General features: G+C 54.4%; 62 protein-coding genes and 1 pseudogene (2 of these 63 running past the window's edge). 22 read left to right on the top strand and 41 right to left on the bottom strand.

The genetic code is table 11. From position 1 onward, the window contains the following. The 7 genes from D0C27_RS11560 to D0C27_RS11530 all read right to left on the bottom strand — a co-directional run. Positions 1 to 498: the beginning of an amidase gene (locus tag D0C27_RS11560; protein ID WP_042484585.1), read on the bottom strand. Its footprint begins 858 nt before the window's first position; the window shows 498 of its 1,356 coding nt (coding positions 1-498); the start codon lies at positions 496 to 498; the stop codon falls past the left edge of the window. A gap of 42 nt (positions 499 to 540) precedes the next feature. After that, the gene (locus D0C27_RS11555; protein WP_009460123.1) at positions 541 to 1,224 is read right to left on the bottom strand and encodes a DUF2848 domain-containing protein; all 684 of its coding nucleotides are present in this window, start codon (positions 1,222 to 1,224) and stop codon (positions 541 to 543) included. Positions 1,225 to 1,257: 33 nt separating this feature from the next. Continuing rightward, a complete protein-coding gene (locus D0C27_RS11550) occupies positions 1,258 to 2,541 on the bottom strand; it encodes a TRAP transporter large permease (RefSeq protein WP_035268536.1) in 1,284 nt (427 codons plus the stop codon). Further along, entirely contained in the window at positions 2,538 to 3,158 is a 621-nt protein-coding gene (locus D0C27_RS11545; RefSeq protein ID WP_137431036.1) for a TRAP transporter small permease subunit, read from the bottom strand. Before D0C27_RS11545 ends, D0C27_RS11550 begins: the two co-directional genes overlap by 4 nt. A 91-nt stretch (positions 3,159 to 3,249) precedes the next feature. Next, positions 3,250 to 4,296, bottom strand: a complete 1,047-nt coding sequence (locus D0C27_RS11540) for a TRAP transporter substrate-binding protein (protein ID WP_009460120.1) — start codon at positions 4,294 to 4,296, stop codon at positions 3,250 to 3,252. 115 nt (positions 4,297 to 4,411) lie between these two features. Beyond that, positions 4,412 to 5,215, bottom strand: coding sequence for a putative hydro-lyase (locus D0C27_RS11535; RefSeq protein ID WP_137431035.1), 804 nt, complete (start codon positions 5,213 to 5,215; stop codon positions 4,412 to 4,414). A gap of 98 nt (positions 5,216 to 5,313) precedes the next feature. After that, on the bottom strand, positions 5,314 to 6,213 hold the full coding sequence (locus D0C27_RS11530; RefSeq protein ID WP_137431034.1) for a LysR family transcriptional regulator: 900 nt from the start codon (positions 6,211 to 6,213) through the stop codon (positions 5,314 to 5,316). Positions 6,214 to 6,337: 124 nt separating this feature from the next. Between D0C27_RS11530 and waaC the strand changes: the two genes are divergently transcribed. Then, positions 6,338 to 7,339 carry a lipopolysaccharide heptosyltransferase I gene (gene waaC / locus D0C27_RS11525; RefSeq protein ID WP_083055276.1) on the top strand — a complete coding sequence of 334 codons (1,002 nt, stop codon included), beginning with the start codon at positions 6,338 to 6,340 and terminating at the stop codon, positions 7,337 to 7,339. Between the two features lie 185 nt (positions 7,340 to 7,524). Continuing rightward, on the top strand, positions 7,525 to 8,850 hold the full coding sequence (locus D0C27_RS11520) for a 3-deoxy-D-manno-octulosonic acid transferase (protein WP_083055277.1): 1,326 nt from the start codon (positions 7,525 to 7,527) through the stop codon (positions 8,848 to 8,850). A gap of 155 nt (positions 8,851 to 9,005) precedes the next feature. Here the strand turns inward: D0C27_RS11520 and D0C27_RS11515 are convergent, their stop codons facing one another. From D0C27_RS11515 to D0C27_RS11500, 4 genes are all read right to left on the bottom strand, one after another. Next, positions 9,006 to 9,215 carry a cold-shock protein gene (locus D0C27_RS11515; RefSeq protein WP_026483779.1) on the bottom strand — a complete coding sequence of 70 codons (210 nt, stop codon included), beginning with the start codon at positions 9,213 to 9,215 and terminating at the stop codon, positions 9,006 to 9,008. A 254-nt stretch (positions 9,216 to 9,469) separates the two neighbouring features. Continuing rightward, positions 9,470 to 10,300: a UTP--glucose-1-phosphate uridylyltransferase GalU gene (gene galU, locus D0C27_RS11510; protein ID WP_035268525.1), complete on the bottom strand. Its 831-nt coding sequence runs from the start codon at positions 10,298 to 10,300 to the stop codon at positions 9,470 to 9,472. 343 nt (positions 10,301 to 10,643) lie between these two features. Beyond that, a complete protein-coding gene (locus tag D0C27_RS11505; RefSeq protein WP_137431033.1) occupies positions 10,644 to 11,480 on the bottom strand; it encodes a type III pantothenate kinase in 837 nt (278 codons plus the stop codon). A gap of 38 nt (positions 11,481 to 11,518) precedes the next feature. Beyond that, a complete protein-coding gene (locus tag D0C27_RS11500) occupies positions 11,519 to 12,388 on the bottom strand; it encodes a biotin--[acetyl-CoA-carboxylase] ligase (RefSeq protein ID WP_009460113.1) in 870 nt (289 codons plus the stop codon). A 57-nt stretch (positions 12,389 to 12,445) separates the two neighbouring features. Here D0C27_RS11500 and D0C27_RS11495 point away from each other — a divergent pair, with 57 nt between their 5' ends. The 5 genes from D0C27_RS11495 to lipB all read left to right on the top strand — a co-directional run bounded on the left by D0C27_RS11495 (position 12,446) and on the right by lipB (position 16,298). Further along, entirely contained in the window at positions 12,446 to 13,096 is a 651-nt protein-coding gene (locus tag D0C27_RS11495) for an alpha/beta hydrolase (RefSeq protein ID WP_021447090.1), read from the top strand. Positions 13,097 to 13,221: 125 nt separating this feature from the next. Then, positions 13,222 to 14,451: a D-alanyl-D-alanine carboxypeptidase family protein gene (locus tag D0C27_RS11490; protein WP_035268521.1), complete on the top strand. Its 1,230-nt coding sequence runs from the start codon at positions 13,222 to 13,224 to the stop codon at positions 14,449 to 14,451. 24 nt (positions 14,452 to 14,475) lie between these two features. Continuing rightward, positions 14,476 to 15,348, top strand: coding sequence for a D-amino acid aminotransferase (locus tag D0C27_RS11485; RefSeq protein WP_035268519.1), 873 nt, complete (start codon positions 14,476 to 14,478; stop codon positions 15,346 to 15,348). After that, positions 15,345 to 15,617, top strand: a complete 273-nt coding sequence (locus D0C27_RS11480) for a DUF493 family protein (protein ID WP_009460108.1) — start codon at positions 15,345 to 15,347, stop codon at positions 15,615 to 15,617. Before D0C27_RS11485 ends, D0C27_RS11480 begins: the two co-directional genes overlap by 4 nt. An 18-nt stretch (positions 15,618 to 15,635) precedes the next feature. After that, positions 15,636 to 16,298, top strand: coding sequence for a lipoyl(octanoyl) transferase LipB (lipB, locus tag D0C27_RS11475; protein WP_137431032.1), 663 nt, complete (start codon positions 15,636 to 15,638; stop codon positions 16,296 to 16,298). 72 nt (positions 16,299 to 16,370) lie between these two features. On the opposite strand, the gene D0C27_RS11470 is transcribed toward lipB, so the two are convergent. Beyond that, entirely contained in the window at positions 16,371 to 17,162 is a 792-nt protein-coding gene (locus tag D0C27_RS11470) for an enoyl-CoA hydratase (protein WP_009460106.1), read from the bottom strand. 199 nt (positions 17,163 to 17,361) lie between these two features. Between D0C27_RS11470 and lipA the strand changes: the two genes are divergently transcribed. Beyond that, the gene (lipA, locus tag D0C27_RS11465; RefSeq protein ID WP_021447088.1) at positions 17,362 to 18,366 is read left to right on the top strand and encodes a lipoyl synthase; all 1,005 of its coding nucleotides are present in this window, start codon (positions 17,362 to 17,364) and stop codon (positions 18,364 to 18,366) included. Positions 18,367 to 18,582: 216 nt separating this feature from the next. On the opposite strand, the gene D0C27_RS11460 is transcribed toward lipA, so the two are convergent. Further along, the gene (locus D0C27_RS11460; RefSeq protein WP_137431031.1) at positions 18,583 to 18,936 is read right to left on the bottom strand and encodes a hypothetical protein; all 354 of its coding nucleotides are present in this window, start codon (positions 18,934 to 18,936) and stop codon (positions 18,583 to 18,585) included. Positions 18,937 to 18,966: 30 nt separating this feature from the next. Then, complete coding sequence (locus D0C27_RS11455; RefSeq protein ID WP_240688249.1) at positions 18,967 to 19,761, bottom strand: uracil-DNA glycosylase; 795 nt, start codon at positions 19,759 to 19,761, stop codon at positions 18,967 to 18,969. A 1,006-nt stretch (positions 19,762 to 20,767) separates the two neighbouring features. Between D0C27_RS11455 and D0C27_RS11445 the strand changes: the two genes are divergently transcribed. From D0C27_RS11445 to D0C27_RS11435, 3 genes are read left to right on the top strand one after another with little or no spacing between them, the layout of a single operon-like run. Beyond that, on the top strand, positions 20,768 to 22,105 hold the full coding sequence (locus tag D0C27_RS11445) for a uracil-xanthine permease family protein (RefSeq protein ID WP_035267711.1): 1,338 nt from the start codon (positions 20,768 to 20,770) through the stop codon (positions 22,103 to 22,105). 11 nt (positions 22,106 to 22,116) lie between these two features. Then, positions 22,117 to 23,535, top strand: a complete 1,419-nt coding sequence (locus D0C27_RS11440) for an amidohydrolase family protein (RefSeq protein WP_137431029.1) — start codon at positions 22,117 to 22,119, stop codon at positions 23,533 to 23,535. After that, the gene (locus D0C27_RS11435) at positions 23,532 to 24,236 is read left to right on the top strand and encodes a sulfite exporter TauE/SafE family protein (protein WP_035267713.1); all 705 of its coding nucleotides are present in this window, start codon (positions 23,532 to 23,534) and stop codon (positions 24,234 to 24,236) included. Before D0C27_RS11440 ends, D0C27_RS11435 begins: the two co-directional genes overlap by 4 nt. Here D0C27_RS11435 and D0C27_RS11430 read toward each other — a convergent pair. The 7 genes from D0C27_RS11430 to D0C27_RS11400 all read right to left on the bottom strand — a co-directional run bounded on the left by D0C27_RS11430 (position 24,233) and on the right by D0C27_RS11400 (position 31,954). Next, positions 24,233 to 25,270 (bottom strand): LacI family DNA-binding transcriptional regulator, encoded by a 1,038-nt coding sequence (locus tag D0C27_RS11430; protein ID WP_031232111.1) that lies wholly within the window; start codon positions 25,268 to 25,270, stop codon positions 24,233 to 24,235. The genes D0C27_RS11435 and D0C27_RS11430 overlap by 4 nt on opposite strands. An 840-nt stretch (positions 25,271 to 26,110) precedes the next feature. Then, positions 26,111 to 26,731 (bottom strand): LysE family translocator, encoded by a 621-nt coding sequence (locus D0C27_RS11425; RefSeq protein WP_031232112.1) that lies wholly within the window; start codon positions 26,729 to 26,731, stop codon positions 26,111 to 26,113. 114 nt (positions 26,732 to 26,845) lie between these two features. After that, entirely contained in the window at positions 26,846 to 28,180 is a 1,335-nt protein-coding gene (locus tag D0C27_RS11420) for an MFS transporter (RefSeq protein WP_137431028.1), read from the bottom strand. 71 nt (positions 28,181 to 28,251) lie between these two features. After that, a complete protein-coding gene (locus tag D0C27_RS11415; protein WP_035267721.1) occupies positions 28,252 to 29,022 on the bottom strand; it encodes a 1,6-dihydroxycyclohexa-2,4-diene-1-carboxylate dehydrogenase in 771 nt (256 codons plus the stop codon). Between the two features lie 64 nt (positions 29,023 to 29,086). After that, positions 29,087 to 30,094: a benzoate 1,2-dioxygenase electron transfer component BenC gene (gene benC / locus D0C27_RS11410; protein ID WP_137431027.1), complete on the bottom strand. Its 1,008-nt coding sequence runs from the start codon at positions 30,092 to 30,094 to the stop codon at positions 29,087 to 29,089. Between the two features lie 15 nt (positions 30,095 to 30,109). Continuing rightward, positions 30,110 to 30,598, bottom strand: a complete 489-nt coding sequence (benB, locus tag D0C27_RS11405; protein ID WP_009454444.1) for a benzoate 1,2-dioxygenase small subunit — start codon at positions 30,596 to 30,598, stop codon at positions 30,110 to 30,112. A 3-nt stretch (positions 30,599 to 30,601) separates the two neighbouring features. Further along, on the bottom strand, positions 30,602 to 31,954 hold the full coding sequence (locus D0C27_RS11400) for a Rieske 2Fe-2S domain-containing protein (RefSeq protein ID WP_115633580.1): 1,353 nt from the start codon (positions 31,952 to 31,954) through the stop codon (positions 30,602 to 30,604). A gap of 453 nt (positions 31,955 to 32,407) precedes the next feature. On the opposite strand from D0C27_RS11400, the gene D0C27_RS11395 reads away from it, so the two are divergent. Continuing rightward, positions 32,408 to 33,346 carry a LysR family transcriptional regulator gene (locus D0C27_RS11395; RefSeq protein WP_026482703.1) on the top strand — a complete coding sequence of 313 codons (939 nt, stop codon included), beginning with the start codon at positions 32,408 to 32,410 and terminating at the stop codon, positions 33,344 to 33,346. A 230-nt stretch (positions 33,347 to 33,576) separates the two neighbouring features. Here the strand turns inward: D0C27_RS11395 and D0C27_RS11390 are convergent, their stop codons facing one another. The 6 genes from D0C27_RS11390 to D0C27_RS11365 form a co-directional block, all read right to left on the bottom strand. Next, on the bottom strand, positions 33,577 to 34,638 hold the full coding sequence (locus D0C27_RS11390) for an NADH:ubiquinone reductase (Na(+)-transporting) subunit F (protein WP_035267734.1): 1,062 nt from the start codon (positions 34,636 to 34,638) through the stop codon (positions 33,577 to 33,579). Between the two features lie 15 nt (positions 34,639 to 34,653). Then, positions 34,654 to 35,016, bottom strand: coding sequence for a phenol hydroxylase subunit P4 (locus D0C27_RS11385; protein ID WP_035267737.1), 363 nt, complete (start codon positions 35,014 to 35,016; stop codon positions 34,654 to 34,656). Positions 35,017 to 35,081: 65 nt separating this feature from the next. Next, positions 35,082 to 36,587 carry an aromatic/alkene/methane monooxygenase hydroxylase/oxygenase subunit alpha gene (locus D0C27_RS11380; protein WP_021446663.1) on the bottom strand — a complete coding sequence of 502 codons (1,506 nt, stop codon included), beginning with the start codon at positions 36,585 to 36,587 and terminating at the stop codon, positions 35,082 to 35,084. Between the two features lie 18 nt (positions 36,588 to 36,605). Then, a complete protein-coding gene (locus tag D0C27_RS11375) occupies positions 36,606 to 36,878 on the bottom strand; it encodes an MmoB/DmpM family protein (protein WP_003800437.1) in 273 nt (90 codons plus the stop codon). Next, positions 36,878 to 37,885 carry an aromatic/alkene monooxygenase hydroxylase subunit beta gene (locus tag D0C27_RS11370; RefSeq protein ID WP_060185807.1) on the bottom strand — a complete coding sequence of 336 codons (1,008 nt, stop codon included), beginning with the start codon at positions 37,883 to 37,885 and terminating at the stop codon, positions 36,878 to 36,880. The genes D0C27_RS11375 and D0C27_RS11370 overlap by 1 nt, the downstream gene beginning before the upstream one ends. A gap of 23 nt (positions 37,886 to 37,908) precedes the next feature. After that, a complete protein-coding gene (locus tag D0C27_RS11365; protein WP_009454452.1) occupies positions 37,909 to 38,181 on the bottom strand; it encodes a phenol hydroxylase subunit in 273 nt (90 codons plus the stop codon). 351 nt (positions 38,182 to 38,532) lie between these two features. On the opposite strand from D0C27_RS11365, the gene D0C27_RS11360 reads away from it, so the two are divergent. The 5 genes from D0C27_RS11360 (at position 38,533) to D0C27_RS11340 (ending at position 41,899) form a co-directional block, all read left to right on the top strand. Then, a complete protein-coding gene (locus tag D0C27_RS11360; RefSeq protein ID WP_035267740.1) occupies positions 38,533 to 40,236 on the top strand; it encodes a sigma-54-dependent Fis family transcriptional regulator in 1,704 nt (567 codons plus the stop codon). Positions 40,237 to 40,282: 46 nt separating this feature from the next. Beyond that, on the top strand, positions 40,283 to 40,600 hold the full coding sequence (locus tag D0C27_RS11355; RefSeq protein ID WP_137431026.1) for a hypothetical protein: 318 nt from the start codon (positions 40,283 to 40,285) through the stop codon (positions 40,598 to 40,600). A gap of 8 nt (positions 40,601 to 40,608) precedes the next feature. Then, on the top strand, positions 40,609 to 40,929 hold the full coding sequence (locus tag D0C27_RS11350; protein WP_026482708.1) for a TM2 domain-containing protein: 321 nt from the start codon (positions 40,609 to 40,611) through the stop codon (positions 40,927 to 40,929). Between the two features lie 57 nt (positions 40,930 to 40,986). Beyond that, positions 40,987 to 41,523, top strand: a complete 537-nt coding sequence (locus D0C27_RS11345; RefSeq protein ID WP_137431025.1) for a hypothetical protein — start codon at positions 40,987 to 40,989, stop codon at positions 41,521 to 41,523. A 103-nt stretch (positions 41,524 to 41,626) separates the two neighbouring features. After that, positions 41,627 to 41,899 carry a hypothetical protein gene (locus D0C27_RS11340; RefSeq protein WP_035267745.1) on the top strand — a complete coding sequence of 91 codons (273 nt, stop codon included), beginning with the start codon at positions 41,627 to 41,629 and terminating at the stop codon, positions 41,897 to 41,899. A 152-nt stretch (positions 41,900 to 42,051) separates the two neighbouring features. Here D0C27_RS11340 and D0C27_RS11335 read toward each other — a convergent pair whose 3' ends face one another. The 7 genes from D0C27_RS11335 to D0C27_RS11305 form a co-directional block, all read right to left on the bottom strand. Then, positions 42,052 to 42,786 carry an amino acid ABC transporter ATP-binding protein gene (locus tag D0C27_RS11335; RefSeq protein WP_137431024.1) on the bottom strand — a complete coding sequence of 245 codons (735 nt, stop codon included), beginning with the start codon at positions 42,784 to 42,786 and terminating at the stop codon, positions 42,052 to 42,054. After that, positions 42,783 to 43,481, bottom strand: a complete 699-nt coding sequence (locus D0C27_RS11330) for an amino acid ABC transporter permease (protein ID WP_137431023.1) — start codon at positions 43,479 to 43,481, stop codon at positions 42,783 to 42,785. Before D0C27_RS11330 ends, D0C27_RS11335 begins: the two co-directional genes overlap by 4 nt. Next, positions 43,481 to 44,215 carry an amino acid ABC transporter permease gene (locus D0C27_RS11325; protein WP_035268691.1) on the bottom strand — a complete coding sequence of 245 codons (735 nt, stop codon included), beginning with the start codon at positions 44,213 to 44,215 and terminating at the stop codon, positions 43,481 to 43,483. The genes D0C27_RS11330 and D0C27_RS11325 overlap by 1 nt, the downstream gene beginning before the upstream one ends. Positions 44,216 to 44,317: 102 nt before the next feature. Beyond that, entirely contained in the window at positions 44,318 to 45,127 is an 810-nt protein-coding gene (locus D0C27_RS11320; protein ID WP_026482714.1) for an ABC transporter substrate-binding protein, read from the bottom strand. A 170-nt stretch (positions 45,128 to 45,297) separates the two neighbouring features. Beyond that, positions 45,298 to 45,837 (bottom strand): lipocalin family protein, encoded by a 540-nt coding sequence (locus D0C27_RS11315; protein WP_083053610.1) that lies wholly within the window; start codon positions 45,835 to 45,837, stop codon positions 45,298 to 45,300. A gap of 124 nt (positions 45,838 to 45,961) precedes the next feature. Beyond that, entirely contained in the window at positions 45,962 to 46,381 is a 420-nt protein-coding gene (locus tag D0C27_RS11310) for a GFA family protein (RefSeq protein WP_060185813.1), read from the bottom strand. Positions 46,382 to 46,556: 175 nt separating this feature from the next. Continuing rightward, on the bottom strand, positions 46,557 to 47,042 hold the full coding sequence (locus tag D0C27_RS11305; protein ID WP_115633575.1) for a hypothetical protein: 486 nt from the start codon (positions 47,040 to 47,042) through the stop codon (positions 46,557 to 46,559). Positions 47,043 to 47,318: 276 nt separating this feature from the next. Between D0C27_RS11305 and D0C27_RS11300 the strand changes: the two genes are divergently transcribed. Next, entirely contained in the window at positions 47,319 to 47,723 is a 405-nt protein-coding gene (locus tag D0C27_RS11300; protein WP_035268694.1) for a RidA family protein, read from the top strand. A gap of 148 nt (positions 47,724 to 47,871) precedes the next feature. On the opposite strand, the gene D0C27_RS11295 is transcribed toward D0C27_RS11300, so the two are convergent. After that, positions 47,872 to 48,045 (bottom strand): YegP family protein, encoded by a 174-nt coding sequence (locus D0C27_RS11295; protein ID WP_021446666.1) that lies wholly within the window; start codon positions 48,043 to 48,045, stop codon positions 47,872 to 47,874. A gap of 372 nt (positions 48,046 to 48,417) precedes the next feature. Here D0C27_RS11295 and trhA point away from each other — a divergent pair, with 372 nt between their 5' ends. Further along, positions 48,418 to 49,038, top strand: coding sequence for a PAQR family membrane homeostasis protein TrhA (trhA, locus tag D0C27_RS11290; RefSeq protein WP_009454498.1), 621 nt, complete (start codon positions 48,418 to 48,420; stop codon positions 49,036 to 49,038). A gap of 797 nt (positions 49,039 to 49,835) precedes the next feature. Here trhA and D0C27_RS19280 read toward each other — a convergent pair. After that, positions 49,836 to 50,003, bottom strand: a complete 168-nt coding sequence (locus D0C27_RS19280; protein ID WP_170978572.1) for a hypothetical protein — start codon at positions 50,001 to 50,003, stop codon at positions 49,836 to 49,838. A 102-nt stretch (positions 50,004 to 50,105) separates the two neighbouring features. On the opposite strand from D0C27_RS19280, the pseudogene D0C27_RS19685 reads away from it, so the two are divergent. Further along, positions 50,106 to 50,577 (top strand): annotated as a pseudogene (locus D0C27_RS19685) (SOS response-associated peptidase family protein). 242 nt (positions 50,578 to 50,819) lie between these two features. Next, the gene (locus D0C27_RS11275) at positions 50,820 to 51,740 is read left to right on the top strand and encodes a hypothetical protein (protein WP_137431022.1); all 921 of its coding nucleotides are present in this window, start codon (positions 50,820 to 50,822) and stop codon (positions 51,738 to 51,740) included. Between the two features lie 320 nt (positions 51,741 to 52,060). Here D0C27_RS11275 and D0C27_RS11270 read toward each other — a convergent pair whose 3' ends face one another. The 4 genes from D0C27_RS11270 to D0C27_RS11255 are packed head-to-tail and all read right to left on the bottom strand — an operon-like array spanning position 52,061 to position 53,511. Next, entirely contained in the window at positions 52,061 to 52,309 is a 249-nt protein-coding gene (locus D0C27_RS11270; RefSeq protein ID WP_137431021.1) for a hypothetical protein, read from the bottom strand. Beyond that, complete coding sequence (locus D0C27_RS11265) at positions 52,302 to 52,877, bottom strand: lysozyme (RefSeq protein WP_137431020.1); 576 nt, start codon at positions 52,875 to 52,877, stop codon at positions 52,302 to 52,304. Before D0C27_RS11265 ends, D0C27_RS11270 begins: the two co-directional genes overlap by 8 nt. Before the next feature lie 9 nt (positions 52,878 to 52,886). Beyond that, positions 52,887 to 53,162: a phage holin family protein gene (locus tag D0C27_RS19680; RefSeq protein ID WP_137431019.1), complete on the bottom strand. Its 276-nt coding sequence runs from the start codon at positions 53,160 to 53,162 to the stop codon at positions 52,887 to 52,889. Between the two features lies 1 nt (position 53,163). Beyond that, the gene (locus D0C27_RS11255; protein ID WP_137431018.1) at positions 53,164 to 53,511 is read right to left on the bottom strand and encodes a putative holin; all 348 of its coding nucleotides are present in this window, start codon (positions 53,509 to 53,511) and stop codon (positions 53,164 to 53,166) included. A 239-nt stretch (positions 53,512 to 53,750) separates the two neighbouring features. On the opposite strand from D0C27_RS11255, the gene D0C27_RS11250 reads away from it, so the two are divergent. Further along, entirely contained in the window at positions 53,751 to 53,957 is a 207-nt protein-coding gene (locus tag D0C27_RS11250) for a hypothetical protein (protein WP_137431017.1), read from the top strand. A gap of 45 nt (positions 53,958 to 54,002) precedes the next feature. Here D0C27_RS11250 and D0C27_RS11245 read toward each other — a convergent pair whose 3' ends face one another. Further along, positions 54,003 to 55,025: the 3' portion of an SGNH/GDSL hydrolase family protein gene (locus D0C27_RS11245; protein WP_137431016.1), read on the bottom strand. It continues 921 nt past the right edge of the window; 1,023 of the gene's 1,944 nt are visible here — the last part of the coding sequence; its start codon lies beyond the right edge, outside the window; it ends in the stop codon at positions 54,003 to 54,005.

The following is a 55,025-nucleotide window of genomic DNA, read 5'->3' as shown; positions in this document are numbered from 1 at the left end:
GCCTTGAGCGACGGCCACACCGGCGCCGGAGGACGAACCACCCGGGATGCGGGCATTGTCACGGTCCCAGACGGAACGAGGCGTACCGTAGTGGGGGTTGATGCCCAGACCGGAGAAGGCAAACTCGGTCATATTGGTGGAGCCGATCAGAATGGCACCGGCGCGCAGCAGGCGCTCCACAATGGTGGCGTTCTGTTCGGCCGGTTCGGCGTCTTTCAGTACAGCCGACCCACCCAGAGTGATGTAGCCTGCGATGTCATGCAGGTTCTTGACCGACATGGGCAGACCTTCAACCAGCGAGCGGCTCAAACCGGCAGCGCGCAAAATGTCGGAGGCTTTGGCGGCGGCCAGAGCCTGTTCAGCAAACACTTCGATGAACGTGGCAGCGCCGTCACGGCTTTCGTCCTGGATACGGTCCAGGGCTTGCTGGGTCAGTTCGACCGAGGTGGTTTCGCCACGATCAAGAGCACGTTGCAGTTCGGTAATAGTCGCTAGCATGGGTCACTCGCAAAATAAATGGGTGGGGCGGGCTGGGCCAGTTTAGGCTACTTCAGGCAGGATTTCGGTTACGTAGGTATGACGGATGCTGCGTTCGCGGCGGGGGTCATACAGTTCCATGGTGAACTGGGTAGCAGGGCGAATGCCACCAATGGCACCCACGGTACCGCAGGTCATGCCAAAGCCTTCAGGCATGGTGGTGGACTGGAAGTAGCCTTCGATCAGCTCCAGCGGGTTCTTCAGGGTGGACAAGGGACCATCCTGGTACAGGACTTCCTTGCCGTCTTCCTGAATGTAGGCGCGGATGATCAGCTCGTCCCAGTAGTCGGCCACATCGCTGAACAACCAGGCTTCGCGGGCAACGGGCTTGGCGCAGATCTGCTTGGACAGGGCCACGCTGTGGGCTTCCAGCACGCGGTCCGTGTGGTCCGAGGCCAGGCTGACCAGCAGGCGGCCCTGGTGGTTGAACACAAACACTTCGGTCTCGCCGGACGAACCGGAGCCCACGACCTGGATGTCGGCATCCTGGATCATCTGGTTGGCGGCGATGCGGTAGTACAAAGGCACCGAGCTAGGGCGTGGTACGCCCAGTTCGGCCAGCTCTTCAATGTGGTGCTCGATGGCAGCCAGATCGCGGCCAGCCCAGCCGGCCACGATGCAGTGCTGCAAATCAGCTTCGATGATTTCAGTGTGGGTGGCCTGGGCCAGTTCAAAGGTCAAACGCATAGCAGTACTCGTTTACTCAAAGACAGATTGGGATTAACCGAACAGGCGTGGCAGCCACAAAGCCAGATCCGGGAAGATAGCCAGTAGGCCCACCATGGCCAGCAGCATGATCACAAAGGGCAGGCTGCCAATCATGACGTCATTCATGCTGCCGCTCTTGCGCAGGCTCTGGACCACAAACAGGTTCAGACCAACAGGCGGAGTGATCAGCGCCACTTCCACCAGAATGATGATGGCAATACCCAGCCACACCGGATCAAAGCCCAGGGCGATCATGATGGGAGCCACGATAGGGATGGTGGTGATCATCATGGACAGGGTTTCCATGAAGCAGCCCAGCACCAGGTAGAACACCACAATGATCAGCAGCATGACCATGGGCGAGACACCCAGGCCCGTGATGGCATCGGTCAGTGCGTTGGTCAGGCCGGTGGCGGCCATGACAAAGTTCAGGAAGGCCGAACCGATCACGATCAGCATGATCATGGCGGTGGCTTTCATGGTGCCTTCCAGCACTTCCTTGATCATGTTCCAGCTCATGCGGCCCGAGAAGGCAGCCAGAATCAAGGCGCCGACCACACCCAGGGCAGCAGCCTCGGTTGGAGTGGCAATCCCGGCGTAAATCGAGCCCACGACCAGCAGGAAAATACCCAGTGGTGGAACCAGATGCACCAGGCTGGCAAAACGCTGTCCCCAGGAGGCCTTGATCTTCGCACCGCCCCACTTGGGTTTGACCATACATGCAGCAGCAATTGCCAACATGAACAGCAAGGCCATACCCAAACCGGGGATGATGCCGGCCAGGTACAGCTTGGGCACAGAAGTATTGGTCAGTACGCCGTAGATCACCAGGTTGATCGAAGGCGGAATCAGAATGCCCAAGGTACCGCCAGCCGCCAGACTACCCAGGAACAGAGGCTCGTTATAGCCTTGTTTCTTGATTTGCGGCAGGGCCACGGTGCCCACGGTGGCGGCAGTGGCCACGCTGGAACCGGAGGTGGCGGCAAACAGGGCGCTGGCACCAATGTTGGCGTGCATCAGGCCGCCGGGCAGCCAGGACAGCCACAGGCTCATGGCGTTGTACATACGTTCAGCCATGCCCGAGCGCAGCAGGATCTCGCCCAGCATGATGAACAGGGGAATGGCCACCAGCAGGAACTCGTTGCTGGTGCCCCAGGAAATTTCACCCAATGCGCCGGTCAGGGGCAGCATGGAGTACAGCGGGTCCAGAATCAGGCCCAAAACACCCAGGGCAGCGCCCACGGGAATGCTCAGTCCGATCAGAACGAGCAAGAGAGTCAGTGCGGTTGTAATCATTTGGCGTCTCCTTGCACCATGCGTTTGCCAGCCTCGGCTTCTTCAGAGGCTTCTTCCTGGGTGCTGCGGATACCGCACAGGGATTGGATACCGACCAGGTCACCTGTAATCAGGGCCAGGCTGGAGCGCAGCAGCATCAAGGCCAGAACGATGCACAACCAGATCAGGCCGCCCACCCACAGGAACTGGGGAATCCACAAGGGAGTGCCCATGGCGGTGTTGGCGGTGGACTGGTTGGTCCAGGACAGGCCGGCCACGTCGGTGGCGTACAAGGTCAGGTAGACAATGAAAACAGACAGGGCCACCAGAGCAATCCAGTCCAGCAGGGCAGCCAGACGAACAGGTAAGTGCTGGTAGATGGCGTCGATACGGATATTGGCCCGTTGCAGGGTGGCAAAGGACAGTGCCCAGGAAATGCTGATGGCAAAGGCATAGCCGGACAGTTCATCCGAGCCGCCCAGAGAGCTGCCACTGAATTTGCGGAACAGGACGTCCGCGGTGATGTAGAGGGCGCTGATCAATGTCAGGCTGCCTGCGAACCAGATGGCGACGCGCGACAGGGATGTGGCGGCGGACAGCAAACGGTTCAGCATGGCGAATTTTTCGGTATTTTCCATGATGTCTACCCCGTACAGGGTCTAGGAGGGAGGGGCCTGGGGTACAGGCAGCCTGCCACCGTGAGTCTGGTGGCAGGCAGGACGTACAGATTTACTTCTTGGCTTCGAAGCCCAGGATCGGGCTCAGGCTGGTGTTGAATGCAGCCACGGTGTCGGCGGCGCTACGCTCGGCCCACTTGGGAACCACGGTCTCGCTCATGACTTTCTTGAGCAGTTCACGGTCAGCGTCGGTAGGTTTGACCAGAGTCATCTTGCCTTTGACGGGCTGCGTGCAAGCGTCGGCGCCCGTGTTGCAGTCATAGCCTTCCTGTGTTTCCTTGGCAGCGGCCACCCAGATTTCTTCGGTCATGGCCTTGATGTTGCTGGCCAGGAACTCTTGAACTTTGGGGTCCAGCTTGTTCCAGGTGCCCAGGTTGGCTGCGTGAATCTGCTGGTTCCAGTTGATGGGCATTTCGTACAGCTTGGAGCTGACTTCGTACCACTTGGCCGAGTAGCCGGACATGGAGCCGGTAATGGCGCAATCGACCACACCGTTTTGCAGGGCAGGAACCACTTCACCAAATGGGATGGTTACGCTGTTGCCGCCCAGAGCCTGAACGAATTCAGCCTGAGTACGGCTGCTGGTACGCACCTTCTTGCCTTTCAGGTCGCTCAGGCCATTGAAGTTGCCATTGCAAAACAGAACTTGGGCAGGGTAGGTGGAAAAGCCCAGAACCTTGACGTTGCTCTTGGCGTAGAACTGTTCGTAGGCGGGAGTGAACGCGTCGGTCAGCTTCTTGGCCACTTCAATATCGGGAGCCAGACCAGCCAGGTCGATCGCTTCGTTAATGGAGTTGTCGCTGGCAAAGTAAGCCAGGGTGGCGGTACCGAAAGGAATCACACCTTGGCTGATCAAGCGCATGATTTCAGGACCTTTCAGGCCCATGTCGTTAAAGCCCTTGATATCGGCCGTGATCTGGCCGCCGGACAGCTCAGGTACTTTCTTGGTCCAGAAGGGCTGCTCGGTGTTCTGGTAGGCGGTCAGGTTGCTCAAGCCACCGACAACTTTCAAAGAAGTCTTGGGCAGTTCTTGGGCCATGGCAGCAGAGCCCAGGGCCAGCGAGCCCAAAGCCAGGGAGGTCAGTACGATTTTTTTCATAAGGTGCTCCTAATAGCGGTCCAGCTGTATGGTTGATAGAGTGCGCGCCCTTGTTGTCAGGGAGCTGCATATTGAAACCAAAGGGGCGACCGGTTTTGTGTCGGTCAAAACTTGCTTAAAGCGCGGCCAGCCGTGTGTTGGGCAGATCGGTAATCAACATATGGCCAGGGGCATGTGTGATACAAAACTGCGGCTTGGCCTGGGCAGCAACGGCTTGAGGGGTGACGCCGCAAGCCCAGAAAACGGGTAATTCGTCGGGGCCGACTGGCACTGCATCGCCATAGTCGGGTTGTTGCAGGTCGTTGATTCCAATCAGGGACGGGTCGCCGATATGAACCGGGGCACCGTGCACGGACGGAAAGCGCGAGGTGATCTGAATGGCACGAATGGCATCGGCCGCACGCATGGGGCGCATCGACACTACCAGGGGGCCAGACAGGCGCTGTGTACCCTGGGTCTGGATCGAGCTGCGATACATGGGCACATTCACACCCGCGCTGATATGGCGCACATCAATTCCGTCGGCCAGCAGCGCTTCTTCAAAGGAGAAGGAGCAGCCAATCAGAAAGGACACCAGATCATCGCGCCAGACATCTTCGATGTTCAGCGGCTCGGCGCTGAGCTCGCCGTTCTGCCAGACACGGTAACGAGGGAAATCCGTGCGCAGATCAATCGAGCCACCCAAGGTTGGCACCTGAAACTGACCGGGTTCCGTCACGGCTAATAAAGGGCAGGGTTTGGGGTTGCGCTGACAAAACAGCAGGAACTCATCGGCCCAGTCTTTGGGCAGAATCATCAGGTTGGCCTGCACATAGCCTGCGGCCAGTCCTGCGGTAGGACCAGTATGAGTTTCTTGACGGATCAGCTCGCGGCATTTTTCAGCCTCGGGCGCCAGCACAGGCAGGGTTTGCAGGTTCATGATGACCACTCGCACAAAGGGGGTTGATCACAGCCTCGGATTGCAACCGATCAGATAATTTGTGTCCAATCGTATGTTTGAATCCTAGGCCATAACGATTACTTATCGGACTGCACGTATTGTTGGGCGATTTCTTGGGCGTGATTGGCCACGACGCGGGCAATATGACTGTCCGGAGAATCCATCCAGCAGGCAAAAAATTCGATGGCCGGCAGGGGTTGATCCACCTTCAAAAGGCGCAGTTTTCCCTCGGAAAGCTCGTCTTTTACGACCTCGGGAGCCAGCACGCTGGGGCCCATGGCATGACGCGTCATCTGCACGATTGTGCTTAGCGATGCACTGCCAAAAATACGTGGGGATTTGACGCCGGCACGCAGCAAAGCTTCGCGTGTGGCGAGGTAGGGAACGCTACCGGATGGATAGGTGATTACAGGGTAAACCCCTAGCTCGGAAACGCTGACTTTGCGGCCGTGCAGCTTCAATTCGGGGCTGGCGACCCAGCCTAACTGATAAGCGCACAGTCGAATGCATTGTTCTTTGGGATCCTGGCCTACGCCCACAATCATGGCCATATCAATCTGGAAGCTGGCCAGTTGCTGGCGCAGCACGCTGGTGGTGTCGACATGAATCTCGATGACCAAAGCCGGGTATTCCTGATGCAGCTTGTCGATCAGCTCATGCAGCCAGGTCTGCACAATGGTTTCAGCCACCCCCAGACGCAGCAGGCCGCGGATGGCGTTCTGCTCTTTGGCGGCGCGCAGCATCTCGGTACGCAGATCCAGCATGCGCTGTGCGTGCGACAACAACTCCTGGCCTTTATCGGTCAGCTTGATGCCCCGGGCACCCCGATCAAACAAGCGCAGCTCCAGACTGGATTCCAGTCCGGCGATACGCTGAGAAATAGACGGTTGGGTCGTGTTGAGTTTTTCGGCAGCTGCCCGGAAACCGCCAAGCTCGGCAACCCATACAAAGGCTTCGATCTGTTTGAGATCAATCATGTTTCCGGTCCAGAAAATAGGCAGTCTTATTATGCCTGATGGCAATTGGCGGGCATAAGTAGAGCAGGCGGATATTTTTCTGCATCTTTGTTTGATTGGACGCGGCCACCACTATAATTCGCCCATGACTTGCAAGATACTGATTGTGCGTACGTCCTCTTTGGGAGATCTGGTGCATATGCTGCCAGCAATCTCGGACATTGCACGCCATGTGCCCGGTGCACAAATTGATTGGCTCGTAGAAGAGAGCTTTGCTCAGATTCCGGGCTGGCATCCGGCAGTAAATGAAGTGATCCCGGTAGCGCATCGGCGCTGGCGCAAACAGTGGTGGTCTGCCCAGACACGCCAGGAACGCGCCGCCTTGCGCGAACAACTGCAATCACGCCAATACGATGTTGTGCTGGATATGCAGGCGCTGATGAAATCCATCTGGCTGGTACGGCAGACTAAAGGCCGTCGTCATGGGCTGGATTGGAAGTCGGCGCGTGAACCGCTGGCCTCGCTGTTCTACGATGTGCGTCATCGCGTCGGTTTCTGGCAGCCTGCTGTGTTCCGTCAGCGCAGCTTGGCCGCGTCTGCCTTTGGCTATCAGTTTGAAGGCGCTCCTGATTTTGGTTTGCAGGGTTTGGCCGCGCAAGCCCCCAAGGACGAGGATCCTTACGCCATCATCATGCCGTCGGCCAGCCGCGACGATAAGCTCTGGGAGCCGGAGAACTGGCAACAGGTCTTTGATCGCTTGCAAGAGGAAGGGATGGCATTGCGCTTGTTGGCGGGCAGCCCTGCCGAGTCCGCCCGTGCCGAGGCGCTGATTATCGGTCGCAGCCAGGCTCAGGTGATGCCACGAATGGACTTGACGCCTATCGCTCTGCAATTGGCTGGAGCGCAAGTCATGGTGGGTCTGGACAGTGGTCTGACGCATTTGTCAGCCGGTTTGGGCCGTCCTACTATTGGTATCTATAAAGCCTCGACCCCAGTGCGTACCCCCCTGGAAGGTTCCGCCTACACCGCCAGCCTGGGCGAGCGTGGGCATCCTCCTTCAGCGGAAACGGTGCTCTGTGCCATCGATCAGGCGCTGGGGCGGACAGTAGTGCCGGAGGCGGCCTTGTTGGACGCGCCAAAAGGCTAGTTCGGGCCTGATCGCCAATTCGTTTTTTTGTCAGCCGGCTTTGTGCTTACAATACGCGATGCTAAGGGGCCTGCAGCCCCGCCTGGGTGCAGGCCCTTTGTCTGCCTGACATTATTTTCTATTCGTCTTCCTGGTAGCGCCGAGCGTGGCTTGGCTGCTGCTGATTTCGTACTGAGGCTAAGCGGGTGAACCGATTCTTCTATACCGCCTCTATTCGCATATTGGCTCCAGCCTTGATGGCCTGGATGGGCTTGCGTGCCCGTCGAGCTGGTGGCGAATGGCAGGTGTTATCGGGTCCCCGCTTTGGTTTTTATGGTTCGCTGCCTGCGCCCAGGAAAGCCCCGGTGTGGGTGCATGCGGTCAGCTTGGGTGAAACGCGTGCGGCGCAGCCTTTGATTCGTGCTTTGCTGGATCAGGGTGAGACGGTCCTGTTAACCCATATGACAGTTACGGGCCGTACAGAAGGTGCGACTGCGTTTGCGGCTGAGATTGCCAGCGGGCAATTACTGCAACAATGGCTACCCTACGACTTTCCGGGCTCGGTACGACGTTTTTTCGCCCATTACCGGCCATGTGCCGGGGTGCTGATTGAACGCGAGGTGTGGCCCAATCTATTGGCTGCGGCACGCCGGCAAGGTGTTCCCATGATGTTGGCCAGTGCCCGGTTCTCGGAAAGTGCATTGCGTACCAGCCTGAAAGCAGGTTCGGTCATGCGAGAGGCCTACCGCTCCTTCAAGTTGATCTATGCACAAAGCCTGGCTGATGCACAGCGGCTGGAATTGGCGGGCGCACAAGGCGTGCGCGTGTCAGGGAATCTGAAGTTTGATGTGGTTTTGCCACAGGACAAGATTGCACGTGGCCGTGGCTTTGCCAGTGACCTGGGACGGCGTGTGGTGGTGATCGCCAGTACGCGCGAGACTGAGCATGTCGATTTCATTGATGCCATTGCCCATTACCTGCGCCGTGAACGAGAGCATGGTAGCGAGCTGCATAGCCCAGTCCTGTTTGTTGTGATTCCACGTCACCCGGAGCGGTTTGAAGAAGCGGCAGATTATCTGAATCAGCTAGGTTTGCGGTCCGTGCGGCGTAGCGAGTTGCTGGAGCAGGGCGATACCAGCACCAGTGCGATCAAGGCTTGTCGTGAAGTGGATGTGCTGCTGGGCGACACCCTAGGTGAAATGCACTGGTATTACGGCCTGGCACGAGTCGCCATTGTGGCGGGCAGCTTCCAGCCTTTGGGCGGGCAGAACTTTATCGAGGCCTGCGCAGTGGGTGTCCCTGTGATTGTGGGCCCGCATACTCATAATTTTGCCCAAGCCATGCAAGATGCCATGCAGGCCGGCGCTGCGATACGTGCGGGTACGCCAGCCTTGGCGCTGCAGCAGGCACTGGAGCTAGTAGATGATCCAGCACGCCATCACAAAATGGCTGATGCGGGTTTGCATTGGGTTCAAATGCACGAAGGCGCAGTGCAGCGCGTACTTTCTGGATTGGCACAAATCCGCGATTAAATACGTGGCTGTTTATTAGCTAATAAGTATTTAGTTTTACGTGTTTTGGAATTTGTGGCGATTTGAGGACAGCTCGTCTTGATTTGAATCAAGTTAAATAAAAAAGCCCGCATTTAGCGGGCTTTTTTGAGATCTAAAAACTAATCGAGATCGATTTACAGTTTTTGGATGCTCTTAGCTTGTGGACCCTTTTGGCCTTCAGCCGACACGTACGAAACGCGCTGGTTTTCTTCCAAGGATTTAAAGCCCGTGCCCAAGATGTCGGAATGGTGAACGAAAAGATCTTTGCCACCGTTGTCGGGGGAGATAAAGCCGTAGCCTTTTTCGTTATTGAACCATTTCACGATACCGGTTTCTGTTTGCATTTCCTGCATTCCCTAAAAATGACGAGCAATCTGCTCAAAAAAGATTGTCAAGATGTAAAAATCAGGGCAATGAGTATTAGAAACAATACCGTATTGAACAAACTTCGACGAACTTGAAATCCTGCACCGCCAATCGTAGGGGGTATTTAACCTGTAAGTCAAGCTAAATCGACCCTCTGCGTGGTTTTAAGGCAGTGTTTGATCAACAATTGCAACCAAGCTTGTTATCGTAACGGACCCCTCTGCGCCCCTCGTTAAAGTCCGTGGTATTTACGACCAAATTCAAGCGTAGCATGAAAGAAACCGGACTTGCTACCACAGTCGTAACGTGTGCCTTCATATTCATATGCATATACCGCACGACTTTCCAAAAGACTGGCAATTCCATCCGTTAATTGAATCTCTCCACCTACCCCTGCTTGAGTGCGTCGCAGGTGGTCAAATATTTCCGCTTCCAATACATAACGGCCTACAACGGCTTGTGTAGAAGGGGCTACTTCGGGTGCAGGCTTTTCAACAATTCCATTAAGTCGAGTTGCTTTTGAGTCGACTAAATTACCCGAAACAATTCCATATTTATTTGTTTCATTTCTATTTACATTTTGAGTTGCCACAATACTTCCGTTGTATTGATGCGCAGCCTCAACCAGTTGCCGCGATACAGGTGTGGTGGCGTCGATCAGGTCGTCCGCCAGCAGGACCAGGAAGGGCTCGTTGCCCACGATGGGTGCAGCGCACAGCACGGCATGGCCCAGACCCAGCGCGCGCGGCTGGCGGGTGTAAATACAGCTGACATGGCTGGGAATGATGTTTTGAACGGCATCCAGCAACTCCAGCTTGTTCTTGCCTTCCAGTTCGTGTTCCAGTTCCGGGATGCTGTCAAAGTGATCTTCAATGGCTCGCTTGTTGCGGCCAGTGATAAAGATCAGTTCTGTGACTCCAGCGGCGACAGCCTCTTCGACAGCGTACTGAATCAGTGGTTTGTCGACAATTGGCAACATTTCCTTGGGCATGGCCTTGGTGGCGGGCAGAAAACGTGTGCCTAGACCGGCGACGGGGAAAACTGCTTTGCGTATGGGTTTCATAGTGTCGTCAATCGAGGATCAAGGGGAAGCTGGCGTCGGATGGGCCGGGGTTCCAAGTTGAATGGCATCTTGGTTACGCTGCGAAAACTGTCTAGGCTCACGGCCTTGTTCGCTGGGGGGCGTGCCAAAAAAGCCTTGTCCAAAAGCCAGCAAGGCAAGGTTTGCCACCAGGATCAGTATGAAAAGCAGTCGCATCGCAAATGCCCTGAAAAGTACAGTTCAACCCAAGATTGTACGGGTAGGGGAGTTTAAGTTCATCCGTTTTAATGCCAATCGTATCTATGGGTCACCGGCAGTTCACAGGCAAGAGGGGGCAGAGGGACGGTTGTAAGCTCGAATCGACTTACGGGTGCGCCACAAACAGCGACAGACCCCGCAAGGCAGGAGTTTCCAGCTCGTGTAGATGGGGGGGCTCTATATTGAGCAAACGGCAATGATGACTTAATTGTTCTAACAGTTCTTGCTGCGCCAGTGCGCGGCCACCGCCCGCCAAAAAGACCAATGGGCTGTGTCCCAGATGCTGACGGCCTTTCTCCCATTGTCGCAACACGGCTCCAGCCTGTGCGGCAGCAACCCCGGTACTGATAGCTTCTTGAGTATTGCGTGGGAACGCCGCAGTTTGCCCATGCGCCTCAGGGAGCTGCGCCGTATTTTGCTTGAGTGAAGCCAGCATCAAGCTGGGACCGGGCAGAATGGAGCCACCTAAAAAGTGACGCACTCCATTTTGTGCAGGTCCCAGCAAGTCAATCGTGGTAGCAGTACCAAAGCTGATCAGCAAGGCGCCTTGGTCGACCGGGTATTCCTGGGTTAGCAAATCGCTTAACCCTAATAAGGAGGCCCAGCGATCGGCACCCAATTGGCCAGCCTGTTCATAATCGTTGTGCAGCCCAAAAGCCTGCTCTTGGGCCTGCAACCAGCGTACCGGTCCCAAGCCCAGACGGCTGACGGCCGCATCAATTTGCGCTTGGACCTGTGGCCCGGCCACATTCACTCCTAGTGCTTGTACACCTTTTTGTTGGGCGAATTCCTGCAGCGGGGCCTGGCTTGCCTCCAGCCAAACCGCCAATTGATCCAATTGGTCGGCATGCACGCTAACCGGCTGGCTTTCGCGCGCGCCGCTTAAAGGATGACACCACCCTAGTTTGATACGGGTGTTGCCAGAGTCGATGAGCAGGGTCATGCCGGATCGTCAGAGCTAAAAAGAGTGCAGTATAGCGATCAGCGGTGAGCGCGAACGGAAACTTCGCCCACTGTGACCGCACGTTCGGAACCATCGGGGTGGCGCAATAATAACTGCCCCGAGGTATTGATGCCCGTCACGATGCCTGTATGCAGGACTTGGCCATTGTCAATGATATGGACTTGCTGGCCAATTAGCGCGTCAACTTGCGCGTAGCGTGTAGGCAGATCAGCAAAACCGTGGGCTGTGACATGATTCAGGCTCAGGTACAGGCTTTGCGCGACTTTGGCCACAAGGTCCGAACAGCGTGCCAGAGACGCTTGCTGGGAGTGTTCAGCAATGCTGGTCCAGTCTGCAATGGCGCGTTGCGTGTTCTGGCTGATGGTCTCTGCTTCACGCAGGTTCAGGCCTATGCCGATAATCACCACATGATGGTCACTGGAGCTGGGCGCTGCACTGGCGCGAGTCGCCTCAACCAGAATGCCGGACAGCTTGGCCTGATCCCATAGCACGTCATTCGGCCATTTCATGGCCAGACGATTACGCACTGCCGGTTCCAGAAACTGGCGCAGCGCTTCCGTTGTTGCCAGACCGGACAGCGGCGAAAGAGTAGGCAGCTGCCGCGCAGGCAGAAAAATATCAAAGGCACAGGAAAACATCAGGTTTGCACCGACGCTGTTTTCCCATGTGCGTCCGGCACGCCCACGACCACGACTTTGCAGATGTGCGCCCAGCAACCAGGGACGCACACGCGGCCCGGATTCCTGACGAGCCAGGGCAAGCAAATCGGCGTTGGTCGATTCGGTCGAGTCTACCCAGCGTATCTGGGGAAAATGTGGCAAGCGCGTACGCAGCTCTGCCACCATATCGCGCGGGCTGGGTAGGGTGAATGCAGAAGAGGTATTCATGACAATCCGGTACACTGGATGAGTTAAACGTAATCTTATGTGATATTTGATCTGAGCATGTCTGAACGCGTAGATACAATCCAATTTTCCGGCCAGGCCGGTGTTATTGACTGTGCTCTGGACTGGCCAGCGGGCGAGCCCAAGGGTTGGGCCTTGTTGCTGCATCCTCACCCTTTGCATGGTGGGGCACGTAACAACAAAGTGGTGACAACCTTGTCGCGCAGTGCCACTCAACATGGTTTGCTGGCAGTACGCCCGGATTTCCGTGGTGTCGGAAAGTCTGCCGGGGAGTTCGATAGCAGCCGCGGCGAAACTGCCGATATGCTGGCTTTGATTGAGCAATTCCCATCACATTTCCCGCAGTGGAGTTCCGGCCCATCCATGTTGGCCGGGTTTTCATTTGGCACTGCAGTCGCTGCTCAAGTGTATGCCAGCCTGCAGGAAGCCCAGGCACCTTTGCCCGGCGCCTTCATCCTGACTGGTACTGCGGTCAATCGTTTCCGCTTCCGGGATGTCAGCCCTCCTGCCGATACCTTGTTAGTGCACGGTGAAACCGACGATGTCGTTCCCTTGTCGGAAGGCATGGACTTTGCGCGTGAGCATCAGTTGCCCATGGTTGTGCTGCCCGAGGCTGGCCACTTTTTTCATGGCAAGCTGATTCAGCTGCGTGAGTTGGTCAGCCGTCATTTGGCCGGGCTTGGAACCTAAGCCGGGTTTTGCTTTCAAATCGTTGCGTTTTCCTGTTCAGACTCAGGGGCCTTGCCCCTCACAGGCCCAGATGGCTCTGCCATAATGGGTTCTTTCCGCCACTGTCAAAGCAATCGATTTTTTCCATGACTTCTATTCAAAAATTTGCATCTCCAGTCCTCTCTCGTTGTGTGGTGGCACTTGCCCTGGCGCTGCCTATGGTGGCTCAGGCACAGACTCAAACCCCTACCCCGACAGAATCGGCTCAAGTGCTTGGCGCTCAGACGCCTGCCTTGCCAGGTGATTTGTCCGTTGTACCCGCACCTAGCCTGACGGCACGTGCCTGGTTGTCCATGGACGTTAATAGTGGCCAGATCATCGCGGCAGAAGGGCTGAACGAACAGGTCGAGCCTGCCTCCCTGACCAAGCTGATGACGGCCTATCTGGTCTTTGATGCTTTGGAATCCGGTCGCCTGAAGCTGGATCAGACCGTTGTGATTTCGGACAAGGCATGGCGCACCGAAGGTTCGCGCATGTTCGTGAAAGTTAATTCGCAAGTGGCCGTGAATGATCTGCTGCAAGGTGTGATCGTGCAATCGGGCAATGATGCCTCTGTTGCCTTGGCCGAAGCCGTTGCGGGTAGCGAAGGTGCTTTTGCCGCCTTGATGAACGAAGAAGCCGCCAAGCTGGGTTTGACGGCTACGCATTTCAAGAACTCCACCGGCTTGCCTGATCCCGAGCATCTGACCTCGGTACGTGATCTGGGCGTGTTGTCCGCGGCACTGGTTGCCCGCTTCCCCCAGTATCTGCACTACTACAGCCAAAAAGAGTACACCTACAACAATATCAAGCAGCCCAACCGTAACCGCCTGCTGTGGCTGGACAATACAGTTGATGGTTTGAAAACCGGCCATACCCAATCGGCCGGATACTGCCTGGTGTCGACGGCCTTGCGCGATGGTCGTCGTGTGGTGTCGGTTGTCGTGGGTACAGCGAACGATGCCGCCCGTACAGAAAACAGCCTGAAGCTTCTGAACTGGAGCTTTCAGAACTTTGAAACGGTCAAACTGTACGACGCCAGCAATCCTGCTGTCACCGCCCGTGTTTGGGAAGGTGAGGTCGAGAATGTAGGCCTGGGTACAGAAGGAGCCTTGTGGTTGACTGTTCCACGTGGCAAGTCCTCGGAAATCAAGCCTGTTGCCAACTATACCCAGCCTTTGCTGGCTCCGTTGAGCAAGGGTGACAAGGTCGGTACACTGACTTTGTCCCTGGATGGCAAGGTTTTGGCAGAGCAGCCTTTGCTGGTGCTGCAAGATGTGCCCGAGGCCGGCTTTTTTGGTCGTATGGCCGACAAAGTGCGCTTGATGTTTGAGTAATTCCTTGGTGCGAGGCTAAATCCTATGATTGCAGGCATTGACCCCGACAGCATTGTTTATTTGAACGGCGACTTTGTGCGCTTGGGTGAAGCGAAGATCTCGGTACTGGATCGTGGCTTTATCTTTGGCGACGGCATTTACGATGTCGTGCCTGCTTATCACGGGAAACCTTTTCGTATTGATGGGCACCTGGGGCGCTTGGAGCGCAGTCTGGCAAAAGTGGGCATCACCAACCCTTTCACTCGCCGTGAATGGGAAAAGCTGGTGCTGGATATGCTGGCCCGTTCGGGCCGGGGTGCCGACTGCATGGTCTACATTCAGGTAACCCGCGGTGTTGCCAAGCGCGACCACGCCTTCCCCAGCAATGTGCCGCCCAGCATCTTCATCATGGTCTCGCCCTTCAAGCGAGTGCAGCAAGAGCGCGAAACCGGTTTGAAGGCGGTGGCCATTGAAGATGAGCGTTGGCTGCGTTGCGATATAAAATCCGTTTCCTTGCTGGGCAATGTTTTGGCCAAGCAGCAGGCTCTTGAAGCCGGTGTGGACGAGGTTATTCAGTTCAGAGAAGGTTTTCTGACCGAAGGGGCCTCCTGCAATATCTGGATTGTGCGCGACGGTACTTTGCTGGCACCCATGCGCAACAATTTGATCCTGGAAGGGATTCGCTACAGTTTGATGGAGGAGCTGGCCGCCCAGGCGGGTATAGCTTTTCAGGCGCGTCAGATCTCTCGTGAAGAGGTCGACACTGCCGATGAAATTATGATGACGTCAGCCACCAAAGAGGTGCTGCCCATCGTTGTATTTAACGGTCAGCCCGTCGGCGACGGACGACCCGGCCCTGTCTTTGCCAAATTACGTGAAGGCTATGACAAGGCCATCAAGGCTGCGGAGCAAGCATGACAATTTCCCCCGAAGAATCGTTGATCGAATACCCCAGTGACTTTCCTATCAAAGTCATGGGCCAGACTCACGAAACCCTGCAAGACGAATTGCTGGCTATCGTGCTGGAACACGATCCAGGCTTTGACGCTGCCACTATCGAGGTGCGTCCCAGCAAGGCAGGCAACTACACGGGCCTGACTTTCACAGTGCGCGCTGTCTCGCGTGAGCAGCTGGATAATCTTTACCGTGCCCTGCATGCGCATCATCTGGTGCGTGTGGTGATGTAAAGCAGGGATCAGGCGTTCATGTCCGACTCAGTTCGTATCAAGTGGTTTGAGCGGCCTAGCGCCTATGAACCTATCTGGCAGGCAATGCGCGACTTTACCGAGCAGCGCGGGCCAGAGACTGCTGATGAAATCTGGCTTGTCGAGCACACGCCTGTCTACACGCAAGGACAGGCCGGCAAGCCGGAACATCTGCTGAACCCCGGTGGCATCCCCGTGGTGCAAACCGACCGGGGCGGGCAGATTACCTATCACGGCCCTGGGCAGTTAATGGTGTACTGCCTGTTTGATCTGCGCCGGGTAGGCCTGTACGTCAAAGAATACGTACGCCTTTTGGAAGAGGCTGTTATTGCCTGTCTGACGCATTTTGGTGTCGAAGGGGCTTGCTGCAAGCCAGGGGCACCGGGTGTCTATGTACCGCAAGGGGTGGCAAGGCAGGAGTTGGCCAAGATTTCCGCATTGGGGATCAAGATTCGCAATGGCCGCTCTTACCATGGACTGGCCTTGAATATAGGCATGGATCTAAGCCCATTTAGCGGCATCAATCCCTGTGGCTATGAAGGGCTGCAAACAACGGATATGCGTTCGCAAGGTGTTGTGGTCCCTATGGACGAGGTTGCACAGTATTTGTCTAATTATCTATCGCAAGCGATGGCTCTGCGCCTACAGGCAGCGGCAGCTTAAATAGTGCAGCGATAAAGCGCCGCATGTGGCGGCGCTCATCTTTATATTGTTATTTATTCGTCAAGTGCCGCCTCAGGTTCCGCTCCAGTGCGGCGCGCGTTTCTCGATAAAAGCATCAATACCTTCGCAGGCATCATTGCTCATCATATTGTCAGCCATGACCTGACCGGCGTAGTCGTAGGCTTGTTCAATAGCCAGGCTGCGCTGGCGGTAGAACATGGCCTTGCCTGCGCGGACGGCGACCGGACTCTTGGCCATGATGCTGTCGGCCAGTTTCTGTACGGTTTGATCCAGCTGGTCTTCGGCTACCGCGTAATTGATCAGCCCCAGCTCTTGAGCTCGTTGGGCGCTGATGAATTCGCCAGTCATCAACATTTCCATGGCGGCCTTGGGTGGCACGCAGCGTGACAGGGCAACAGCAGGGGTGGAGCAGAAAAGACCAACATTAATGCCTGATACTGCAAAGCGAGTGGACTCGGTGGCAACAGCCATATCGCAGGTAGCAACCAGCTGACAGCCCGCTGCGGTGGCCAGCCCTTGCACACGAGCAATCACCGGCACGGGCAAGGCCAGCACACCTTGCATGACGCGGCTGCAGCGGCTGAACAGATCACGGTAATAGTCGTGTTCGGGTTTGGAGCGCATCTGTTTCAGATCGTGCCCGGCACAAAAGGCCTTGCCTTCCGCCTGAATGATGACGCACTGCAAGCTGGGGTCCTGGGCCAGCTTGTCCAGAATGTGTTGTAAAGAGTCCAACACTTCTTCAGACAGCGCGTTGTACTTGGCGGGCCGGTTCAAGGTGATGCGGGCCAGTCCCTGATGCTGTTCCAGCAGGACGGGATCGGCGAGGTGCTCTTGTGACATGCAAGTCTCCGTACTTATAGTATGTGCAGGTTTTATTTTTGGGTGTTGCTGCATCGTTAAGTCGACCTCTATATTAGAGGGGTCTGGTACAAACTATCGCCCTTGTTCTAGGCGCTTGTAAAGCGAAGGGGCTACAATTGACCACTGCGCCCATCGTTTAGTGATGTTGCCCGCACGCTGTTTTTCTATTTAGACGCCTATGACCACCCCTACAGATACGTCCGTCGATTCCAAACCTACTGTGCGCCCTCGCGTTGTCGAATACGACGCAACGCAAAAGCAGAAGGCCGAGGCCAAGACCTCGCGCATTCCCATTAAGGTCGTGCAGGCAGAGCGTTTGAAAAAGCCTGATTGGATTCGGGTGAAGGCGGCTGCACCGAATTCCCGTTTCTACGAGATCAAGGAAACTCTGCGCGAGCACAAGCTGTTCTCGGTGTGCGAAGAAGCTTCCTGTCCCAATATCGGGGAGTGTTTTGGCAAGGGCACGGCCACCTTCATGATCATGGGCGACAAGTGCACACGTCGTTGCCCATTCTGTGATGTGGGCCATGGCCGTCCTGACCCGCTGGACGAGAATGAACCTGCCAACCTGGCCAAGGCCATTGGCGCCATGAAGTTGTCCTACGTGGTTATTACCTCCGTAGACCGTGACGATTTGCGTGATGGTGGCGCTGCCCACTTTGTGGAATGTATCCGTCAGGTGCGCGAGCATTCGCCAACTACGACTATTGAAGTGCTGGTGCCGGACTTCCGTGCTCGTCTGGACCGTGCGTTGGGGATCCTGAATGCCTGCCCTCCAGATGTGATGAACCACAACCTGGAAACGGTACCTCGCTTGTACAAGCAGGCGCGTCCTGGTTCGGATTACCACCACTCCTTGAAACTGCTGCAAGAGTTCAAGAAGTTGCATCCAAACATTCCAACCAAATCCGGTTTGATGGTTGGCTTGGGTGAGACCAACGAAGAGATTCTGGAAGTGATGCGCGATATGCGAGCTCACGATATTGATATGCTGACCATTGGCCAGTATTTGCAGCCATCCGGCCACCACTTGCCCGTGATGCGCTACGTGACGCCTGATGAATTCTTGATGTTTGAGCGCGAGGCCTATGCAATGGGCTTTACCCATGCGGCGGTTGGTGCCATGGTGCGTTCGTCCTATCACGCAGACCAGCAGGCGCACGCAGCAGGTGTGCAACCTTAAAGATAAGAGAACAGGTCTTTGTAAGACTTGGCTTTTATTTGAAGAACCCGGCCTTGGCGCCGGGTTTTTTTTATGACTTCCGGGTTTTCCGGTGTTGTTGATCCGCGTCTGCCTGTTTTTTTACAGGTTTCAGGGCAGCCAGCAAGCCGGAGAGTCGTTCGCGGTTCTTGGGGCATGTATCCCTGGCTGCCTGTATCACTGCTTGCTGGTGTCCTTTTATTCGGACGGTGGGCTTTCTACTGCATCACTCTGGGCCAGGGCCTTGGCAGACAAGCTCTCTATATAAGGCTCCAGCACTTCGTCGTAATCTTCGACGCCCAGATACCAGGCCGTCAGACCTTTGTTGTCTTGTTTAAGATCAGTCCAGCAGAATAAAGAGCGATCAAAAGAGTCCTTGATGGTCTCGTTCACAAACTTGAACAATTCATCCAGCAAGGGCAGGCTGCTTAAGGGGACGGCAAACGGCGTTTCTCCCTGAAATTGCCAGCCATATTGTTCGAGCAGTTCGTTCGACCAAAGAGCATGTTGTTCTTGAGAGCTTAATTCTGGATTGGCAGGGCTTAAAGGCATGGTTCTGGATCAGGTAAGGGGAACGGATGGTCAAGCGCCAGTGGCAAACCATTGTATGGGAGTGACGCCTTGCTCTTTGAGCCAGTCATTGGCCTGCTGGAAATGACCACAGCCAATAAAAGGAACAGGGGGGCGGCGAGCAGCCAAGGGGGAAGGGTGATTGGCCTTCAATATTAGGTAAGGATGCTGGGAGTGCTGCTGAATCAGTGCTTCTTTGGCTTGGGCGTGAGCACCCCACAACATATAAACAATAGGGCGTGTAGTCTGCTGGGCCAGGTTCATCAGCAGGGAGTCAGTAATCTGCTCCCAACCTTTCTTGGCGTGAGAGGCAGGCAAACCATCTTCTACAGTCAGCGATGTATTCAATAGCAAGACACCTTGTCGACCCCAGTTGCTCAGATCATGACTGCTTGGCAAGGTGGTGTCGGGATATTCCAGCTCCAGCTCTTTAAAGATATTGCGCAGACTGGGTGGGGCCGGGCAAGTGTCAGGCACGGAAAATGACAATCCCTGCGCCTGATTGGGACCGTGATAAGGGTCCTGGCCCAGAATCACGACGCTGACTTTCTGCAATGGCAGCAGTTCCAGTGCGCGGAAAGGGGCGGCCGGGTAAATAGAGGCGCCATCCTGGCACTCCTTGTCCAACCACTTGGCCAGAGTTGCCAATATGTCTTGCAGCTCCGGGCGATCCAATGTTGCACGCCAGTCGCTGGGAAGGCGGGCAATTTGATTCAGGATGTTCTCGGTCAGGAGATTGCCGGAGAGTAGTTCCTCGCCAATCAGGCTGAGCTGTGCCGCAGGGGCTTGAGAAGATGAGCGGGCCATAGTCTGCATACAGAGTTATTTGTCTGCCTATTGTAATAGGGGAGATGTGGCTTACCTATCTGCCTGGATGGGGTGTCTCTATATAGAGAGGGGTTTGTGGGTCAAAAGTAGGGCGCTTGGTATGTCTCTATATGTAGAGGGATGGCCGGCGCTCTATATAGAGTGTTGTAGACCAGGTTCTAGATTAGCGGCCCATGGTGATAGCCGGGTCTTTGTGCAGCCTTCCCCAGGATCGCAACTGCATTCTTATCTTTTCTGTCTGTCTGTCTGTCTGTCTGTCTGTCTGTCTGTCTGTCTGTCTGTCTGTCTGTCTGTCTGCGAAAACACGTTTGGGGCGGGAATTCAGCGCGAAACAAGGGAATCGATGCTGAGCTGGAGAGAAAAAGCCTGGAATCGACCTGTTCTGCGATGGGGCATCCTGGCGTTTCACCTGCCAGTTCTGGTGTCTCTCCAGCTATGAACGAGATATAGTCATTTTGGTATCATTTGGTTTCATTTAAGTTTTATCATATATAACAATGATCTAAGTGGAAAATTACTGTAAACCGCCTCTTTTACATGAAATATTCAGGTAAAAAACTTGCAAAGCGGAAAATCCTCGTGCTATAGTTCTTTTCTCGCTGCAGCACACACAGGGTTTTCCCTGAAGCGCTACAGAGAGCAGTTAGACAAGTTCCACCGCCTTGGCCAAGAGGCCCGCACCGAAGCTTGAATGACTGGTCAGGAAACTGACAGGGTGTAAAGCCTCTGCCTCTGCCTCTGCCTCTGCCTCTGCCTCTGCCTCTGCCTCTGCCTCTGCCTCTGCCTCCAACAGGCTAGTTCAGCCTGCAGAAATAATCCTTATTTGATTTGCGCATCGACTTTTCAGCCAAGCATAAATACACTACCAAAACGTTTTGGTTGAGCATAAAATCAAAACCAAATCGTTTTACTCATAAATTCGATAAAAACCTAAAGGACTGCAGCAGGCTCTTTAGCACCTGACAATGCAGCACAGGAGACACTGATGAAAGACACCCCCACTGCGCAAGTGGATGAGCTGTATTCCCCTCAGCGCATGATTGCCTTCGGGCTGCAACACGTACTGGTCATGGCCGCCTCCCCTATCGCCGCCGTGTTCTTGATGAGCAAGGCCCTGGGCTTTGATGCTGCCCTGACCACTCAGCTATTGAGCGCCACCTTTCTGGTCTGTGGCATAGGCACCTTGATCCAATCCTTCGGCCCAGCCGGTATAGGCGCCAAACTACCTTTTGTGATGCTGCCCGGTGGTGCGCCCATCATCCTGTTCATTCTGATCGCGCAACAAACCGATCTGCCCACCGCCTCCGGGGCGGTGATTCTGTCCGCCCTGCTGTACTTTCTGATCGTCCCCATCTTCAAACGCTTTTTGCGTTACTTCCCTTCGCTGGTCATCGGCATCATGCTCTTGCTGGTTGCCATCAACCTGGCGCAGATATCCGGCAAATTAATTGCCGGCACACCCGGCTCGGCCAATTTCGGTAATACCGACAATTTGCTGCTGGCCCTGATCACCATTGCGTCTACGGTGCTGTTTGCCCGTTTGCTCAAGGGCATGTGCCGCCAGTTGGCTATCTTGCTGGGCTTGATTGTGGGTGCCTTGTCCGCTGCCTTGATGGGCGACATCAGCTTGAGCGGCGTGGGCAGTGGCCCACTGCTGGCCCTGCCATCGCCCTTCCCCTTTGGCCCGCCCAACTTTGATCTGATTGCCGCTTTGCCGCTGCTGCTGTTCACCTTGATTTCCATGGTGGAAGCCACTGGCCAGACCATTGCCTTGAATGAGGTCCTGGGCAAGGAAAACGAGGCCGAACAACAGGCACAAGTGCCCAATACGATCCGTGGCGACGGGCTGGCTTCTTTGCTGGGCGGTATTTTCGGGACCTCGCTGATCATTACCAGTGGTGAAAACATCGGCATCATTCGCGCGACCCAAGTGCGCTCCCGCTATGTCACGGCCGTCGGTGGACTGTTCCTGATTCTGTTTGGCGTGTTCTCGCCGCTCTCCGCGCTGATCAGCGTCATTCCTGCCTCTGTCATTGGCGCAACTGGGCTGGTGGTCTTTGCCATCGTCGGCACCATGGGCATAGACATGTTGCGCAAGGTAGACCTGCGCGGCCATGCCGCCATGTATGTGGTTGCCACGGCTCTGGCGGTCGGTTTGCTGCCCATCGTCGTTCCCGGCATTTACGACCAACTTCCCTCCCAAGTGCGATTGCTCTTGTCCAACGGCGTTGCTATGGGTGCGCTGACGGCGGCTGTTTTGAACTACCTGTTCATTCACCTCGGCCAGCGCTCGCCCAAACCCGCTCCCCTTCAACATTCTTGATGAGCTGTGCCATGAATCACGCATCTTTATTTCAATCCCACGACCTGGCTCAGGCCCGCATTCTGGAACCCGAACACCTCTTGCTGCCGCAAGGACCTGTCAGCGGACACGCTGTACTGATTGAAGAAGGTCGCTTCAGCGATATTGGCACGGTAGAAGAGATTGCCACCCGTCACCCTGGGCTGCCACGTCTGAGCTTGCCCGGTCATTTGTTGATGCCCGGTTTTGTGGATGCACACCATCACGTCACCCAGTCATATGGGAAGTCGCTGGTGTATGGCGAGCCCTCGGAGATTTTCCGCCGGGTCTGGGTGCCACTGGAAAGCACCTTGAACGCTCGCCATCTGTATGCCTCCAGCAAGCTGTCGGCACTGGAAGCCTTGCGGGGCGGGTTCACGACGGTTTGCGACGCTGGCACGCGATCGTCCGAGGATCTGGACGCGATTGTGCAAGCCACCACAGACGTAGGTATACGCTGCGTTCTGGGCCTGATCTGCAACGACAAGCACGGCGCGGTACTATTGGACGCCGAGCCTATTGTGGCTCGCGCCCAGGCCCACCTTCAGCAATGGGAACACCATGCCTTGATCAGCCCTTCACTGGCTATCTCTATTCCCGAAGCCGCCAGTGATGCGATGTTGCATCGTATCTATTCCATGAGCGAAGAAGCGGGCCGTGTGTTCCAGACCCATGCCAACGAGCATTTGGTCGCGGTGGAGCGTTCCTTGAATGCCCATGGTCGTCGCCCGATCGAGCATCTTGCCCATATTGGTGCCCTGGGTTCGGCTTCCTTGCTGGCTCATGCCACCTTGGTTACCCCCAGCGAAATCCGGCTGCTGGCTGATTTGAACGCTGCCGTTTCCTACAACCCGGTTGCCAGCGCCTGGAAAGGCAATGCCGTCGCTCCTGCCGAAGCCATGCGCGTTCAAGGCATACGTTTGGGCATGGGGACGGACGGCACTCGCAGCGATGCCTTTCGTATGATGGATTATGGCGAGGCGGCGCAACGCTTTGCCTTCGGCATGATGGTGGGCGACTCCTCTTGCGGTGCGGGTTGGACCTGGCTGGATATGGCGACCCGAGGGGGGGCCGAAGTCATAGGCCTGGGAGCTCAAACCGGGCAAATTCGGGTGGGCGCCCAAGCCGACTTCCTCGTGGTCGATCTGCAAGTGCCCGAGATGACGCCCTCCTGGGATCTACCCTGGGAACTGGTTCGGATTGCTGCTCGCGATCAGATTCGGGCTGTCGTTGTCCAAGGCAAGCTGCGTCTGTGGGAAGGCCAGCCTGTGGATTGGGATCCCCTGCCCTTGTTGGAAGAAGTGCGTGAGCTGGCTCGCCATGCGGTCGCGCAATCGGATATCCGCAAGCTGCACGCCCCATCCACCGAACACCTGGCGCGTCACGCCGAGCAGGAAAAGGCCTTGGCATGACAGTGGGTTTGCTGATTGCTTTTGCCGCCGTGCTGGCGGGTGCCTTTATTCAGGGTGCCAGCGGGATGGGTTTTGCCCTGATCGTAGTCCCGGTACTGGCTTTGGTTCATCCCGAGGCCATACCGGGAGCGCTCCTGTTTCTGATGCTGCCGCTGAACGCCTATGTTGCCTGGCGTGAACGTGGGGCGATCGACCGCAGCGGAGCGGGCTGGATCACCGTCGGACGTTTTGCAGGGACTTTTGCCGGTTTGGGGATTTTGCTGGTGCTGTCGACTTACTGGTTAAACCAGTTTGTCGGTATCAGTACCTTGCTGGCTGTACTGGCGTCGGTACTGGCTCCCAGCTTCACGCCCGGCAAGAAGGCCTTTATTGCCACAGGTCTGGTCACCGGGATCACTGAAACCGCCACCGGCATTGGTGGCCCGCCTTTGGCTCTGGTGTACCAGCACGCCCCTGTCGCCACCTTGCGCTCGACAGTTGCCTTGTGCTTTCTGGTGGGGGAAGTGATTTCGCTGGCCGTGCTGGGTATCTCCGGCGCGCTACAGTGGTCCCACCTGAGCTACGCCGTGTTGTGCCTGCCCGCATTGCTGCTGGGGATGGGCTTGAGCAGCCTGGTACATCACAAGCTGGATCAACGCCGTTTGCGCATTGGCGTTCTGGTGTTTGCGACCGTCTCCGGTCTGGCCGTCATGCTGACTTAATCGTCCAGCTGTGTAGAGGCACGGGCCCGAAGCTCCGGCTTTGGGCCCAAAGCCGACAGGCGGCTCTTATCACCCGACAGATGCTCGAACAGCAGTTCTACCGCCAGGGTGGCCACTTGTTCCAGATGAAGATCCACAGCTGTCAACGCCGGTTCTGCGGTACGGGCACGCAAGCCATCGTAACGGGTGGCGATCATTACATCCTGCGGGACACGCAAACCGGCCTGCTGCACAGCCGCCAAGGCGCCCACTGCAAAGGCATCCACAGGCACACATAAGGCATCCGTATCGGGATACTGTGTTAAAAGCCGGGCGCAGGCATCAAATCCGCCGGCTTCACCCAAGCTTTCCTCTACCTGCATATAGCGCACTGGCATGGCGTGCGCTGCAGCGAAATTCTCGTAGGCTTTTTTATGGCTGGCGTAAGAGTCACGTGCGGCACTGCTTTGCACCAGGGCGATACGTCGCCGTCCTTGCTCCCACAAGTGATTCAATAACAAATGCGCGGTTGCGGTCGATTGCAGATCAATAAAGGGAATGCTGTCTACGCTACCGCCTTGACGCCCAATCGACACCAAGGCCACGCCACGCTCTTGCAACAAGCGCACATTGGGATCATCCGTCATGGGCTCCAACAAAATCGCCCCATCAATATCCAGACCTTCCAGAAAGGCCTGGGCATTTTCCAAAGGCGGTACGAACACCAGAGCCAGGCCGCGCCGCATGGCCGCCTCGGCCGCAATGCCCGCCACTTCCATCATGAAGCCCAGACGCGAAACGCCACCCGACACGGCAAAAGGCATGGACGATACCAGGGCAATGCTGTTGGCCGCCCCCGAACGCAAGCGCTGCGCTCGTACATTGGGCCTATAGCCCATATCAGCCGCGATCTGTTTGACCTTGGCACGCGTTAACGGGTCCACCACCCCTCTGTCATTCAAAGCGTGTGAAACCGTAGTCAAAGACACCCCTGCCGCCTTGGCGACATCGCGGATGGTGATACGACGAGGGGGGGTAGCAGAGGAACGTGGCAAGGCTGGATCAATCAGAAAAGGGAGAGAGAGGAAAATAGCATAGCGCTGGGAGCTTGTTTACGTAGAGCAAAGCAGTGAATCAGCCAAATTTAAAAACAAAGAATCTTAGCTAGAGTGTTTGGCCAAGCTCGTTCAGGAGCCATATTACAAGTTAATACCTACTCAAGGGGACACTAACATTTCGACGCCCCCTCCAGCAGACCGTTAATTATCAGTGGAGTCTCGCCATAGGCACTGCCATTGCAAACAACAGTGGCTCCTTCGGGATCGCCAGGATAAGTGACGGTGATACAGGAACAAGCAGCAGGAAGCAGGGAAAAACACAAAGCAAACAAGGCCTTGATGTCATTCATTCTTTTTCCGCTCCGTATTTTTCCAAGCTACTCCATGCATTAAAATGCAATAAAACCCAATTTAAGGTAGCCCAGTGAAACTTTCCAATCCTGAGCAATTCAGAATTTGAATCTTATCAATAAACGGCCAGCTCAATCTCAAGACATATCGATCTAAAAATCAGAACAATAAGGCGCCAATGAAAAAGCCGCCCATAGGGCGGCCTGGCTAGTTAACGGTCTCCGTTTTTTTTGAGGTTTTATATTGAATCGTGTTTGCTCGGAAAATCACTGGGCCAGTTCATGGGCGTGTCATTCATATCCAAACCTCCTGCTGTTTATTTAATCGAGAAAGCCTAGAACGAATTTTTATCCTAACAAAAAATTTACAAACTTCAAGCACTAAATAGCATATTCTGTGTTTACCCTGTACAAATAGAAACATCAAAAAGGCTCTCGCAAGGAGAGCCTTTTATTTTCCGACTTGTGCCCCAGATCGGGGCTTACATCAGGAGCGTCGAGCCATGGCCAGGATCACGCCAAAACCTATCATCATGCTGCCGCTAATGCGGTTCACCCAACGCAGACCACGCGCATTTTGCATCACGCCGGACAAACGAGTGCCTACATAGGCATACGCCGCAATCGCGATCACTTCAAGCAGCAGGAAAATCACACCCTGTGTCATGAAGCTAACCCAATAGTTGTTCATATCTACAAACTGCGGGAAGAAGGCGGTGAAGATCAGAATGGCTTTAGGATTGCCGATAGCCACAAAGAACTCCTGGCGCACCAGGCCCCAGATATCTTTTTTGCTCACCTCGGTTTGCTCTGCTGATGTTTTGCTACTGGCACGCAGCACCTTGATACCCAGCCAGATCAGATACGCCGCTCCCGCAAGCTTGACCACGGTAAAGGCCGTCTCCGAAACCATCAACAAGGTTCCCATTCCCAAGGCCGCCACCACAATCATGATGGCAAAGGCGACCAGACGCCCCATGGCCGCTACCATGGCAGTCGACACCCCTTGCTTGGCCCCTACCGTCATGGACAGCAGATTATTAGGTCCGAAGGCCATATTCAGGGCAAAACAGGCGGGCAGAAACAGCAAAAGACTACTAGCGGTCATGATTCCGGCAGGCTCCATAGATAATGCCAGCCATTCAATTTGAAAGGCTGGCATTCGTCGATTGAAAACAGTGTGTATGCACTTTACTCCAGTCAGCTTTAAAATTCAGCCCTCTCAACCGGCCACGGCATTCAGCGCCACTTTGGGCGATGAACGCAAGGACACCATAAACATCAGGAAAGCCAGCATTGCCACGACACCCGGCACGGCAAAGGCCATGAAGTTCATCTGCAAGGGCAACTTGGCCGCCATTAGCGTGCCGCCCAGGAAAGGCCCGGCAATCGCACCGATTCGCCCCACTCCTGACGCCCAGCCCAAGCCCGAGGAGCGCATGGACAAGGGATAGAACTGCGCCGTATTGGCGTACAGCAGGATCTGCGTGCCAATGGTGGTGGCACCGGCAATCACGATCAACACATACAGCACCAGAGTCGGGCTCTTGAAACCTAGCAAGGTAATGGACGCCGCCGACACCAGAAAGAACCAGGCCACCACTTTAGGCAAGCTGAAACGATCCCCCAGCCAACCACCCAGAATCGCACCAAACATGCCGCCCAGGTTCAAGGCCACCAGGAAGGACAGGCTGGAACCCAGGCTATAGCCCGCGTTGGCCATCAATTTTGGCAACCAGGAACCCAGGGCATAGACCATCAAGAGGCAGCAGAAAAACGCCACCCAAATCATCAAGGTGCCAAGCAAGCGCCCTTCCTTGACCAGATCCAGCATGGGCACACCCGCCTTTTTCCGCTCGTGCAAGGTCAAGACGGTATCCGGGGCCACACCCATTTCTGGGGCCAAGGTCTGCACAATGCGGCGTGCTTTTTCCTCTTGCCCCTGGCGCATCAGAAACGCTAGCGACTCTGGCAGTTTCCAGACAATAAACGGCAGCAGCAACAACGGAATGGCTGCACAGAAAAACATGGACTGCCAGCCAAAGCGAGGCAGCATGTAAATGCCAATCGCTGCCGACAACAAGCCACCCAATGAATAGCCGCTGAACATGATGGCGACCAAGGTGCTACGCGAGCGCTTGGGCGAATACTCGTTCATCAAAGCCACAGCGTTGGGCATCAAGCCGCCACAGCCCAAGCCGGCCAGAAAGCGGTAGACACCAAACTCGGTCGGTGAGCTCGCAAAGCCATTCAGGAAGGTCGCCAGACTGAACAAGGCAAAGCAGATCGTCACGCCCTTTTTACGGCCAATCTTGTCTGCCAGCGGCCCAAATACAAACGCGCCAAACATCATGCCAAACAAGGCGTAGCTACCCAAGGCTCCAGCTTGCACCGGCGTCAAATTCCACTCGTCCATCAGCACCGGCAAAACCACACCGTAAATAAACAAGTCATAGCCATCGAATATCAACAACAAGGCGCACAGGCTCATCACCATCCAGTGAAAGCGCCCGAAGCGCGCCTGCTCAATCACTTCATTAACGTCTAGTGTTTTCATGATTTGTCTCCCCCAAATGGAGTTTTTTTGTCTTGATGCCCTTCGCTCTACAAGCCGCCTGCATCGTTTGATCAGCCCTGGTCGCCGCCTCCTACTGGCAAGACAGTGCCGGTGATATACGACGCCTCATCCGAGGCCAAAAACAAAATGCTGGCGGCCTGTTCATCCAGGCTGCCGTAACGCTTCATCAAACTGCTGGCCACGGTCTGATCCACAATCTGCTGATACCAGATCGCTTCTTGGGGATCGTCCTGGTTCTGGGTATTGCGGGGAATACGCCGTGGCGGAGCCTCGGTCCCGCCAGGCGAGACAGCATTGACCCGAATGCCGCGCTGGGCATTCTCAAAAGCCAATGAAGCGGTCAAGGCATTGACGCCCCCTTTAGCCGCTGCATACGGCACGCGGTTAATGCTGCGAGTGGCAATCGAGGACACGTTCACAATGGCACCACTACCCTGCTCCTGCATGCTGGGTAAAACGGCATGACAGGACCACAGGGTTGGAAACAGGGAACGGCGTATCTCAGCCTCGATCTGTGCCGGTGTGTAGTGCTCGTAAGGGCGCGTCCAGATCGTGCCCCCGACGTTATTGATCAAAATATCAATACGTCCCCATTTATCCAGCGCCGCCTGGGCCGCAGCCTGAGCACCTTCAACGGTTTCCAGATCCACTTCCAGTGTCAGGACCGCCTCGCTGGCCAGTTCCCGCACCAGCTCGGATCGGTCTACGGCCAATACCCAGGCTCCTTCAGCCTGCAAGCGCTCGGCAACACGACGGCCAATGCCTTGGGCCGCGCCCGTCACAATGGCCACTTTTTGATGAAAACGCACAGGCGCAGTCATGATCTTTCCTTGTAGGAGTCATCCAGCACAGGACGCCCCGCAAAGGGGCATTGCTTGAATGCATTTACTGGCTGGTAATGAATTTTTCGTAGTAGAAATTCGCGGGAGCATGGGCTTGCGCATCAATGAACTGGCTGACGGCATCCACCATGGGTGGCGGCCCGCACAGGTACACATCCACCTGCCCGTCATGCCAATGCGCCGGATCCAAGTGCTGGGTGACGTAGCCTTTGCGCTCATGGCGGGATTCCGGGTCCACCACGCAGGTGGTGTAGCTGAATCCGGGCAAACGCTGAGTAAAGGACTCCAGCTCTGCCAGCATCACCAGATCCTGATCACGGGTGACGCCATAGACCAGATGCACAGGCTGCGTACAGCCTTGCTTGACCAGCACTTCCAGCATGGACAAGAACGGCGCCAGACCCGTGCCACCGGCCAGGAACAGCAAGGGGCGCGTTACCTGACGCAGATAAAAACTACCCAAAGGCCCGGTCATTTCTACCTGCTGGCCTAGCGGCTGCGCCGCCAGCCAGGAACTCATCAGGCCTCCCGGCACTTGCTTGATCAGGAAACTCAAACGCGGCTCGCCCGGCGCAGAGCTGAAGGAATAGGAGCGATGCGCCTGCCCGCCAGGCACCGTGATATTCACGTACTGCCCAGGCAGGAAAGGCAAGGCTTCATCAGTCGCATCAATCTTCAGTTCGTAAGCCGCATCCTCATACTGACGGCATTCCGATACCTGCCCCCGCCACTTGGCCACGGCGGTCTTGCACACACCCGATGAAATCGGCACAGCAATCACGCAGTCAGACTTGGGAATCATCTGGCAGGTCAGAACCAAACCCTTGTCCGCTTCTTCTTGCGTCAGGGCATCCTCGATGTAGTCATCGCCCTGCTCATACTGACCACTTTCAGCTTGACATTTACAGGTGCCGCACACCCCGTCCGAGCAATCCATAGGCAGATTGATCTGATGGCGATAAGCGGCATCCAGCACTTTTTCGTGTTCCCCACAATCCACGAAACGGGTGACACCGTCCTCAAAATTCAGCGCAATACGATAGCTGTTCACGACTAACCCCCGGCTTTAAATGTGATACACATCAATCACTTGACGGATGTAGTCGTTCTTGAGCACTACCTTTTTTTGCTCGATCAACCAGCCCTGCTCCTGAGGCGACAAGGTCAGGTAAATCGTGCCGAAGAACTGGTCCGTCACCCGGTAGCGATGGTTAAGCGTCAAAAAGTTGTAGCGGACGTCCACCTGCCCATCGCGCTCGGCCAGAATCTCGATATTGCTGAGCATGTGAGCGGTACGTGGCTCTGGTGTGGAGGCACCGGAGCGCTCGGTCTTGATGCGGAACACCCGATCCTCCAGACCGTTACGGTTGGGATAGAAGATCAAGGAAATCTCGCTATGCGGATCTTCGGTCAACTGATCATCATCATCCCAGCAAGGCATCCAGTACTGGGCGTTGGGGCTATAGCATTCCAGCCATTCATCCCACTGACGGTCATCCAGCAAGCGGGCTTCGCGATACAGGAAAGCGCAAATAGAGTGATACGTTGCGTTCATGGCTTAGGCCTCCCCGTTTTCTGCTTTTAACGCCTGGCTCATGGTCTTGGCCCAGTACTCGTGCTGGCAGACAAACAAGCCTTCATCTTCACTACGCCCGCCACTGATCAAGGGCTTCATGCCCATGGCTTTGGCATTCTCGTCCGGCCCGTGCACCCACAAAGGCGCACCTCGGCTCAAATCATTCCAGGGCGCCGCAATACCCGCATAGCCTTCCTGACAGGCACGGAACTCCTCCAGATCGTCTGCCGTTCCCATGCCGGACACATTGAAAAAGTCTTCGTATTGACGGATACGGATGGCACGCTGCTCAGCGCTTTCCCCTTTGGGACCAAAGCAGTAGATCGTGACTTCCGTCTTGTCCACACTGATAGGACGCGTTACCCGAATCTGGGTAGAGAACTGATCCATCAGATACACATTCGGGTACAGGCACAGATTGCGAGTCTGATTCACGATGAACTCGGCACGGTCCTCGCCCAGACGCTGCTTCAGCTCCTCGCGATGCTCGTAGACCGGACGCACGGTTGGATTCATGGTTTTGGTCCACAGCAAGATATGACCGTAATCAAAGCCATACACGCCACCCAGGCTCTTGCTCCAGCCGTTCGCATCCACCGCTTGCGTGCCGCCCTCTTTTCGGCGACCCATGGTGGCGGAGTAATTCCAGTGCACGCTGCTGACGTGGTAGCCATCCGCGCCGTTTTCCATCTGCAGTTTCCAGTTGCCATCGTAGATATAGGAAGAATTGCCACGCAGCACTTCCAGACCTTCAGGGGCTTGATCTACGATCTGATCGATGATGACTTTGGTTTCACCCAGATACTCGTCCAGAGACACCACATCCGGGTTCAGGCTGCCAAACAGGAAGCCGCGATAGTTCTCAAAGCGCGCGACACGCTTCAAGTCGTGCGAGCCTTCGGTATTGAACTGCTCGGGATACTGGGTGTTTTTCTCGTCCTTGACCTTGAGCAGCTTGCCCGCGTTATTGAAGGTCCAGCCATGGAAAGGACAGGTAAAGCTGCCTTTATTGCCATGCTTGCGGCGGCACAACATGGCGCCGCGGTGAGCACAGGCATTGATAAAGGCATTCAAGCCACCGTCTTTACCACGCGTCAAAAACACGGGTTGACGACCAATATAGGTAGTGAAGTAATCATTCACATTGGGCAGCTGGCTTTCATGCGCCAGGTAGACCCAATTGCCTTCAAAAATATGCTTCATCTCCAGCTCGAACAGATCCGGATTCGTGAAGATGTCACGACGGCAGCGATACACGCCTGTTTCTTGGTTTTCTTCCAGGGCGGTATCAAGCAAGTGCCTGATATCTTTGGTTTTATCCATAAGGACTGACATAATGTGGCCTTTATGAGAGTTGCAGCCGTCCCTGCCCATGCCCATGAAGGCATAGCAAGTACGCGTGATAGAAAAGAAAAATCGCTCCGGATTGAGACCGGACTGACTCGTGGCAGCGTATTGCTGGCTTAGCCTTGAGCCTGATTCAAACCCGATAGGGACACCGTCGGGCCGATATTGCCCAGCCCACTTTCACAAGGAAATTCGGGGCTGTTCTGCATGACGTTCATTACAGTCTTTGCTCCAGCAGGCTTCCAATACAATATCGGTCCCGCTCCATAGCAAAATGCTATAGTTTATTTTTTTTCCAATAAAATCAGCAGCTTGTGGAGCATGAAAAACAAAACCTATCGTTAACCCTAGAGCTTGTCAGGTATATGCTTGAAGCTTGGATGGTCGAGATAGGTGATATATTGGTCCGGATTTTCTGGACCTGGACCACGGGCAAAGCATATGGACTTGAAACAAATCCGCTACTTTGTTGCGGTCGCCAAAGCGCGCAATTTCACTCGCGCTGCCGAGCAGTTGCACATTGCCCAACCTGCACTCAGCAGACAGATTCAGTTGCTGGAACAAGAGCTCAATGTTTTGCTGCTGTCACGGGAGAGCCGCCCCCTGCAGCTAACCGAAGCGGGCCGCATTTTTTACGAACAATCCCTGCAATTGCTCAATCGTGTGGAGGTCATGAAAGCGGCGACCACCGAAGTCGGCCTGAACCAGCGCCCGCAATTGTCGATTGGCTTTGTAGCTTCCACCTTGTACGGCGGTCTGCCTATCCTGATTCAGAAATTCCGCCACGCCTACCCGGATATCCGCTTTCACTTTCTGGAACTCACCAGCAGCCAGCAGATCGCCGCCTTGCGCGCCGGACGCATTGATATTGCCTTTGGACGTGTGCGTATTCATGACAGCGCGGTGTGCCGTACTGTCTTGCGTGAAGAGCGCCTGGTGCTGGCAATTCCGCCGAAAATTGACTTGGCCAAGGATCGGGGGCCGGTGTCCTTGCAGGTCATCGCCGATCACGCCTTTATTGTGTATCCCAAGTCCCCACGCCCCAGCTTTGCCGATCATGTGCTGAATATCCTGCATGACAACGCCATCTTTCCCACCGAAGTGCATGAAGTACTGGAGTTGCAGACGGCCATGGGACTGGTCGCGGGCGGCGTGGGCTTGTGCCTGATTCCTTCAGCCGCACAGATACGCAGTGATCTGGTCTACCGGCTGATTGACGACGAGAAAGTGACTTCGCCCATTATTTTCAGCCACAGGAAAAACGACAATTCCTGGTACATCGCCCAGATGCATGCCTTTATTGAGGAAATGTATGCGGAGAAACCGCCCTGGCTGATTCCGGGACACAGCGCCTTGAGTAACGGGCCGCCACCCTGTTGATGGCTGCAAGCCTATGAGCAACTGGCCTGCTCAGGCTTGCAGCGAAACCTTCTGCCTCACCTGCTTGCGCTGATACGGTCAGACGGCAAAGCCGCCACCGTCTAATACAACAAGGCCCTGCAAAGCGTCGTTAACACTTCTTGCAAGGCCAGAAAGGCACGGCGTTCGCGACCACCAGGAGCAGACCTTTTCGCTGGAAAAAGGTCCGGTCGGCAGTCAGCCAAGACCGCTTAGATGCGCTTGAACAACGCCGAACGCACCTTGCCAGTAGCACCATCTGCGGCTGTCAGGAACTGTTCCATGTGAATATCGCGCTCGAAGAGGCGACTTTGCATCAAAGTGGAAATGGCCGCTTCAATCATAGGGGGCGGGCCACACAAGTAGGCCTTGTTACCCGAGCAACGCTGCTCAAAGAACTGCCCCACGGCTTCATGCACAAAGCCCACAAAGCCTTCCCAGGCATCATCCGGCAAAGGCGCATTCAAGGCCGGAATGTAGTGGAAATTGTCGTGCTTTTCAGCTAGTTGATAGAAATGATCCGCATGATACAGCTCGGCTTTATTGCGCGCACCCTGGAACAGATAAATAGGACGGGTATCGCCCTCTTCCAGCAAGTCCATAATCATGGATTCGGGGCTGGACAGGCCCGAGCCACCCGCGATAAAAATGGCGCCTTGCGGGTCGGACTTGCGCACAAAGAACTGACCATAAGGGCCAGACACATCCAGAGACTGCCCCACTTGCAGTTCATCATGAAGCCAGGTCGTGCCGGCGCCCCCTTCTACCTTACGTACATGCAAATCAATAATGCCGCTCATGGACGGCGGATTCGCGATGGAGAAAGCACGGGTGCTGTCGATGGACGGCACATGCAGGTTGATGTACTGCCCGGCCTGAAACGCCATCGGACGATCCAGCTCCAGACGGATGTGCTTGATCGTGGGCGACAAGTCTTCAATCAGGACGACCTTGCCCTGATAATCCTCGACAGGCAGGCCCTGGAAATCCGGGTCCACATCCACGTCGGCCTCGATGACCATATCGGATTCGGGCAGACAGCAGCAAGCCAGCAGCTTGCCTTCGTCCCGCTCCGAATCCATCAAGGCAAAGCTGGACGCATCGCCTGCGTCTGCATAGCCTTCCAGCACCTGCACCTTGCAGGTGCCACACGTGCCATGTCCACAGGCAAAAGGCAACCAAACCCCTTGTCGCAACGCAGCGTCCAACAAGGTTTGTCCATCTTCCACCTCTACCACATCACCTGTGGGTTCTACGGTTACCTGATACGTCATTGCTGCCTCCGCCTCTTATACGCCCGTACCCTTGTAGCCATTCAGGCCAGGGGTCTTGAAACGCAACAAGGATTTGTGATCAAAGCCCTTGGACCCCAGGGTGTCGTCAGGATTCAGTTCAACCGCCTCGCCATTCAAATTCCATTGCACCTTGCTCCATTCGATCTGCTCAAAGTCAGGATGCTGGGCAAAGCCGGCAGGCAACAGTTGCTGGATCATCTGGGACACGGTCATGTCGGGCTGAACCAGAAAGGCCTTGGCCGAGCAGAACAAAAGGTGCTCGTCCCAGCCGATATACAGCAACATGCTGTCGCCATAGTGCGACTGCTGGTCGCGCGCATAGCCTTGGTAGTCCGGGGTAATTGCAGTAACTGCCATATTGATCTCCAATTTTTATAGGTAGTGGCAGTGCCCACCAAGGCACTGCCCTTTTTCTCGCGTGACTAGGCCGTCACTCCTTTCCATTCGTTCCAGCGCGCTTCGTCCACCGAACCCTTGAAGTCCATATTGTCGACACCTACGTTCAACTGGTAGTAGTCGCTCAGGATTTTCTCCAGCTCGGGACCACCGCAGCCACCTTGCAGGATCTGGTTCACTGGCAGCCAGGCCTGGATGTACTTTTCAGGCTCGTGCTCGAAAATGTCGCGGCAGCCGTCCGAGCAGGTGTGATAGCGCTCGCCCTTGTACTGGCTTTGACGGTAGGTAATTTCGTCGGGTTTTTCCATGTCGGTAAAGGTCATGGGCACCTGACATACCTGACACAGCTGCGGCAGACCGCTGGAGTAAAAGCGCTTGCCTTCGGCTTCCATCTTCTTGGCCATTTCCCAGCGTGGGCGGTAGTACTTGTCGAAAGTATCGGGGTACTTGGCGCTCAACCAATCCAATTCCTCGTCGCTAGGGATCCAGGTGTGGAAACCGGCAGCGTGACCGAAGTTGTAGAAGATCCACCAGGCCTGGTGCGAGATGTGCTCTTTCTCTTTTTCGATCACTTCGCTGTACTTGGGCATGCGGATGCCGTAGCGGGCCAGATCCTTGAACAGTGCACCACCAGCCTGTTCGAAATAAACCTCCCAGGCTTCTTTCCAGGACATGACCTTGTTAGGCAGCATGTAATCCATCATCATGCCGACCACGGACAGCAGGCGGGTGCCGCGCCAGAACCATTTGTCGATCCACTGCTGAACGATAGGCACGTTGTCTTCGTGCTGCTCCAGCAGGAACTTGATCACTTCCAGGCCCAGCGTCATGTGACGTGCTTCGTCAGACTGCGAGCTGAAACCGAAAGTCACCGTAGCCATGTCGCCGTTGTAGGCCGCACCCGACATGAAGGGCACGAACAGCAGGTTGGTCAGCACGTACTCGAAGGAGAAGCTGATCGCCAGCAGGAACTCGAAGGGGCCGGCAGCGCGGGCATCTTCAAAGAAAGACTTGGGCACGGACAGGTACCAGACCCGGTCGTGCATATGGCTCCAGTCCTGGAAGCCATTGAAAAACTTGTTGTAGTGGCTCATGGCGTGAACCTGCGTCTGGACGTGACGCAGCTCGTCAATCGACTGCATCTGACACGCAATACGTGCGCCGATGCCGCTGAATTGACGGCCCACATGGGAGTAGCCCTGGTAAGCCTGGTATTCCAGCGGGGTCACCGCGGTCAGAAACACCTTGATCGCGTTCAAGTAACGCGGGTCGGAAATATTCATCTGGCCATTGTTCTGCGCGAAGGCATCAAAAATGGCGTACAGCTTCTTTTCTTTTTCGGCCTGGTATTTCCAGTACGCGTCCATTGTCAGACGGAACGGATCTTCCCATTTGGACCAATCGGTAATCTTGATGCCCTCAAACTCCTCGTAGGGGAAGGCGTCCTTGCGATCCTGGTAGCTGAATTCCCAGTCCAGATCACGAGTCAGATAGCGATATTTGTCTTTGATATTTAGTTTTTTCGTGGCCATGTTGCCCCCTTTTCTGATTTAGCTGTTCCAGTGCAAAAACAAGCGGTCTTCATCTTCATCCACGTTGCCACCCAAGGTGATCAGATTCAGATGCAGCTCCTGCATGTCCCACTGCTGCCCATACTTTTCTTCCACGGTCTCGCGCTTGACGGTCAGCTGGCCCACGCACTCAATGCGAATCATGGCTGGCTGATAAATCACCGTGGCGTCCGGGTTGTCTTCTTCGATGGCCTCGACGATGTAGCGCGACATGTCGTTGTCTTGCAGACCGATATAAACCTTGGATGTCATCAGGCTTCTCCACCCAGGCCCAAGCCTGCTTTAGTGACGCGTTTGGCAATGGTTTCCTGCGCTTGCTCCCAGACCTGATCCGCCTGGTCGGCAAAGGCAGCCTGGATGTACGGCATGAAGGCGGCTTGCACTTGTGGCAGCCACTGATTCAGCCAGCTTTGCAGTTGCTGCTTGTTTTCCTCACTTTCAGCCGCCGCGATCTTGAAGACGCTATCGCTCCAGTTGGACAGGTCTTTATGGCACTCCAGCATGAACTCCAGCAGCATATCCAGATCGCGGCCGCCTTCCTTGGCCAGATCCGCGACCAGACCCTGATACACCACTTGATGCACCACGGTATTGATCAACAAGGACTGCACCAACAGCAGTTCAAACCAGTCTTTCTGGACCAGCGTTTTTTCGCACAAGGCGCGCAGACCTTGCCAGGCCGCATCCTGCATCCAGGCCTCTTTGGCTTGGCTCAGGGAATCGGCGCTATTGCCATCAATCAGCAGCCCAATACGGGAGACGTATTGCGCCATACCCAGCGAGTCCATCCCGGCATAGAGACAGGCTTGGGTAATGGTGGTGCCATACCCGTAAGCCGAGCCGGACATGAAATTCAGGTTGGCGGTTTGCTCGATGTGACGCAAAGGCAGCAGCAAGCGGGTGACCTTGGCTTTGACGTCCTCGCTCAGATACTGAGCCAGTTCCCGCTTTTCAAAAAAGCCGTAATTGGTTTCAGCCGATTCCTGCATGCGGGCACGGTTTTGCACGTAAGCACCGTAGTAGAACTGACGAGGGTCACGGAACACATACCAGTCCTTCATTTGAATGGCGGTGTGTGTGGGGTCGTTCAGGGTCTTGTCCGGCATCCACAGGGGTCGGTAATGGAAGTTGGCCGTCGCCTGGGCGTCGTATGTGGCTTCCTGGTAGCGCGTGGCCGGTTTTTCGCCAAAGCGGCGGGCCACGTTGGCAAAGGTTTGCCGCACGGGCTGCAAACTGGCCGTTTTAATTTCTAATGTCATCCTCTTGTTCTCCTGAATAAAACCTACTGGGCTTCAGCCTGACGACTGTTGCCGACCAAAGTGTCATAACCAAAACGCCATTTCTCTTCGTTCTCGTCATTGACCCGCATTTGCTCATCGCTCATGGGCTGGACATTGTTTTGCAGACAAAACTGCTCAAACGCCGCCGGGGGCATGACCAGTTCCACAAACAGGTCCGGCTGGCCGATGGCAAAATCAAATTCCACAAAACGGGCGTTGGCCGGACTGCGTACGCGTACGTACTTTGTCAAAGTGGGCAAGCTCGTGTCTGACATCTGTTCTCCTCCTGATCAAGCTGTTGCATGAGTGTCCACAGCCTGTTCATAGCAAACCGCGTGCCAACTTTAAATTTGAAGGATTTAACCCTTTAGGATTAAAGAGATAGGTGAAACCCGGCTTAGAAGGAATGCGGCCTGCGAAGGGGTGACGGCAGGAAAATTGATCATTTGATCAAGTGCTTAGCGCCGTTTTCATCAAATGCTGAGTTAGGGTAAAACCTTAGAAAAATCCGTTTTATCCGTCCTCTGGACACTATTATGTTTTCCTTGAGTCACTAGAAAGACAGGCGGCATACTGGTTTTAGAACACTCAAAACCACAATAAGAAATCACAGGATGGAGACAGCCATGGGGGCTACTGAACTCACACTGCCATTAAGTCAGGACCTGATCGACGCCATTCGTTTTGATGCGCGGGAAGGCAAAATATGGTTTGGCGAGCAGCGCATGCTCTTGCTGCACGCCAGCGGTTTTGGCCAGCTACGCAAGGAACTGATTGCCTCTTTGGGCAGCGAGCGCGCCAAATACTTTCTGATGCGCTTTGGCTACCACGCGGGCATGAAAGATGCCGAGGTCTCACAAAAAGTGCGCCCGGACCTGTCACTGAAAGAGACCTTTTTGGCCGGCCCGCAAATGCACACCATCCGCGGCATGGTCAAAGTCGTGCCCACCGCCCTGACCTTTGACCGCGACGCAGGCCAGTACTACGGCGAATTTGACTGGTTTGACTCCTATGAAGTCAGCAATCACCAGAAAGAACATGGCCAGTCCAGCGAGCCGGTCTGTTGGAGCTTGCTGGGCTATGCCAGCGGCTACACCAGCTTCTATATGGGCAAGAGCATCATTTACAAAGAAACCCAATGCGGCGCCATGGGCCATAGCCACTGCAAGATCGTGGGCAAGCCAGCCGAGGAATGGGAAGATGATGACCCCGAGATTGACCGTTTCATGCTGCCCGATCCAGTCCAGGACGAACTGTTTGCCTTGCGATGTGAGCTGGTGAAGTTGCGCGAACAGGAGTTCAAGCACTCCAGCGCCAACTTCACCTTGCCCAACTCCATTGGTCAGTCCGCCGCTTACCAGGCCGCCTGTCATCTGCTGGAAAAGGCGGCGCAAAGCAAAGTCTCCGTGCTGCTGCTGGGGGAAACCGGCGTAGGGAAAGAAGCTTTCGCACGCGGCCTGCACGCCGCCAGCGACCGGGCTGATCAACCCTTTGTTGCAGTGAACTGTGCCTCCATTCCCCCGGAGCTGATTGAGTCAGAGCTGTTTGGTGTCGAGAAAGGCGCTTATACCGGCGCACATAAATCCCGCCCCGGACGCTTTGAGCGTGCCCAGAGCGGCACCATCTTTCTGGATGAAATCGTGGAGCTATCGCCACGGTCCCAAGCCGCCCTGCTGCGTGTATTGCAAGAACAGGAACTGGAACGCGTGGGTGATGAGAACACTCGCCATATCGACGTGCGCGTGGTGGCGGCCACTAACGAAGATTTGGCCGAAGCCGTACAGAAAGGCACCTTCCGTGCCGACCTGTACTACCGCCTGAATGTCTTTCCCATTCACATTCCGCCGCTGCGCGAGCGTAAAGAAGACATTCCGCTGCTGACCGAATACTTTCTGAACAAATACTCCAGCATGTACAAAAAGCACGTGCTGGGAGTGAGCGACCGCAGCCGTGAATTACTGATGCAATACGACTGGCCAGGCAATATCCGCGAATTTGAAAACATGATCGAACGTGGCGTCATCCTGACCGAGCACAATCACGAAATCGAAACTCACCACCTGTTCCCGCAGCAGAAAAGTGCCTTGCAGTATTTGAGCAGTTTGAATACGCAAGGCTTTATGGCGAAAGAGTCCTGTTTCAGCGCGAACCAGACGCAATATCTGGAGAACCTGCTGGAAACGCCCTTCAACCTGGACGACCTGGAAGAACAAATCATCCAGCTGACGCTGAAGAAAACGAACGGGAATATTTCAGAAGCAGCACGACGACTGGGGCTGACACGGCCGGCGTTGGCGTATCGCTTAAAAAAGGTGACGATGCCAGCCTGAACAAGGCATCCATAAGCCCGCTTTGGCGAGCAGTTGAAACCTTTAATTGAGTCCGCCTAATCAATCCGAAAACCCGGGCAGAAAATTATTCGTAAGGCAAAATCATCAAAATCTTATAGAAACCGACAAGCTTAAAAACCACAACCCAGCACACAAAGACAACACAGACGGCCAAGTCGCTATAATCGCCAAGACAATTTTTAAAAACAACACCAGAAAAACTGATTTTTTTAAAAATAATGCGGATTCCAGGAAAAATAAAAAATCCAAAAAATTCGTGGCAAAGCGAATAGCAAGCAGAGAAATCAAGGAGCCTTACGGCTCCTTATTTTTTATTAATCAAGTAATTTTACTTTTACCGTGAGGCCTGATATGTCTACAAATAACTCAACTGCTCAAGCCATGCTTTATGATGCCAACAAAAAAAGCCTGGGCGTGACTTACCTGCTCTGGTTTTTCCTGGGCACGCTAGGTGGCCATCGCTTTTACATGGGTAAAACAGGTAGCGCCATTGCCATTTTGGTGCTGACCATTCTGGGCGCACTGCTCAGCGTGATGGGGGTTGGGCTGATCATGTTGGGGGTTGCACTGGTATGGGTTCTGGTAGACGCCTTCCTGATCCCGGGCTGGGTACGCAACAAAAACACCTTGCTCGCCACTTCCTTGTCTAACAATGCAGGTTTGCCCGGCTAAACATGATACGAGCCGTCCTGAAAAGGTTTCTTTTAAGGACGGCTCAGTGATACACAAATGAAACGCACACTACTCATCGCATTTTTCCTTATCACCTGCACACTGAGTGCTTTATTCGCCTGGAATTATTTTTCCATCTGGCAGCCCGTTTCCCAGAGCCTTGATAAAGACCATAGAAACAAAACAATTGAAGTCAGAGCCCATTATCAGTACGCCCTCAACCCAAATGTCCTGGTGTTTGATCTACGGTCGTTCTCGGCAGAGACCAGTCAAATCGATATCATGCGCGTACTTTTTCAGACAGCAGACAGCTTGCGTGAAAAATCATTTGAACAAGTTATTCTGGCCTATCAAGGAACAGAGAAATTTGCTCTATCGGGAAAATACTTCAAGAAAATCGGCAAAGAATACGCTTGGCAAAATCCCATCGTCCTGACCCGTACCTTTGCCGAGAACGTCACGGATCTGCAAGGAAAGCCGGCTTTCGGCACCTGGACCGGGGGAATATTTGCGGTCATGAAAAACCAGCTGGACGACCTTGCTACCTTGCATCGTCGATGGTACTTGGACGACTGGTTTGCAAACATACGCTGACAGACATTTCAGCCCCTTTAGCTGCCTTGACGGCAGGCTCCTGCCCCTTGCGCTGGCCTGATTTCCCCCACCCATTACAATGGGGGCTTATCTAAGGAGTCGTATGTTGGAATTTCAGCCCCGTGAACGGGCGTATTTAGAGAGTATCCATGCCCTGTCGCAAGATCAGGACAGCAATGAAGTGTTTGTAGGACTGAGCCTGACCGAGTCCATCTGGTACGCAAACTATGTGAAGCAGTCTTACCAAGGGGACGTGGCACGCGGCGATGAGGCCGAAGCTCGTTACCTTAGCCTGCATGAGCAGCACGAGCAGGCACGTTGTGCCGTTCTTGCCGCTGAGTCGCTACTGCAATCGTTTGACACAGCGGCACAGTAGGCCCCCGTATAGCGACACGCCTCAAGCTGGCGCATCGCCCATAAAAAGCCCGCCCATGTTTCAACAGGCGGGCTTTTTTATTACATACGGATTCACGCATTTTTCAAGCTGCCCTCACGCCCCAGCAAGCTCGGCGACAACCGGGAAAGACGCTATAGACGCAGTTCTTTGGATAAAAAGGTTTGCACCCGCTGCGGCCTGCCGTCCAGATCCCCAAAGAATACATCCGTGGGCACGTCTTCCAGAATCTGGCCCTGATCCATGAAAACCATCCGATCCGCCACCTTGCGGGCAAAGCCCATCTCATGGGTCACGCACATCATGGTCATCCCCTCTTCCGCCAAACTAACCATTACGTCCAGCACCTCGTTGACCATTTCAGGATCCAGGGCCGAAGTAGGCTCGTCAAACAACATGCAGACCGGATCCATGCACAAGGCCCGCGCAATGGCGACACGTTGTTGCTGCCCGCCCGACAAACTGGCTGGATAACGATCCGCCAGCGCTTTCAGGCCCACCCTGTCCAGGTACAGCAAGGCCCGATCATTCGCTTCGTCCCGCTCCCTGCCCAGCACTTTACGCTGCGCCAAGGTCAGATTGGCCAAGACGTTCAGATGCGGAAACAGCTCGAAGTTCTGAAAAACCATCCCGACCCGACTGCGCAAGTCGGGCAGATTCGTTGCCCGATCACCAACAGAAATCCCATCCACGACAATCGTGCCCTGCTGAAACGGTTCCAGACCATTGACGGTTTTCAACAAGGTGGACTTGCCCGAGCCCGAAGGCCCGCACACCACCACGACTTCCTGACGGTCCACCTGGGCCGTGCAGTTCTTGAGCACCTGAAACGTGCCATACCACTTGGAAACACTATCGATACGGATCATTTGCCATCCAGTCGCAGATGTTTGTCATAACTTCGAGCCACACGATTCGCAATCAACTCCAGCGTTGCGCAGATCACGTAGTACATCAGCCCGACAAACAAGAAGATTTCAGTGGGGTGCACCATAACCCGGTTGCTGACCTGGGTGGCCACAAAAGACAGTTCCGCCACGCCAATAACGTAGGCCAGCGACGTATCCTTGATCAAGGCAACCCACTGATTAATAAAAGAAGGCAGCATCACCGGCAAAGCTTGCGGCAGGATGATGGACTTCATGATTTGGGCAGTTTTCAGGCCCAGGGCCTTGCCCGCTTGCCATTGCCCCGCCGGCAAGCTGCTGATGCCCGCAAATACCGAGTGCGCCAGATAGGCGCCACCAATCAAGGACAAGGCGCAGACCACGGTAAACAGACCCGGCACATCCACCTTGAACAGAATGGGCAGCAGAAAATACACCCAGAAAATCAGCATGATCACAGGGATGGCGCGGAAAAAGCCCAGAAACAGCAGCAAAGCGGTATGCGCCACGCCACGCGTCAAGACCAGGGCTATACCAAAAACCAGCCCCAGAACGGCCGACAAGCTTGCCGAGAGCACGCTTAGCAAGAGCGTTAACGCCGCACCGCCCAAAGGGCCATGCGGATACGCCCCCACCAGGAAGTACAGCAGATTGTTATGGATTACGTCGAAGTTCATTACAGCCCACCTCGCACTTGCAGACGGTGGCGTTGTAACCACTGCCCACCCACTTCAACCAGCATGACCAGCAAGACATACAACAGCGTTGCAATCCCAAAGGACTGGAAGGTCTTGAAAGTTTCAGTCTCCACCTGACGAGACGCATAAGACAGCTCTGCCAAGCCAATGGCCATGGTCAACGAGGTGTTCTTGATGACATTCATGTACTGCCCGATCAGCGAGGGAAAGGTATTGCGCAAGGCCTGCGGCATCACCACATAGCGCCAGACCTGCATGGAAGACATGCCCAAGGAGGCTGCTGCGGCCCACTGCCCTTTGCGAACTGCCCGCACACCAGAACGAAATTCTTCTGCAACAAAAGCCGTGGTGTAGATCGTCAAACCTACAAAAGCGGCCAGCATCTCGAAACTGGGCCAATGCACATCGAACAAGACCAGTTGCAAGACATGCTGGGTGTTCAACCATTGAACCAGCTCCGGCGGCATCAATGCCGAGGCACCGAAATACCAGAAAAATAGTTGCACCAACAAGGGCGTATTACGGAACAGACTCAGATAAGCACGTACCGGCCAGGCCAGCCAGGCAAACGGCGAGAGCCTGGCAATACACACCAGAAAACCCAAAACAGTTGCAGCGAAAGAGACAACTAAAGAGAGCTGGATCGTGACCCAGAACCCTTGCAGCAACCAACCCACATAGTGGGGTGCCAGCCAGAAATCAGAAGACGGCATAGCAAACACCAAAAAGCAGGATCAAGTGATCCCGCTGTTAAAAACACAAACAGGAAAAGGCCAGCCTGAACACTCAAGGCTGGCCTGCAAGCAAGTGATGACTTACTGTTGCTGACCGATGCGGTACAAGCGCTCCAGAGGTGTTTTGGACTGAGGGCCAAACCAGACGTCATAAATGGCTTGAGCCTTGCCCTGGCTTTCCAGCTCCAGCAAAGTTTCATCCACAAAGGATTTCAGTGCTGTCTCGCCTTTGGGGATACCAATACCGATCAAGTCCTCGGAAATGCTGAAGGCCGGGATTTCATAGTTTTCCTTGTCCGGCACATTGGCCAGCAAACCAATCAGCTTGGGACCATCCTGAGTGATGGCCTGCACATTGCCGTTACGCAAAGCGGTAAAAGCAAAGGGGGTATCGTCATAGGCAACCAGCTTGGCCTGGGGGTATTTTTCACGCAGAACGATCTCATTGACCGTCCCTTTATCCACACCAATACGCAGCGAGTTCAACTGCTCGGGCGAGGACAAGACGCCTTTTTTAGCCAGAAACTGCTGGCCCGATGCAAAGTACGGAATGCTGAAATCTACCTGTTTGGCACGCTCTTCCGTGATGGTGAAGTTGGCCAAAACCAGATCTACTTTATTGGACGTCAACAGCGGCACACGATTGGCCGGGTTGGTTGGCAAGACTTCCAGCTTCACGCCCAGCTTGTCAGCCAGAGCCTGAGCAAAATCCACATCCAGACCGGTGATCTGGCGGGACTTCTGATCCACAAAACCAAACGGTGGATTGCTGTCGAAAGACGCTACTTTCAAGACACCCGTTTTCTTGATGTCATCCAGACGATCAGCCTGGGCCACTCCAGCCACCAACGCCAGGGTAAGGGTCGCGGCAATGCTTAAAAACGACTTCATAGTAAAAACATTCCGATAAAAAAATGGCACGTCCGATACATACCGTCGTGCCATTCGACCACAGCCGCAAGCTCTTCAAAACGATCAAATTTCCCCATGCTTATAACTAAAAACGCTAAGAGGATGTGCTGTTTTATGCAGGCGCAGAAGCATCGATCATCGAATGCACGCTACTGCTTGGTGGAAATCACCTTTTGGACCGCAAAGCCCTGGGATGCCGCGTAATCCAGCAAGTCACTGACAAGCTGCGGATCAGCCTGTTTCTCTCGGGACAAGACCCAGAGATATTTCCGATCCGGCGTACCGACCAAAGAATACTGGTAATCCCCTTCCAGCTTCATGATCCAGTAGTCACCCCACACCATAGGGAACCAGGACAGCCATTTCGGAGCAAAACGCACTTCCAGTATCGCCGGATCAGCAGGCTCCACACTCGTCGACAAACGCCCCTGCCCGATGGCTTCCTTCACCTCACCGTCCGTACCCTGACAACGATTGGTAACAGTAATCGTCTTGTCCGCTTCCATCACGTAATTAGCTTGCACATCTCCGGCACATTCACGCTGAAAGTTATTGGGTAGACGCGCCTGCTCGTACCAGGTGCCCATGTACTTACTCAGGTCTACATCTTCCTGGGTCGCCAGATCGGCGTTGGAAGAAGCGCAGGCGACCAATAACGCAGATAGCGACAGGAAAAGAATTCTTTTCATCACGGAGTTCTCCTTGTAGGTGACCCAAGATCGAGTGTCTGGAATCGTCCTTTGATAAATCGACCGGTCCAGTTTGCAGCAAGCGCAGCCCTGGCCCTGCTTATGCATCTGGCCAGTCATAGCATCAGGAAAACAGCTTAACCACCTCTTCGCCTGTCATCTCTCGCGTTTTGTTAGCGAATGCGTAGTTGTCAGGCTTGTCATCAATAAAGACCTGCAGCTCGAACGGCCAGCTCCCGCTATCCTTGAACAAGCCAGCAGAAACAGCATGGAAACCACCGGCCTTGAGCTTGTAAAACAAGTGCGTACCGCATACATCACAAAAACTGCGCTCCGCCCACTCCGAAGAGGCATAGGAGCGCACATGCTCCGCGCCTTCAATTACTGGGGCTTCATGGGACTCCAGCGACAAGAAGGGGCCACCTGACCAACTGCGGCAGATGCCGCAGTGGCAAGCGCTGATTGAAGGCTTTTGCTGCTGAAAACTGATCGAGACGGCACCGCACAGACAGTTGCCGTGAATCGTGGATGTATTGTTTGCCATAAGAGCCTCTGTAGGTAGATGGATAAGCAATTCTAACGGCTGAATCGTCCCGTAATGGAAATTCGATATGAGGCTTTCCCAAGGCCAGGTGCAACAAAACCTGGCCCCAGAAACAACATTGCCCGCTACAAAGCGGGCTTATTCATGCAGTCCGCCATAACGGACCCTTACCCATTTACTGCTGCTTGATGCTCATGTTTTCTTCAAGGCTAATGGTGCAAGACTTCCCTTTGCCAATCGTCCTGATACGGCCTTTAATTGTCACCGTGTCACCCATATTGAACACATTCAGTTGCTCAGTGCGGCGGTTGATCAAGGAAGAAAAGACGATAGGTCCGCTGCTGACTCGAACGTCAAACTGCTTGGCACTGCCCCATACTTTTGAGTTCATGCCACTCATGGCCTCGGCCAGTGTATTTTGCTCCATGGCCACCAATTTGCCAGCCACCTCAACCGTTTTCCCACTGTATTTGTTCACAGCACGCGCATGATTGGAACGCATCTCTGAACAAATCTGTGCCGGAGTGTCAGCAATCGGGCCCGCCCCCATCGCTTCATTGACACTGGCAAACGCATCATCAATGCCTTTAGTCATGGAGTTCATCGTTTCACATCCCGCCAAGCCCACTGACAGGGCAGCTATAAATACGATCTTCTTCATTTCCCGCTTCCTTTATTACCAAAAAAAATAAGCGGCGGATATAGCAGGCAGGGTCAGCCTATTCCGGACAAAAAAGCATAAAGCCAGACGATGGACACTTTAAATAAAACTTAATTAATTTTGAGGAATTTTTCCTACCTATTGCCGTTGGAGAATGGGCTCCGCTCCCCCTCAAAAAGCCTCCTCAAAGACAAGCTCTTGCTTTCCGACGTAACGCCCCAAGGTAGGAGCATGGTGTGTAAATACACCCACTCAACTTTTCATGTATTTATCAAGATGACAAAAAGCGCTATTAATCCCTCCACCGTATTCAATTCCTTGCAATACGGTTTCAGCCAGGGCCTGGTGGTCACAGGCAACCGCCGTGTCATGCTCTCTGGCCAAGTAGGTGTAGATGCTCAGGAACAAACCGTAGCTGGTGGAATGCGCGAGCAAACAGAAGCCGCCTTGGACAATATTGAACTAGTCCTGGCCGAGGTTGGCGGCAAGATGGATCAGGTAATCATGCTGCGGATTTTCATCCGGGAAGATGCAAGCTCACCACAAGAGCAGGACGACATAGCTGCTGCGCTGCTGAAGCGATTTCCCGTCAATCCACCACCCTCTTCCTGGATCTTGATCAGTGGCTTGGCCAAGCCTGAGTGGCTGATCGAGATTGAGGCTGAAGCGATGCTGGATTGATCGCTGCTGTTAAGTCGCCTCCCGTACGGAGTCGACATAAAAAAAGACCTCGGATCTTGACGAGGTCTTTAGGCTCCCTTTTCGCTGGGGAGCTTTTTTTATTCATAAGCCTACAAGCTGCGCGTAAAAACTTAAAGAAAGTCTCTGCTTACTCCTCAACAACCGGAGCATCAGCCATCCCTTTTTTCACAGACTCAATACTGTGTTGTGCGCTCTGCTTACTGCTATAGCCTTCGGAGCTAACGCAAATAATGTTCCCATTCGCGGCCTTGAATCGCCACCGCCATTCACCACTTTTGTCCTTGTAAAGCACAAATTTCATGATGACCCTCTTTAGGTATGAGCGCACGTCGCGCAAACCGTATCCTAAAACTGGAGTTGATCAGCAGGTATTGGGGTTTACGTGGCAGGCCAACAAGTGACTGAATTGCCATCAAACCACACCTCTTTTACTGACAACGCAAGAGATATGCCATCAAGTCAGGCAAGAACCCAAGCAAGGAAAAAAGTGCAACTCATCAGGTTTTGTGTAGTGGACACTTCGACCGGCATTCCTCATCCAAAGCGGCGAACGAATGTCCCGCATTGACCTAACAGAGATCAATACGAGAGCTTGATTTATGCGCTAAGCTTTTCCGACCACGTCGACGGTCTTGCAATCGGCGTGCCGAATGTTCGGAGAGAATAAAGCATCATGTATTACGGTGAACGTTTCAATGCCTGGTCACATCTGATCGGTGCAGTTCTGGCTGTAGGCGGCGTATCCTGGCTAATTGTCATGGCGAGCTTTACCGGGGACCCCTGGCGCATCACCAGCACGGCCATTTACGGCGCCACACTTATCCTGCTGTACCTGATTTCCACCTTGTACCACTGCTTCAAGGGACGGGCCAAAAACGTCTTCCGCAAGCTGGATCACTTTTCCATCTACCTGTTGATTGCTGGCAGCTACACGCCCTTCTGCCTGGTAACGCTGCGAGGCCCTTGGGGATGGAGTCTGTTCGGCGTGGTCTGGGGTTTGGCACTGATTGGCATTCTTCAAGATATCCGCCCACGTTCGCCGGCACGCATACTATCGCTGGTGATCTATGCCGTTATGGGGTGGATTGTATTGCTGGCACTGGGTCCGCTGGCAGACAATCTGGGCTCGGAAGGCTTTTCCTGGCTGGCGGCAGGGGGAGCAATTTATACCGCCGGGATCGTGTTCTTTGTGTTTGACGAGCGCTTCCGGCATTGGCACGGTATCTGGCATTTGTTTGTGCTGGCTGGCAGCGCAGCGCATTTTCTGGCCATCTCCCAGTATGTTGTCATGTAAAAAAAGCACCCCGGGCGCGAACACACAAAAAGCCTCTCCCGAGGCTTTTTTGTCGACTGACATAAGCTCTGTTATGTCTGATGAAATCTGATTACATCTAAAGGTACGGACCTGTGGCGAAGATCTTTTCCTGCTCCTAGAATAAAGCAACGCAACTAGAAGCGAGGCTTGCATGATCACACTAGAGACGGGACTATATCTTCGTGTTCAAGAGCTGAAGGATGGGCCCAAGCCCTCCCCGCTTCAAAGCGGATTCAATATGCAGACCGCTTACCGTGCCCTGGGGATGTTCAACCCGTCAGAGACATCGGACGCCTTCTTTATTTTGGCTAACGACAGGGACGAAATCTGGTTTATCTGTAATCGCCATTTACGAGCCGTTGGGGTCAGCCCTGAGCCTAGAGAGCTTAGACGCGCGCTGGATTCAATATAGGCATTAATAGTGCAGGCTACAGCCGTAGAAAACAAAAAAGCCCCAAAGCATTGATCTTTGGGGCTTTTCTTGGCACAGCTTGGAGCTGTGTGCATGTATTCTGGTAGGCAGTACTGGAACGGGGGTGTTTTGTTAAGGTGTTGTTATGTTTGGGCTTCCGCTTTCTCGAATGGAACCTATACCCCCATCCATGCCCCCAAAAGTGAAAGTGCTTCTACAGGGAGCAGATGACTTCCCTACGGATTAAGCTCCGACACATTTCCGACAGCCCGCCCTAGAGCGGGCTTTTTTGCGTCTGGAAAATGGCTAACTCACCCAATATGCACGATTAAAGCCCTGACAGGTGCCAACCTGTCGCCGGCAATTAACCCGAATGTGCGCGCTTGCCGGGATTTTTCTTGCTGCGGGTATGTGCACCACGTTCCTTGCTTACACGTTGGCCCCGGAATTTCGTGCTGAGGTTCACGCCCTTGGGAGTGGCAGGAGGAGGAGTACGCTTACGGTCGGCCTCGGTAACAATTTTGGTGCCCATGGGAAGCTCTCCAGCTTGGTTAACTTGCGCTAATTTTGCGTTCGCTCGATCCAATCTTGGCAGCAGGAATCATCACAAAAATGACCTCCCATCTAATCTAGCATAGCAGGCATTAGTCAAACCAGTTCGAGCGGCCTCAATGCCAGACTCGACACTACATTGAAGAAGTCACCTATGTGGCGCGGCCTACTAGGCAAGCGCATTCTGGCCCCAGCTGACGGGTGGTTTGAGTGGACGGGGAAAACCGGCGATAAGCAGCCTTGGTTTATTCATGCCAAGGATGACAAGCCCATATACATGGCAGCCAGGTAAAGATGATGGTGTTGAGTACGGATTTGCTATCGTGACCGATGCATCAGCTGGCGGTATGGTGGACATTCACGACCGCAGGCCTGTGGTTTTAACGCCGGAAGCTGCTCGGGAGTGGGCTTCGCCCGGCACCAGCATCGGGGCAGCACTGGAACTGTTTAGCAGGGCAAAACCTGAGACGGCAGTTAAATGGCACACTATTACCCGGCAAATGAACAATGTGAAATACCGGATTCTGAATACAGCCCCCCCTGCCATAATCTGAAACATTAAACCTTGCTGCCTGACCAGATACCTAGAATTAAGCGGACTATTCATCGAATAGGATTCTCCTTATACTCTATATAATGCTGTATTATTCAATCATGACAGTATGACAGGCCAGTATTTAACATCGAATAAAACCACCTCAAAAAATTAAACCATAAGTAGAAATTTTCTTTTCTTTAGGTCAATAAATTAAGTAGCTATTTACCTATTCCGGCATTAGATACATATCAAAACCAAATGAACACAAAAATTGATACCGGCGAAATACGCACTGTCAACGTCGACATGGCTAGACGACAAGAAAAAAATTATCAAACAATCGAGATGGCAATTTGGACAATCGCCTCTATCTTGGTTGCGGGGGGCATAATTTTTAGGATTCTGGTGACAGAAACCAGCCCAGTAATAGCCATCATCGATAGATATCCGGATTTCCTGCTCGCGCTTGTTATCCTACTCTTTCCTTTAATCTATCGCCTCACATTTGGGACGCTACCACTGGAGGCGTTCCGTCGCCGGCGAGCGCAGCGACAGCTCGAGGATCTCGACCGTCCTAGCGATGAGTCAGACGACCTAGAAATCCGCGGAACTCACATTCAAGCCCTTCCTGACGCGAAGAGTGCCAATAACTTAACATCAAGCTCGGCAAACACGCTATTTGCATACTATGCCGACGACTCACGTCAATTGTCTAAGAGTATTTATAACCGCGCTGGCGTCTACCTGATGGTGGGGGTCATTGTTGCATTTTCTGGGCTTGTATTCTTCTATTCTCAGACCACACAAAATATATATATCACAACCACTGATGGATTATCGCTTTTAATAACCCTAGCACCAAAGTTTGGCATTCTTTTCTTCATTGAGCTTATTGCCTTTTTCTTTCTTAGGCAGTACCGTTCCGCCATGGATGAATTCCGCTATTACGAAGCAATAAAACGAAGCAGAGAGGAGACCTTCGCACTTATTAAAATTGCGAATGACGGTGAAAAGCCCTTTAACCCAATTGAACTTGTGAAGGCCAAATCCTTCTTCTCAAACGCTGGGGTTTTGGATAACGGGCAATCGACTGAGATCCTTGAGTCTCGCAAACTCGAAAAGAATGAGCTTGAGCTTTTGGAGAGGGTGATCGAAGTCGTATCTCGCAACAAAAAGTAGTCTTCCAATAACTCTACTTTGAACAGCCTTCTGTGGTCGCTGGATTCAAGCGTTACCACCTGCTGCGGGTCACCCAGAACTCACCAAAGATGATCGAGCTCATTAGCGCCAATTGAGGTCGATTAATGCGAGCCCTCGTTCGATTCGACACCAAACATTCAGAAACTGATCATTTATGCCAGATCATATAACTTCATTTTCGACATAGCCCCGCCCATGTCTCAGCCTCCGTTTCCACGTAGCGCAGCACCCTGATAGGCGTGGCGTCGATCTCGGCGTCAGAGCGCCACTGAAACGGACGCTGAGCGGCCGCACAATAATTACCGCCCTGCTGTGTCCCGCATCCGCTTACGAGCACGATCACGCACAGCATCATCACCCAAGCGCTCAATCGTTTCAGCTGCATCACGTCCTACCTCCACTGCGGCCATATCCGCCTCATGTTGTTTCTGTTCAGCCTGCACGCTACCCTGACGCCGTCCGACATGCAGCAGGGCCAGAGCGGCAATAGCCAGGCCGCCCAGCAGACCCAGCCAGCCTGCCACCTTCCCCCATAGCGCTTTAAACAATTGCCGCTCCTATCTTGATCGCCTCAGCCCCTGATGCGCCCAAGAAACGAGCGCGGTCGGCAGCGCGACGACGGCGCAGCCCCAGCAGTACCTTGCCGCCTGACTTGTTCCAGCGAAGGAACTGCTCAGCGGCACCGGCCTGGTCGCCAGCATTAAACTGGCGCACCAGCGTAGAACCTTGAAATGCGGATACGCCAATGTTGTAGGCCAGATCCACCATGGCATCGAGCTGCGCCTGAGTGGCTGGGCGAGTCAAGGCTGCCAGCACGCCGGGCACGAACTCGCGGGCCAACCGGCGCTGCAGACGTTCGTCGGCTTCTGCCTGGGTGATACGCAAACCCTTCACAACATCTGGCCCCGTGTCACCCCAGCCGATGGTCCACACTTTGCCGTCCGCATCCCAGTAGGCTTCCAAGCGGCAACTCTCGAAATACTGCAGGATGGTCAGACCGTCAGGGGACATTCCAGTAGGTGCAGCCTTCTCTGGCTCTGGTGTGACCTGTTCTGCTTTCTGTGGACGAAAAAAAAGGGCTAGCAGGCCCGAGATCACTTCAAACAGCTTTTTCATACCCTTCCTTTAGTCGTGTACGACCCGCACAATGCAGGCCACATTCCCCCGCGCTCGCCATACAAGTACAGCGATTACCGCCGCAAACCCCGCCTCCCAAGCTGTAGCAGGGTTGTGATTGAACAGCGCATCAAGCGCCTGGCCACCGGAGCAAACAATTAGGATGTACGCCAACAGCGAGATCCCGAGCCGGTACCGGGCGCAGCCGCGCCGATAGCAAATTAGCCGGCCTGCCGTAGCCAAGTTAGCCAATACAGCAATGAGCGTGAATGTCGAAACGAGCATGCTATGACCCCCGTTTGAAAATGCTGGTGATATCGAAAGATTTGATTTTCTCGATACTCGCCAGCGCCAGCGTGACCACCGTAGCCGACAGCCCGAATGCAGCTATCGTCCAGCTCTGTAGCCCGGTGTGAGTCATAACCTCACCCGCACCCAAATAGCCGATCAAAATTGATATCAGCATGTATGCCACGCGTTTGAGCAAGCTGATATCTTTGGCCTGCAGAGCAAAAACTACAGCCCCCGCAAACGCTCCGATCAGCGCATCCCCGTTCACACCGAGCAGCCATGACGTAAATGCCACGGTTAACATCGCCGCTCCTGCCGATACTGCGCTAGATGTCGGCTCCATTTCCTCTCCCTTTTATTTGTACGGTCGGCATAGCTGTCTCCCGTGAAGCGCTGCAAAAGCAGCAGACGTAAAAAAAGCCGCTCGAAGGCGGCACTCACTCAATCCAAGCGGGTTCATTCACCGGAAGTCGAATAGACGCTTCCCCATAATGAGAAGCACTTACAAATCATTTCATTTAACTACAGGTTTACCCTACTTCGCTGGCTTATCCTCTCGGCTTCAATACTTGGAGAGGCCAGATGGCAAGTCGTAACAACAACCAAACCCCACAACTCAGCAAGAATGAAGAAATTGCACTTGAGCTCACCAAAGCGGCTGTGCAAAGCGGCGCACTGCAGCGCCTGAAAGACACCAACGGTATCCTCAACCGTGCGCAGAATGACGCCAGCTATGCTGTCGCGCTGTATCAGTCTGTCTTGAGCCGTCTGGCCAAAGCCGACTCCTGATAAGCCGGACATCCCCGCACTAGCGGGGATAAGCCACGCCCTGCGTCATGCTATGGAGCGCAGCCAGCCGGCAATTCTCTTTGCCCATAGCGCAAATCCAAGTCCAGGCCGTGGGTGAATCCCATCCCGAAGATAATGTTCTGCTGTGTATGCATTGACTGTGCCGTCTCTGAGCATATCCATACTCGGGCAGCCGGCCCGTTGAGCCACATCTGCAATGGCGTCGTTTACATCCGTCAAAGCAATATTGTTTGCACGGGCAATCCAGGCATCTTCATCAGCATTCGGCCCTCCCCCAAAGGTCCTATAGGACGGAAGTTGAAACACAATGCGAATATTCGGGTAGGCCACCTGGATCGATTGAATGATGTGCGCCACTGAGCCACGTAATGTCATGCCAGTAGGGTCTGCCCCATAACCTGTCCCTAAGTCCAGATCTGGGCGAGTCCAGTCATTCGTGCCAAATGCGATCACTAAAACATCAACAGTGGACCAGTCCAAAGCAGCCAACGCCGCCGCTTGAGGCCGGTTGTCATCGTTGGTTGGTGGTTGTGCCACTGCCTCAGCACAATCCAGCAAATACGTATAGTCGCCGCTGCCAATGCAGGTAGCAATTGCGTACCCGCACATGCCGTCATAGCGACCAACACTGGTCGGATAGGCCGACATTCGACAGCCACCAAAGCCAAACTTGTGCACGATGGCACCAGTCGCTGAGGCCAATTGCTCTGGCCAGTTCCCGCTTTCGACGATGCTGTCGCCAATCACCGCAATGACAGCGCCAGCCAGCGGGTTGTCACCACCGCCAACCTTCTGATAAGCCTGCCAAGTAGCAACGCCTGCGCTTGTAATGGTGCCCGACCGCTGCCACACACTTTTCATCTGATTCCGATAACGCACGGTCTGAACAGCAAATGAGCCGTACACCTCAACGTCAACAAGCGCTGTTTCATTCGGTGCGTCTGCGGGCAGCCCCGTTGCCGGCTGCGTGAGCATGTAATGCCCTTCGTCATGCAGGTCGTCAGCGTTGCCCTGCGCGACTAATCCACGGTAAGCATAGTTACGGGT

This window comes from Alcaligenes faecalis (genome assembly GCF_005311025.1).
In the GTDB taxonomy this organism is placed as follows: Bacteria; Pseudomonadota; Gammaproteobacteria; order Burkholderiales; family Burkholderiaceae_B; genus Alcaligenes; species Alcaligenes phenolicus.
The sequence above is the reverse complement of the archived record's forward strand: the minus strand, read 5'-3'. Positions and strand labels throughout refer to the sequence as shown.

Coding starts and splice junctions, on each gene's coding strand:
- D0C27_RS11555 (WP_009460123.1), bottom strand. CDS start 1,224: ATGCGTTTGACCTTTGAACTGGCCCAGGCCACCCACACTGAAATCATC.
- D0C27_RS11550 (WP_035268536.1), bottom strand. CDS start 2,541: ATGATTACAACCGCACTGACTCTCTTGCTCGTTCTGATCGGACTGAGC.
- D0C27_RS11545 (WP_137431036.1), bottom strand. CDS start 3,158: ATGGAAAATACCGAAAAATTCGCCATGCTGAACCGTTTGCTGTCCGCC.
- D0C27_RS11540 (WP_009460120.1), bottom strand. CDS start 4,296: ATGAAAAAAATCGTACTGACCTCCCTGGCTTTGGGCTCGCTGGCCCTG.
- D0C27_RS11535 (WP_137431035.1), bottom strand. CDS start 5,215: ATGAACCTGCAAACCCTGCCTGTGCTGGCGCCCGAGGCTGAAAAATGC.
- D0C27_RS11530 (WP_137431034.1), bottom strand. CDS start 6,213: ATGATTGATCTCAAACAGATCGAAGCCTTTGTATGGGTTGCCGAGCTT.
- waaC (WP_083055276.1), top strand. CDS start 6,338: ATGACTTGCAAGATACTGATTGTGCGTACGTCCTCTTTGGGAGATCTG.
- D0C27_RS11515 (WP_026483779.1), bottom strand. CDS start 9,215: ATGCAAACAGAAACCGGTATCGTGAAATGGTTCAATAACGAAAAAGGC.
- galU (WP_035268525.1), bottom strand. CDS start 10,300: ATGAAACCCATACGCAAAGCAGTTTTCCCCGTCGCCGGTCTAGGCACA.
- D0C27_RS11505 (WP_137431033.1), bottom strand. CDS start 11,480: ATGACCCTGCTCATCGACTCTGGCAACACCCGTATCAAACTAGGGTGG.
- D0C27_RS11500 (WP_009460113.1), bottom strand. CDS start 12,388: ATGAATACCTCTTCTGCATTCACCCTACCCAGCCCGCGCGATATGGTG.
- D0C27_RS11495 (WP_021447090.1), top strand. CDS start 12,446: ATGTCTGAACGCGTAGATACAATCCAATTTTCCGGCCAGGCCGGTGTT.
- D0C27_RS11490 (WP_035268521.1), top strand. CDS start 13,222: ATGACTTCTATTCAAAAATTTGCATCTCCAGTCCTCTCTCGTTGTGTG.
- D0C27_RS11485 (WP_035268519.1), top strand. CDS start 14,476: ATGATTGCAGGCATTGACCCCGACAGCATTGTTTATTTGAACGGCGAC.
- D0C27_RS11480 (WP_009460108.1), top strand. CDS start 15,345: ATGACAATTTCCCCCGAAGAATCGTTGATCGAATACCCCAGTGACTTT.
- lipB (WP_137431032.1), top strand. CDS start 15,636: ATGTCCGACTCAGTTCGTATCAAGTGGTTTGAGCGGCCTAGCGCCTAT.
- D0C27_RS11470 (WP_009460106.1), bottom strand. CDS start 17,162: ATGTCACAAGAGCACCTCGCCGATCCCGTCCTGCTGGAACAGCATCAG.
- lipA (WP_021447088.1), top strand. CDS start 17,362: ATGACCACCCCTACAGATACGTCCGTCGATTCCAAACCTACTGTGCGC.
- D0C27_RS11460 (WP_137431031.1), bottom strand. CDS start 18,936: ATGCCTTTAAGCCCTGCCAATCCAGAATTAAGCTCTCAAGAACAACAT.
- D0C27_RS11455 (WP_240688249.1), bottom strand. CDS start 19,761: ATGGCCCGCTCATCTTCTCAAGCCCCTGCGGCACAGCTCAGCCTGATT.
- D0C27_RS11445 (WP_035267711.1), top strand. CDS start 20,768: ATGAAAGACACCCCCACTGCGCAAGTGGATGAGCTGTATTCCCCTCAG.
- D0C27_RS11440 (WP_137431029.1), top strand. CDS start 22,117: ATGAATCACGCATCTTTATTTCAATCCCACGACCTGGCTCAGGCCCGC.
- D0C27_RS11435 (WP_035267713.1), top strand. CDS start 23,532: ATGACAGTGGGTTTGCTGATTGCTTTTGCCGCCGTGCTGGCGGGTGCC.
- D0C27_RS11425 (WP_031232112.1), bottom strand. CDS start 26,731: ATGACCGCTAGTAGTCTTTTGCTGTTTCTGCCCGCCTGTTTTGCCCTG.
- D0C27_RS11420 (WP_137431028.1), bottom strand. CDS start 28,180: ATGAAAACACTAGACGTTAATGAAGTGATTGAGCAGGCGCGCTTCGGG.
- D0C27_RS11415 (WP_035267721.1), bottom strand. CDS start 29,022: ATGACTGCGCCTGTGCGTTTTCATCAAAAAGTGGCCATTGTGACGGGC.
- benB (WP_009454444.1), bottom strand. CDS start 30,598: ATGAACGCAACGTATCACTCTATTTGCGCTTTCCTGTATCGCGAAGCC.
- D0C27_RS11400 (WP_115633580.1), bottom strand. CDS start 31,954: ATGTCAGTCCTTATGGATAAAACCAAAGATATCAGGCACTTGCTTGAT.
- D0C27_RS11395 (WP_026482703.1), top strand. CDS start 32,408: ATGGACTTGAAACAAATCCGCTACTTTGTTGCGGTCGCCAAAGCGCGC.
- D0C27_RS11390 (WP_035267734.1), bottom strand. CDS start 34,638: ATGACGTATCAGGTAACCGTAGAACCCACAGGTGATGTGGTAGAGGTG.
- D0C27_RS11385 (WP_035267737.1), bottom strand. CDS start 35,016: ATGGCAGTTACTGCAATTACCCCGGACTACCAAGGCTATGCGCGCGAC.
- D0C27_RS11380 (WP_021446663.1), bottom strand. CDS start 36,587: ATGGCCACGAAAAAACTAAATATCAAAGACAAATATCGCTATCTGACT.
- D0C27_RS11375 (WP_003800437.1), bottom strand. CDS start 36,878: ATGACATCCAAGGTTTATATCGGTCTGCAAGACAACGACATGTCGCGC.
- D0C27_RS11370 (WP_060185807.1), bottom strand. CDS start 37,885: ATGACATTAGAAATTAAAACGGCCAGTTTGCAGCCCGTGCGGCAAACC.
- D0C27_RS11365 (WP_009454452.1), bottom strand. CDS start 38,181: ATGTCAGACACGAGCTTGCCCACTTTGACAAAGTACGTACGCGTACGC.
- D0C27_RS11360 (WP_035267740.1), top strand. CDS start 38,533: ATGGGGGCTACTGAACTCACACTGCCATTAAGTCAGGACCTGATCGAC.
- D0C27_RS11350 (WP_026482708.1), top strand. CDS start 40,609: ATGTCTACAAATAACTCAACTGCTCAAGCCATGCTTTATGATGCCAAC.
- D0C27_RS11345 (WP_137431025.1), top strand. CDS start 40,987: ATGAAACGCACACTACTCATCGCATTTTTCCTTATCACCTGCACACTG.
- D0C27_RS11340 (WP_035267745.1), top strand. CDS start 41,627: ATGTTGGAATTTCAGCCCCGTGAACGGGCGTATTTAGAGAGTATCCAT.
- D0C27_RS11335 (WP_137431024.1), bottom strand. CDS start 42,786: ATGATCCGTATCGATAGTGTTTCCAAGTGGTATGGCACGTTTCAGGTG.
- D0C27_RS11330 (WP_137431023.1), bottom strand. CDS start 43,481: ATGAACTTCGACGTAATCCATAACAATCTGCTGTACTTCCTGGTGGGG.
- D0C27_RS11325 (WP_035268691.1), bottom strand. CDS start 44,215: ATGCCGTCTTCTGATTTCTGGCTGGCACCCCACTATGTGGGTTGGTTG.
- D0C27_RS11320 (WP_026482714.1), bottom strand. CDS start 45,127: ATGAAGTCGTTTTTAAGCATTGCCGCGACCCTTACCCTGGCGTTGGTG.
- D0C27_RS11315 (WP_083053610.1), bottom strand. CDS start 45,837: ATGAAAAGAATTCTTTTCCTGTCGCTATCTGCGTTATTGGTCGCCTGC.
- D0C27_RS11310 (WP_060185813.1), bottom strand. CDS start 46,381: ATGGCAAACAATACATCCACGATTCACGGCAACTGTCTGTGCGGTGCC.
- D0C27_RS11305 (WP_115633575.1), bottom strand. CDS start 47,042: ATGAAGAAGATCGTATTTATAGCTGCCCTGTCAGTGGGCTTGGCGGGA.
- D0C27_RS11300 (WP_035268694.1), top strand. CDS start 47,319: ATGACAAAAAGCGCTATTAATCCCTCCACCGTATTCAATTCCTTGCAA.
- D0C27_RS11295 (WP_021446666.1), bottom strand. CDS start 48,045: ATGAAATTTGTGCTTTACAAGGACAAAAGTGGTGAATGGCGGTGGCGA.
- trhA (WP_009454498.1), top strand. CDS start 48,418: ATGTATTACGGTGAACGTTTCAATGCCTGGTCACATCTGATCGGTGCA.
- D0C27_RS19280 (WP_170978572.1), bottom strand. CDS start 50,003: ATGGGCACCAAAATTGTTACCGAGGCCGACCGTAAGCGTACTCCTCCT.
- D0C27_RS11275 (WP_137431022.1), top strand. CDS start 50,820: ATGAACACAAAAATTGATACCGGCGAAATACGCACTGTCAACGTCGAC.
- D0C27_RS11265 (WP_137431020.1), bottom strand. CDS start 52,877: ATGAAAAAGCTGTTTGAAGTGATCTCGGGCCTGCTAGCCCTTTTTTTT.
- D0C27_RS19680 (WP_137431019.1), bottom strand. CDS start 53,162: ATGCTCGTTTCGACATTCACGCTCATTGCTGTATTGGCTAACTTGGCT.
- D0C27_RS11255 (WP_137431018.1), bottom strand. CDS start 53,511: ATGGAGCCGACATCTAGCGCAGTATCGGCAGGAGCGGCGATGTTAACC.
- D0C27_RS11250 (WP_137431017.1), top strand. CDS start 53,751: ATGGCAAGTCGTAACAACAACCAAACCCCACAACTCAGCAAGAATGAA.